Source organism: Cupriavidus sp. a3, assembly GCF_051015765.1.
Taxonomy (GTDB): domain Bacteria; phylum Pseudomonadota; class Gammaproteobacteria; order Burkholderiales; family Burkholderiaceae; genus Cupriavidus; species Cupriavidus oxalaticus_A.
In genome coordinates this window covers 1,519,422-1,574,668 of record NZ_CP170644.1, presented here as the reverse complement: position 1 = coordinate 1,574,668, position 55,247 = coordinate 1,519,422, and the positions used below count along the sequence as shown (strand labels likewise).

Sequence of the window (55,247 nt, the reverse complement as noted above, 5' to 3'; positions counted from 1 at the left end):
ATCGGATACGCTTCGGTCCGACTCTGAAGAGGACTGGCTGTGGAATGCGCCTCCGGGCGGCAACAGACTGCCTGGCGGCCTCTGCGTGCGGGCAGGCTCTCGCTCGGGCGAGCCTTGGCTCTCCCGCTCGGAATCTGCCTGACGAAGCAAAGCAACTGCGCGCTTTGCCGCAAATAGCGACAGGTAGATATGAACTCGCGCATCCGCCCTGAGTTCCAGCAGTGCCGCGAGGTAGCACTTCTTCACAACTTCAACAGGGAAGCCCGTCTTGAGTGAAATGCTCGCGACAACCTGATCGTCGTCCTCTGCCCTCATAGTGCCCCCTCAGCCTCGTGACACTTGCTCACGCGGCTAGCGCTTGACCCGGCCCGTGTGGGCGTCCGCCTGGCGGAGCGCCTCGTGACTCTACCCGGTCGTTGCAGTGCAGCACCGTTCCAACAACAGTGAGCGGGCGGCCCGAGGCCGATGACACCCTTCTGGCAAGGCAGCATCGGGGACCCGACTTGCCTGGACGAAATATTAGGTTCGGCCAGAACAACTGTCTACCTGACATTCGTCCCTGGGCCAGGCAACTTGCGCGAACAGCTGTACGAGCACGAGCCGCGCCGCACCTTACTTCTTCGGGAGTGGCTCCCGCCAGGCCACAATATGCTAACGTTAAACCATACGATAGCCGCAGGGGGCAACGGGCAGCGACCGCTCTGGTCGCGCATGCCTGTTCGGGCGGCTCCCCCAGGTTATCGATCCGTTCAAGGAATCAATGCTGAGCCGGAGTCCGCCCCGCGTGCTGGCGGACTCTATTTGCGCCAGCAGGACAAGTCATGATGGAAAGCCACAGGCGCGCTGGCTACTATGAGTTCAAGGCTTATACCCAGCCACTAAGCAACGGCAAGCACCAGGGATTCGTGCTTGTCCGTCAACACACGATGGTGGGAATGCAGCAGTCAGTCTTTCGTGCGGGACGGCCGTCGATGGCGGAAGCGGATGCCTTTGCCCTGGCCGAAGCCCGCGTGGACGATCTTATCGTCCTGATCGGCAGTGGCCGGCTGCCAAAAGCAACGCTGGTTCCACCTGGCTGACGAACGCAGCCATCGAGCGCTTCGCGGTGCAATGCACAAATTGCGCAAGGAGCCAGTGCAACGAGGTACACGCCCGGCACAAATTCTTGCCTGATGCGACGTTCCCGGATGAATGTGAATAGAGCTGTCGTAAGCCAGGACAAATGACAGGGAGCCGTGAAGCCTATGTCCAAGACCATCAAGAAGCGGTATCTGAAAGCGCTCAACCGGCGCCTGAAAAAGGAGTCGGCAGGCAGGTTCGACACGGTTTTCGTCTTTTATCCACTGGGCGCGAAGCCCAAGAAGGCCACGGGCGTCACGGCCAGTGGTCCTGCCGATCCGCAGGTCCTGGCCGTCATGGACGCAGTCCAGGCCCGTGTGTTCGCCAAGTTTGAGAGTTCGGAAAAACTCGCGTAGGCGGAATGCCGGCCGTGAAACCGTCAATGTCGTCCGACTGGTCGGCCTGTGCTCCGGAAGCGCTTCCACAGCTTTCGCTGATTGTCCCGATCGTCGGCCACGCGTGCCGCCAGGAAACCGCGCGCGTAGCTCGCGCCGGCGGAGGCCTTGCGATGGTGCTGCTGCAGATGGCCTAACAGGCCATCTGCCACCGCCATATCGTTGCCCCATCCCAGGTCATCCTGCAGCTTCGCCAGCACGCGCCGATACGGATTCAGGCGCTTTTGCCTGAAGAGGTCGGCGAAGAATTCGGCAGCGTAGCGCAGCTTCTTTGCCGCGATCCTCGCGCGGTGGCGGCGATGGGCATCGAGCTTGTGAAGGCCTCGACCCCGGCGCACGAGCTTGCGATGACGCTTGCGCAGGACGCGATCGGCGAGCACGGCAGCCGGCCTGCCAAGCTGTTTGCGTGTGTCGTCGGACGCATCGCGCCATGGGGTCGCCGTGATCCAGTGATCGAGCGCAAGGGCGACCCGTGCGTAGCGCGGCGACTGTACCGCGGCTGTCGCCTTGGCATGGCGGGCCTTCGCGATCTCGGCCGCCGCCGCTTTGGTTTCCGCCATCTGCTCGCGCTTGTCCTTGCCTGCGTCAACCTGCGGCAGCGTCGAATGCGCCAGCACATACCAATCCCGGGATTCACCGAGTTCGTCGGCAATCCACTTCACTTCATCGGCGAGCGCTGCCGGCAGCGTGATCACATCGTCGAACATGTCGAGCGCGGAACGGAAGCGGCGCAGTCCCACCCGCATCTGATGCACGCCTTCGGGTGAATGTCCCGTGGCTACCAGCGGGGCATTGGCATGTACCTGGTCCAGGCAGCTCTGCAGTATCTTGCAGATGGCCTCCTCTACCGTGTCATTCCTTTTCAGTGCGATCGGCCGTGCCTTGACCGCCGAGCGGTCGCCAGATACCAGCAAGTCGTAGCCGCGGTCGCTCTTGCTCTGCATGCTCAGGCTCATCGGTAGCTTGTCGATGAGTCGCAGCCCGAGTTCGCTAAGGCGCCGGGGCTCGCCCTGCTTGAGTTCCAGTTCAAGCTCGGAGAAGGTGCGGGCCTGCGCCGCCGCTGTGATTTTCCCGCTGTCCAGCGCGAGTTCTATCTCCTCGCCGCTTTCCAGCTTCAGCGTCCACAACTTCCGTGTGACCGTGCTTCGGAAAATCGGAACCAGCTGATCCGGCAGCGATCCGTTCTTTAAGAGATGAGAGAGTGCTGAAGACTTCGGCACTGCAGCCCGCAAGGCCTTGAGATCGGGCTTCGTCTCTTTCAGCGCGGACTCGTACTCTTCGCGCTCGAAGAATCCGCCGCGCCGCTCGCCGGACGACTTGAGGGTCTGCGTGATCTGGTCGCCATTGCGGCGGACACGCAGATCGGCTCCGTTTCGCCGCAGGAGGAAGTCCGGAGTGTCGAAGTATTCGCTCTCCAGAGCCTGTTCCTGTTGCGAATCCGGTTCCACATCCAGGAGCGCAGGTAATTCGCGCATGGCAGCGCCCTGATTTGCCGCCAGTTCGAATTTCAGTTCCTTCTCCATGGTATTGCTCCTTGTACAGGACGCTTCCATTACTGAGTGGGCGGCCGTCCGGGTCCTGCATCGGATTGCCCGATCTGCGCGTTCTTGTCCGCGAAATGCCGGTTCCCTTGGCCTCATGGCCGTACTGTGATCAGTTGGTCGGCGCAAAAATCGTGCCGTCAGGCGGCACGCGGCGCTTCGCAGCGAACCAGGACGAACTACGGCAAGTAAGCGGGAATCCGGCGGGCGATTGGCGGATGCCCGGCTACGCGGAAAGTTCAGCCAGTATCGCCTGCCGCACGTTCCTGACATGCGCCACCCCGGTGGCTTCGGCCTCGTCCGGCTCGCCTGCCAGCACGGCCGTCGCGATGCGCCGGTAGTCCGCCAGCCGCATCTGCTGGAGCGACGCGAGCCGATGCTGGGCGTGGACGATCGGCATCTGGATGGTGGGAAACAGGCGAATCAGCTCGCGGTTGCCGCCCATTTCCAGCAGCGTCCGGTAGAACTGCCGCCTCGCGCCCGCAAATGCCGCGGTAGCGTGCGCTTTTTCCGCGGCAGCCAACTGCTGAACCGTGGCGCGCAGAGCCTGGGCATGGTTGCGATCGGTGCAACCGCGGGTTGCCGCGCGTGCCAGCAGTCCCATCATGCGCTCCGCCACGTCGAGAACATCCAGGGTGTCCTGCATGGTCAGCCGCCGGATGACCGCGCCGCGATGGCGGGGCAATTCGACGATGCCCTCGGCGGCAAGCCGCTGCAAGGCTTCCCGCACGGAATTGCGGCCAACGCCGAATTGCGTCACCAGATCGGTTTCGACCAGCCGTTGGCCGGGCACGAAGCTGCCGAGCTCCAGCCCGCCAATGATCCCGAAAAAGACGGTGGCGGAGGCGCTCCGGTCAGGCTCGCCGGTGTCGGCAGGCGGGGAAGAAGGAGGGAAAGATGTCGCAGGCGTCACGCGGGCATTCTAACAGCAAGCTGTCGGACGTTGACATGGGATGAAATCATCCTACAATCTGATCCTCATATCCAACGGATCGGGAGACAACCGTGCAGGACACATTGCTGGATCTTCGGGGCAAGCGCGCGCTGGTGACAGGCGCGTCGGGCGGATTGGGCGCGCATTGTGCGCAGGTCCTGGCATCGCGCGGTGCCGAGGTGGTGCTTGCCGCGCGCCGTACTGACGCGCTGAAAGCCGTCGCGGAAAAGATCGGAACGGATGCGCGCCTGCAGTGCGTGGCGCTCGACGTCACCGACGGCGCTTCGCGCGCGGCACTCGTGCGCGATATCGAGCCCGTTGACATCCTGATCAACAATGCCGGCCTGGTGCGCGAGGGCGCGGCGCTCGGGCACGCCGAGGACGATTGGGATGTGGTGATGGACACCAATCTCAAGGGGATGTTCTTTCTCGCGCAGGCGCTGGTCCCCGGCATGCGCGAACGCGGCGGTGGCAGCATCGTCAATATCGCCTCGATCCTGGGGCTGCGACAGGCGGGCGGCGTAGTGTCCTATGCTGTCTCCAAGGCCGGCGTGGTGCAGCTCACCAAGGCGCTTGCGCTGGAATGGGCGCGCTACGGCATCCGCGTGAATGCCCTGGCCCCCGGCTATATCGACACCGACATCAACCGGGACTTCTGGCAGACCGATGCCGGCAAGGCGCTGATCCTGCGCATCCCGCAGCGCCGGCTCGGGCAACAGGAGGACCTCGACGGGCCGTTGCTGCTGCTGGCCTCGGATGCGTCCCGGTACATGACGGGCACCGTGATCGCCGTCGACGGCGGCCATCTGGTCAATACGCTGTAAGGAGACCGACATCTTGCTCACCGACTATCCCACCGAAAGAAGCCGCAGCATCGGCGAGCGCGTCGAGCGCTTTGTCCGCGACGTGGTCGTGCCCTACGAGCGTGACCCGCGTTGTGAATCCCATGGCCCATCGCCGGAACTGGTTGCCGAACTGCGTGACAAGGCGCGCGCCGCCGGCGTCATGACGCCGCATATCCTCCCCGACGGCTCGCACCTGAGCCAGCGGGAGACCGCCGCGGTGCTCATGCGCTCGGGCTTGTCGCCGCTCGGGCCGGTTGCCGTCAATACGATGGCGCCCGACGAAGGCAACATGTTCTTGCTGGGAAAGGTGGCCACCCCGGCGCAGCAGCAACGATTCCTGGCGCCGCTGGTCAGCGGCGAGGCGCGTTCCGCGTTCTTCATGACCGAGCCCGCGGAGGACGGCGGCGCCGGTTCGGACCCGTCGATGCTGCAGACCACGGCGGTGAGGGATGGCGACGAATGGGTGATTCGCGGCCGCAAGAAATTCATCACCGGTGCCGAAGGCGCAGCCGTGGGCATCGTGATGGCGCGTACGGGAGATGGCGAGCGTGCGCAGGCCACGATGTTCCTGGTCGATCTGCCACACCCGGCCATCCGCATCGAGCGCCTGATCGACACCATCGATAGTTCCATGCCCGGCGGACATGCGCTGGTCGTGATCGATGACCTGCGCGTGCCGCACAGCCAGGTGCTGGGCCAGGCGAACGAGGGCTTCCGCTATGCGCAGGTTCGCCTGTCGCCGGCGCGGCTTTCGCATTGCATGCGCTGGTTCGGCGGCGCCGCGCGGGCGGACGAGATCGCACGCGCGTACGCGACCACACGCAAGGCTTTCGGCAAGCTGCTGATCGACCATGAAGGCGTCGGCTTCATGCTGGCCGATAACCTGATCGACCTTCAGCAGGCCGCCCTGATGATCGACTGGTGCGCGGGCGTGCTCGACGGCGGTTCGTCGGGGACCGCGGAAAGCTCGATGGCCAAGGTGGCCGTCTCGGAAGCGCTGTTCCGTGTGGCGGACCGTTGCGTGCAGATCCTGGGGGGGATGGGCGTGTCACGCGACACTATCGTCGAGCAGATCTTCCGCGAAGTACGAGGGTTCCGGATCTACGACGGCCCGACCGAAGTCCACAAATGGTCGCTGGCCAGGAAGATCAAACGCGAAACCCTGGGTGCGTCGCAAGCTGGCTGACCGGCTACGCCGGCGGCGCGCGATGCGGTAGTCGTCGACCCAGGCAATCGACGCCCTGGTAGCGCGATATCCCGTAGCGCGCCGGCCGAGCCGAAAAAATCCTTCAATGAGGTGCCATCACCTTTTTCCCGCAGTGGGATGCTGCGAAAGAGATCGAGAAATGTGCCATTCGTTTGGCCGACGCAGCAACCTGAGGCGGCCAGGCGGGGAGTGTCGCCGATTATGTTCGCCGGCCTGTCGCGAACCGCGACACTGGAAATCCGGAACAGGGCCGGGACAATTGATCTGCCTGCGCGAAAGTCTATTTCAATTCGCATTGCATGCAGACTCCCGCTGGCATCCCCGGCGACGTCAGGGTATGCGAATTCCGTACACTGACGGGCAGGGAGGTCGTAGCGACGAGGGAAAAGCCGTAACGAGAAAAGAAGCCGGGGCACTTTGCGGTAGCAAGGACTGCGCGTTCGCAGCCCTCTGCACGTGCCCGCACCAGAACGGCAGACACCAGGTGCTTGGCAATACCGCGATCCCTATATCCGGGCAGTACCGCAACTGAACAGACGACTATGACTTTCGCGTGCCGCTCCGCTCCGGCGCAGGCGACAATGCGCCCGTCCATTAACGCAATGTGGAACATATCCGGAGACCACGATGCGTTCTGCGTCAATCCACATTTGTCTAGCACCGTGGTAATTCCAGGCAGGTCCGCAGTGGTGGCGGATCGGATCTGTAAGGCTCTAATCATTGCTGCACCAGCGCCCGTCGAAGCGTTTTCTTCGTAATGCGCTTACTTAATAGACATCGGTTCCACAATACCGTCGCGTAGCTGTTTTGCCTACGTGTCCGAAATTCGCCAACAAGAAAGCGAGGGTAATTCCCTAAAAGGGATACATTTAAGGCGATTTGTTCGCCTCTCGAAGCCTTGTTGGCAAGCCCGTGGCACCTCCGACTTTGGAGTCGAAATAAGCACACCATCGGCCGTGGTGTGCGGAAGGCCGCGCTCGGTGGCGATTAGGTCGCGCAGCGTCGGGCGTTCGGGCCTGGCTAGCGCACTATCCTTGCAAGGACGACGCCACCCCAGATCCGGGAGCTATTGGCCGGGAGCTGTTGTCCACGCTGATGGCGAGGACCCGGCCGACGCCGGACTGAAGATGTGGCTTTGCGGGCAGTTCTCGCCGGCAATCCGGCAAGGATCGAATTTCCAGTCTTTCGCTGCGCTCCGATGATGCCGGCCGCTTCCGATCACGATGGCCCCGAGGACAATAGCCGGACCCTGCTGTACTTCGGCTGGCTGACGTTGATTGTCCATCTGGCAACGCCGGCCGGCTACCTGATTGATATCCAGGCGTCGTACCTGCTCAAGAATGAGTTGCACGCGACGGCGACGGAGATCTCGACATTCCGGCTGGTTACCGGAATCCCCGTGTACATCGCATTTGCCTTTGGCCTCGCGCGCGATCACTGGAATCCGCTGGGTTTGCGCGACCGTGGCTTCTTCCTGATTTTCGCTCCCATCACCGCGGCGGCATTCGTCTGGATGGCGTTTGCGGGCATCTCATACACTGGACTGCTCGTCGGGATGCTGCTGGCAATGCTGTCGTCCCGGTTTACCGCCGCCGCCTACCAGGGGTTGATCGCGCTGGTGGGCCAGGAAAAGCTCATGTCCGGGCGCCTGAGTGCGCTGTCGAACGTGGTCAGCTCCGTTCCCGTCGTGGCGGGTGCGTTCGCTTCCGGGTACGTGTCCGATCATCTTGCGCCGCAAGAGGCCTTCTTGCTGGTGGCGATGGTCACTTTGCTGATTGCGGTGTTCGGGCTCTGGAATCCCGCCACCGTCTTCGGTAATACGTACGACAAGCCGCAAGCCAGGCGCGCGGATTTCGTCGGGAATGTCAGGCGGCTGGTGAAGCATAAGGCCGTCTATCCGGCGCTGCTTATCTGCTTTCTGTGGAACTTCGCGCCAGGGGCGGCCACACCGCTGCAGTTCTACCTGGCCAATGAACTGCATGCATCGGATTCCGTCTACTCGTACTACAACGGGATCTTCGCTGCCGCGTTTATCCCGACATTCCTGCTGTATGGCGTGCTATGCAAGAAGGTATCGCTGAACAAGCTGCTGTGGTGGGGGACGATCGTCGCGGTGCCGCAGATGATTCCGTTGGCATTTATTCGGTCAGCCGATCTCGCGCTGGTATTGGCGGCACCAATAGGGCTGATGGGCGGGCTAGCCACGGCGGCATACTTCGATCTTGCGATGCGGTCGTGTCCACCGGGCCTGCAAGGGACCCTGATGATGCTGGTCGATGGTGTTCTCGCGCTCTCGGCGCGCGCCGGCGACCTGTTGGGCTCATGGATCTATAACACCGGCGCAGCGCACGGCTTTACGTGGTGCGTGATCGCAACTACGGTCGTGTACGCACTGATCCTCCCCTTGATCCCGCTGGCGCCGAAGGCATTGATCGCTACCCGGGACGGCGAAGCCAATCCGGAGGCTGCGGCCGACGCCAATGGCTAGCCGCAACCGGCAGGGCTTTCTGACCGGGGCGTCAGTGTCCCGCCCCCCGGATCGAATCCGGGGAAAAATACGCTTCGCCAAACTGCGGGCTGCTGTTCAGGCGTACCGGCTTCCCTTCATTGGTCAGCCGATCCGCCAGATAGGAGCCGGCCGTAAGGTCATGGTAGAACGCCACCGCCGGGTAGTAGCGCCGCGCATCGTAGGCGTAAAGCGACGATTGCATATTGGTTCGCCACAGCTGGCCGCGGGCATCGTAGTTGTCGGCAAGCACTGCCATCCAGGTGTCTTCATCCAGGTACAGCACACGCTTTGCATACTGATGCCGGAAGCCTGGCTTCAGTCTGGCTTCGAGCACCCAGGCACGGTGCAGTTCGTAGCGGACCAGTTCCGGGGTCGCATGGTTGGGGCCCAGCAGTTCGGCGTACCTGACGCCAGGATCGACCAGCTTGTAGTTGTGGTACGGAATATAGATTTCCCGCTTGCCGATAATCTTCCACTCATAGCGCTCGCCGGAGCCGTTGAACAGGCGATCGTCGTCCACCGTACGGAAGCCGCCCGGCCCCAGCGGCTGGTCAAAGCCGAACTCGGGTGCCTGCCGCACCCGGCGCGTGCCGGGATTGTATTGCCAGGTCCTGGCCGTATCCGAGCCTTCGCGATCCCAGAAGTTGTGGGAGACGATGATATTGCCGCGCTCGCGCAAAGGCAGTTCGGTTTCCACGCGGGCGAAGGTCCGGTTGATCAGCGGCGAGCCTTTTTCAAACGCGGCGCCGTTGACGGGTGACCAGATGTCATATTTCCACTTGCCCCATGCGATCTTGCCGTCGCGATACACCACTGCCTGGTCGTAGACGGCTGATTCTTCGGCAATGGCGGAAGAGAAGCGGAGATTCCACATCAGCTCCAGCCCGCTCTTGGGCACAGGAAACGGCGCGGTGGGCGGATAGTCCTTGAGGCCGTTCGCGTCCGTCGTCAGCTGCGTCCTGGCGGCGTGGTGCTGGATCGCCTTGTAGACGGCATCGCCATAGCGGAAGTCACGATGGCTGGGGTAGATCGCCATCCTGAATGTCGTCGGGTACAGCCTGAACATGGCGAGCTGCCCGTCGCTCAGGTGAGCACGGTATTGCTCCACGTTCTGGGCCGTGATCACCGCCAGCGGTTGTTCCGACGCGTAGGGGTCAGGGTAGGTGTCGCCTGGCCGGAAAGTCAGGCCCGCGGGCGCGGCCTGCCATTTTCCGCTCCACGCGGGGATGCTGCCGTCCTTGTTGGCGGACCGTTCGGCACCCATCGGCGTGAGCGGGCCGTCCAGGCGCCTGACTTCGTCGGGCGTCATCGCGGCAAGGGAAGGTGCGTTCAACTGTGAGGCCGCTAGCACCGCACCGGCTATCGTGCACAGCACTAAGGTCTTGCTTTTCATTATCTCTCCTCCGATTTCAATGGCGTGATGGTCGTGCGCCGGCATCGGGCTGACGGGCTGGCGCGGGACGGCCTGCGATCAGGCATTGCTCAGCTCGGCGATACGCAGCACCAGCTTGCCTGGCGCCTTGCCCGACTGGACCAGGTCGAGTGCGCGTCCCGCCTGTCCCAGCGGCAGGCATGCGATGCGAGGCGGCCGCAAGCGCTCGCTTGAGATCAGCGACGCGATCTCGCGCAGCCGCGCGCCGCTTGGCATCTTGCTGTAGGCCACTGCGGTACGCATGCCGCGCCGAGCGGCGTCGGCCGGATCCGGGCCGTTGTCGCCATTGACCAGTGTCAGGATGGCGACAAGGATGCCGCCGGGCCTGAGCAAGTCCATGCCGTTCGGCAGGGTGCCGCAGCCAACGGTGTCCAGAACCAGGTCGACACCAGCGGGCGCCCATGCCTGCATGGCGGCAGCGATGTCGCCGCGATAGTCGATCGCCAGGTCGCAGCCGAGCGCTCTCAGTTCGTCGCGGCGAGCCGCACTGCAGGTGGCAGCGGCAGTGGCACCGGCTGCGGTTGCCAGTTGCACAGCAAACGTGCCGACCGCACCGGCACCGCCATGCACCAGCACCGTCTGGCCTGGCTTGAGTCCGCCTTCGTCGAAGAGTCCCGTCCAGGCCGCCAGCGCCGGTGTCGGGACGGCGGCTGCTTCGGCAAATCCCAGGTTGTCGGGGATCGGGACCACGCAATCCCGAGAGACCGAAACGTACTCTGCATAGGAGCCCCATTTGCCTGCGCCAACCTCCGTTTGCGCGAACACGCGCTGGCCCGGGACGAAATCCTTGACGCCTGTTCCCACGGCCGCCACGACGCCGCTGGCATCGAAGCCGAGCACGAACGGGAAGCGGTATGGCATGAAGTGGCTCAGATAGCCTTCACGGCATTTCCAGTCGGCTGGATTCACGCCGGCGCAAGCGACGCGGATCAGGATTTCGCCGGCAGCGGGTTCCGGCCTCGGGACGTCTGCAAACCTGAGTACGTCGGGTCCGCCGGTACGGTCAATGACGACAGCGCGCATGCTTTTCTCCATCGCTTATCTTGCGGACAGGTCTTCGTGGTTCAAACCAGGGTGTGCCCACGGCGGGATCACGGGCGGTGGCAGCGTGCCCTGGCCATCAAGCGTGCGAACGTTCAACCCGTGCGCCAGGGGAAAGTGCAGGCTATGGGCGATGTGGCCGGTGCGCAGGCGGGCTGGAACGCTGCAGAGTGCAAGCGCTGTTTCCGCCAGGTACTCCACCGGTTCGGTTGGATAGCCGTCCGGGATATAGCGCGCGCTGCCAGGCGTGCGGATCGCCGTGCTTGGGGCTACGGCGTTGACGGCGATATTCTCGCCCTCCAGTTCCGCGGCAAGGCCCTCGGTGAACCGGTTGATGGCGGCCTTGACCGCGGCGTACACCGTTACGCCGCCGGCGCGGTCAAAGTCTGAATACGGGTGTGAGGGCGACAGGGCGGTGACCGAGCCGAGGTTGATGATCCACCCCGCGCCGCGCGTGCGCATCAGCGGGATCGCTGCACGGCTGAGCATGAAGGGAATGCGCAGGTAGTGCTCAACCGTCTTGTCGAATACTTCCAGCGGCATAGCTTCGACGCGGCTGTATTCCGCCATGCCAGCATTGTTGACCAGGATATCGAGGCCGCCCGCCGCGCTTGCTGCTCGTGCCACGAGGTTGTCGCGCTGCTCGGGGTCCTCCAGGTCTGCCGCCAGTGCCATGGCACGGCCCCCTTGCTGCCTGATCCGGCCAACTGTCTCGGCCAGCGTATCGGTTTCGTCCTCTGACTGGCCTGCGCGGCGGGCCGTGGCAACTACCAGCGCGCCCTCGGCCGCGAAGCGCTGCGCGATGGCGCGGCCGATGCCGCGGCTGGCGCCGGTCACCAGCGCAATCTTTCCTGTCAGTTTCCCGTGTCCGGTCATGGCGCGTATTCCTCTGTGCGGTTGTGGTTGGCAATCAGGCTGGTTTCGATTGGGCAGAAGGCATGGGAGATCGCCTGGACTGTCCATTCGGGAAACTCGGGGTCGAACCACCGGTCGACGCGGCCCCAATGGAAGGGGTGCATCAGGTATTCGCCCCGGAGGTCCTCTGCGCTGGCGAACTCCTGCTGCCAGACGTGGGTCCATGTGCCGGGCGACAGGACGCGGGCAAGCCGCCAGTTGAGGATGCCGGGCATGTACCCAGGCATGCGCAGCAGGTCCTGCTCAAGGCCGCGGACCTGCCAGTCAGGTGCTTCGGGCCTGACCCGGAACATCAGCGTGCGCCAGATCCCCTGGCGCAACAGGGGCGCCCGCAGTCCGTCCGAGATCGGGCTGTAGGCCACGCGATCCACCTCTGCCAGGCCGTCCAGCGCGGCAGCCAGGCCGGGGTCGTGGCCGGGCGGGCAGGACGCCACCGGGTCGAACTGCAGGTCGAGCGTGTAGTCGCCAGCGCCCCAGCTTCCCGCCAGGTTCCGGCCAATCGCAACCTGGCGCAGGCCTGGCAGGGTTTCGATCCTGGCAAGCAGTGCCTGCTCCTGTGTATTCGCCCCGGTGCAGATGCCGGGGTGAATTCTTATCTGCGCTGTCTCATGCCGCATCGCATGGCTCCTTGCGCTGGGGCAGGCCACATGCCGCATCGGCCATCACATGGCGGCGGCGGGTATCGCACAGCGTGCTGACTGTTGACCAGAAGGCGAGGGCCGGAGCGTCGATGCTGGCGCGCATGGCGTAATAGGCTGGCGCATCAGCCACTTGCCACAGCAGCCACAACGTATTGGGTGCATCTTCCAGCGCCACCGGTGGCGAAACCCAGCGCTGCAGCAGCGCCAGGCCCCTGGCGGCGCTGCCAGGCAGGTACTGGCTCTCCAGCAGGCTCAGCACAGTGGCCAGGTGCCGGGGCGCGAGCACGATTTCATCGAGTATGTGGATCATGGTTGTGTCTCGCGCGGCGCAGGCAGGGTGCAGCGAGGCTGCGATGTCGGCGCCGCAGACTTGCAGGCGGAATGCGCGGTCATGGGTTTCCCGTGGGTTGTCCCGTATGGGCATGGCGTTCATGGCGTGGCAACCTCCATGGCCCATGGCCGTGCGCAACCTGTCGCGCGGGTGGAAGTGCCGGGATGATTATGGAAGGCCCCGCCGCACGGGATCCCTACCCGGACGATCAACAACCGCTACCGAAGCAATCAGGACAAGCAACCATGAATGCCTACATACCGGGGAATCCCGTACCTGTTCCGGATGGCATGGTGCTGCGCTTGCTGGACGAGTTGAAGCGGCAGGGCGTCGAGGTGCCGCCTGCCGCCGGCGCATCGGCGCATGCGCCGCCCGCGCAGTTCACCGCGCTCTATCGCGCCGCGATCGAGCAGCTGGAAGCCCTGGTCGCCAAAGGCAACGGCCACCCTCCGATGCGCAAGCAGGAAGTGGACTTGCTGTGCCGTTGCGTGTTGAGCAGCCAGACGCTAAGGGAAGCGATCCGCTGCGCGGCCGACTTCTGCGTGATGCTGTACCCGCGCGCCGGTTCGCTCAGCCTCGGGCAAAGCGCGGGCCAGGCGGTGTTCCGCATGGATTCACTGCGGCGCGCAGAAAGCTCTGCGGCTTGCCTGGTGGACCTGACCGGGCTCTTCTTCTACATGCTCCTGTTCGGCTGGCTGATCGGCCAGCCGATACGTCCGACCCACGTTTACCTGGCGCATCCCCGGCGTGAGGACGCCATGCCGTTCCTTGGCCTGTTCCATGCCGCTGTGACCTCAGGCGCCCAGACCTACGGATTCGAGTTCGATGAAGCCTTGCTCGACCGGCCGGTCGTGCGCCAGGCAGCGGAGCTCGATGCCTTCCTGGAAGACTTTCCTTACCGGCTGATCGGTGCGCCGGTCGAGGTCGTATCACTGAGCCAGCAGGTGCGTGGCATCCTGCATGCAGCGCTGGTACATGGCGCGCGACTGCCCACGCTCGCTGAACTTGCCGTGCGCTTCGATGTGAGCGAACCGACGCTGCGCCGCCGCCTCGCAGCCGACGGCAGCAGTTACCGGATACTGCGCGAGCACAACCTGCAGGAGTACGCCGAACAATGCCTGTGCACGACCAACTGGCCGATCGGCAGGATTGCGGAGCAGCTTGGCTTTGCCAGCGAGGAGGCGTTTCGCCGGGCGTTTCAGCGCTGGACCGGGCATGCGCCGACGTGGTTCAGGCGCGAGGGGAGAAGGTGAGGCGCTGGGGGGACAGCGCTCCGGGAGGCGCCGCAAAAAGCCGGCCCCGGTGCCCGAGGCCTCAGAACATGGCCCCCGAGGCATAGAATGTTGGTTTTGCGATCAGTACAAGAGAATATGCACCGCACCGACGAATCACTTTCGGAGCAAGAACCGGCAGCCATCCACGAACCCCGACTGTGGCGAGACAAGGGCTGGACTGCCCGAGTGATCAAGAACGAGGATGGCGACGGCTGGGCCGTCGAAATGATCCGGGATGGCAGCGCAGAGCCGGCGCTTGTCGGTCCCTGGACCATGGGGCGCAACAAGGTCGATCCGAAGCCGCTCGATGCCACGGCTCACCAGACGCTGGTCAAGACCGCCGCCGAAGTCATTCGGCGGCATGAGCAGCAACTGCACGCCCAACTCAACAAGCAGACCAGCTTCGAGACCGAATCCGGAACCGTGACCGTCAAGCTCGTTGTTACGCCGGATGAGTTCGAGCCTTTCGGCACGCTTACGGCAGTGGATCCCTTCGGGGACGTGATCGCGACCGTCAAGGTGCCGCCAGATTTTCGCCTGACGCGGGATAGCGCCGCCCGCTGGGCGGCTGATGGCTTTTGCAAGATCCGCTGACGTCGCACGCGATAGAGACAAGGGCACCCGAGCCCAGAGCGCCCAGCCGATTGTTCGTGGTAGAGTCGATCATCATTCTTTGTCGCATAGCCCTATGTCGCCACCCGTTGAACGTGGGTCCGTCGATCCAGCATACCGCCAACAGGGCATGGAAAGCCCGGGGGATGCGCAAAGTCTGACCGTGCAGGTTCCGGCAATTGTTCCGGCGCAAACCGCTTTAGTGGTCATGCATTATCAGACCGACATACTGGAGTTATTTCCATCGGTTGCGCCCACTTTGCTCTCCAATACCCGCAAGCTGTGCGATGCTGCGCGAGCCAAGGGCATCAGTGTCTATTTCGCCAAGATCCACTTTCGCCCAGGCTATCCGGAAGTCAGTCCGTTGAACAGGAACGGGCAGGGCATCAAGCAACTCGGCCTTTTCGTCGACGACAAGATCTCGCCGGAGCTTGGGCAGCAGGCCACTGAACCGCTCATCATCGCGCATCGCGCCAGCGTGTTCTTTGGTACCGACCTGCAGGTGCGGCTGTCCGCGCAGGGTATCGATACCCTGGTCATGGTGGGCATTGCGTCGACCGGCGTGGTGCTGTCGTCGGTTGCGTACGCGAGCGATGCGGACTTCCGTTTATTTGCGGTCAAGGATTGCTGCTACGACCCGGATCAGGTCGTGCACGATCATCTCTTTTCAACGGCGTTCGATTCGCGCACAACGGTGCTGTCGCTCGCCGATGCCTTGCAGTTGCTTGCCTAAGGCTTATAAGCAACGGCCTCGATTTCCACTTTGGTGCCTGCCATATTCTTCCCCTGCAACGTCGACCGTGATGGCTTGTTTGCGCGGAAGAACTCTTCGTAAATGCGATTGAATGCATCGAAGTCGCCTGCGTCTTCAAGCCAGACTGTTGTCTTCACGACGTCCTCGAGGGTACAACCCGCGAGAGCGAGTACATTGGCGACGTTCTTCAGCGTCTGGCGTGTGTGAGCTTCTATCCCGCCAATGACGATGCTGCCGTCTTCATTCCTGGCTACCTGACCGGACACAAAGACAAAGTCGCCAGCCTTCACCGCCATGGAGCGTGGCAAGGTTCGTGTACCCGGATTGCTCTCTGCAAACTGCTCGATCGTCATTTGGGTCACCTCCCGGATTCCACTGTCCCGTCCTTGCTCCATCATGCGCGCGTTTTCGGGGCGAATACGCCACGGCCTCACTTTCCCGGCTCGCTCCCCTGGTTTCCCGTCATGCAGGAATAGAACGCGGCCCGCACAACGGACAGAGGCGCGGCCCCGAGAAGCGCGTCGGCCTCTGCCTGGCAGTCGCGCGGGGGGCCGGCGGGCATGCCAAGCCGCTCGCCCGCGGCCGTCTTGCCGGGCTGCCTGCCGTCGTTCGCGGCGCAGGCGCCCAGCAGGACCAGGGCGGCGAGTACTTGCACGGATCTGAGGCGCATATTGCAAGGCGCTCCATGGCAGGTCTGGGCATAGCCCGGCGCAAGCGGGGCTTCCGGTAGGCACTATACGCCGCCAACCAGCGATGTGACGCCCGCGCGGGCCGAAGCGAACGACTATGGTACGCGCCGATCAAGGCCTGATGGTCAGGGCCCGCAGCGGCATCCAGCAGAGGACTCCCCTTGCACATGGCATGAACTGCAAAGCAGTCGGCGGACCAGGCAAAGCGTGCCAGCCTCCGGTGGCCTACCTTGATTATGAGTTCGCGACGTCAACCCGAACGAAAATCGACATCAGGGACGCGCTGCAGGCATGGAATAAAGATGCGGCGCCTTGCTGATGATTACAGATCAATAGAAGAGGCTCCTTAACATGCACTACCATCCGGCTTTAGATCCCGTGGCGCTTGTCGCTTGCCTTGCCGGATTGGCCTTGGTTGGATGGGCGCTTGCCGTTTTCGTGCTGTGAGACATCAGTTCAAAAATACCAAAACGTCTCCCCGCGTCGTCCACTGACGAGAACGGCGCATGCTCCAATTCTGAATGACCCTTCTTACGTGATGGCATCGCCGCAACGCGATCTCTTCCGCGCAGGCCTCAGACCAGGAACGTCTCCGCCAGCCGGCACCAGAACGCTGCTCCCAAGGCCAGGTTCCTGTCATTGAAGTCGTAGCGGGGGTTATGCAAGCCACGCGCACCGTCCGACGGGCCGTTGCCGATACGGACGAGGGCGCCCGGGCATTCCTGCAGCATGTACGCGAAGTCTTCGCTGCCCATCATCCTGGGATAGTCGCGGTCTACGTCCTCATGGCCAACAAGCTCCGTGGCAACGTCGGCCGCCAGGGCCACCGCGTCGGCGGCGTTGTCGACGACCGGGTAGCCCTCCACATAGCGGATTTCCGCTTTCGCGCCGTACGATTCGGCGGTCATGTGGACCAGCGTTGTGATGCGGTCCTTCAGTAGTGCGCGCACTTCCGGACTGAACGAGCGCACGCTGATGCCGATTTCGGCATCGGCCGGAATGACGTTCAGTGCGTCCCCAGACCGTAGCCGGCCAACAGTGAGCACTGCCGACTCGTTGGGGGGGACGTTGCGCGAGACCACGGTCTGCAGCGCCATCACGATGGCAGCCGCTGCCACAAGCGGGTCAACCGCCAGGTGAGGGCGCGCGGCGTGGCCGCCCAGGCCCACGACCTTGATAAACACCCGGTCGCCCGCGGCGAGAAACGGTCCCGGACGCATCAGGAACCGGCCCTGGGGGGCACCGGGATGGTTGTGCATGGCAAATACCATGTCGCAAGGAAAGCGCTCGAACAGGCCGTCCGCCACCATGGACTTGGCGCCGCTGTCGAACCCGCGCTCCTCCGCTGGCTGAAAAACCAGGTTCAGCGTGCCGGAGAAGTTGCGCGTGGCAGCGAGGTGCTTTGCCGCGCCAAGGAGCATGGCAGTATGGCCGTCGTGCCCGCAGGCATGCATGAGGCCGGGCCGGCTGCTGGCGTATGGAAGCCCGGTCTCTTCCTGGATGGGCAGGGCATCCATGTCGGCGCGCAGGCCAAGCCGCTTGTCCCCCTTTCCTACGCGCAGCTGGCCGACCAGCCCCGTCTTTCCGATGCCGCGGGTCACCTGGTAGCCCCATTCCTGCAACTTGCCGGCAACCAGATCCGCGGTGTCGTGCTCCTCGAAAGCCAGTTCCGGGTGCCGGTGGATATGCTGCCGCAGGGCAGCAAGTTCGTCGTGTAGCGGGAGCAGGTCGGGAAGCGCTGTACCAGCCTTGGAATCGATGGTCATCGTCAGTCCAGGGTAATGCGATTGTCTTTGGCGATGCGCTGGTAGAACCTGATACGCTGCTCCGTTTCCCTGGTATAGGCCTCTGGCGTAATGTCTTCCGGCACGATCATGCCCTTCGCGACCCAGGTCGAGCGGGTCGCAGGTTCCGCGAGAATCTTGCGTACCGCCAGATAGAGTTGCTGCACGATCGCATGCGGTGTCCCGGCCGGGGCGGCAAGGCCGTTCCATGAAGTCTCATTCAGGTCAGGCAGCTTGAGTTCGGCAAAGGTCGGCACATCCGGCAGTTGCGGCACGCGCGCGGGTGCGGCTACCGCCAGCGCACGCAGCTTGCCCTGGAGGATGTGGTCCAGGTTGGAGGACAGGTTATTCCAGGTCAGGTGCACCTGTCCGCCCAGCAGGTCGGTCAGCGCCGCCCCGGCACCCCGATAGGGAACATGCGTCATCGGGATACCCGCCTGATTCTTGAGAAGTTCCATGCTGACGTGTGACACCGAACCCGTTCCGGCACTTGCATAATTCAGGGCGGTCGGATGGGCGCGCGCATACTTGACCAGCTCGGCGAAGTTGCGAACCGGCAGCGATGCATTGCACAGCAGCACGTTTGACAGCCGGCTGATGAGCGTGATATTCGAGAAGCCCTTCACCGCGTCATAGGGCAGCTTGGGGTTCATCGCGGGATTCACGACATGCGTGCTCTGCGAGGTGACAATGAGGGTGTAGCCGTCGGGCTGTGCTTTCGATACGTATGTGGAGCCGATAGCGCCCCCGGCGCCGGGCCGGTTGTCGACCACCACGGGCTGGCCAAGCGCCTTGCCCAACCTCTCGGCGATCAGGCGGCCGGACACGTCAACCGAGCCGCCCGGGGGAAACGGCACCACCAGCGAGATTGGACGGGCAGGATACTTGTCAGCGGCGAAGGCGGGCAGCTCCAGGCCGCTCAGGCTGCTGAGGGCGGCTGCTTTGAGAAAGGTGCGACGATTGATGGTCATTGCCGGCGTGCGAGTTAGAGTATGTCCCAAGGTTAAGCAGACGCAGACCCGCAGGCAAACGACAAAACCATTGATCACGATAACAAAATGTAATTGAGCATGAAGATTCGCTCTCCTTCACTGGTGGAACTGCACGCCTTCCTGGCGGTTTGTCGGCTGCGCAGCTTCCGCCTGGCGGCCGAGGAACTCTGCGTCACCCAGGCTGCTGTCAGCCGGGCGGTGCAACGCCTCGAGCAGCACCTGGGCGATTGCCTGTTGTTCGAACGGTCCTCGCAAGGCGTGGCACTGACCGAGCAAGGCCGCCAGTTGCGCAAGTTGACGGAGCGCCATGTGCTGGCACTGGAGGCGGCCGCGAACCGGCTGCAGGGGCCGCGCGCCGACGGGAAACTACGGCTGAGTGTGATTCCTACGCTTGGTACCCAATGGCTGCTTCCACGCCTCGCGCGCTTCAGGACGACGCATCCTGAAGTGGACGTCGAGATGCGGCAGTTTCGCCATGACGAGGACTTCAGCCGCGACGACGTAGACATCTGGATCGAGGTGAAGCGACCCAAGCGACGTTGGCCGGCCAGGATGCAGGTGCAATACCTGCTCGGCCGCGAGCTCGTTCCCGCCTGCGCGCCATCGCTGCTGCCGCGCCTGAAACGCCCCGGCGACTTGCTCAAAGAGGTGCTGCTGCACCATACGAACTTCCCGGAGAACTGGGCGCTCTGGGCCAAGGCGGCCGGACTCAGGGCCGCGCCGAAGCTGGGCCCTGGCTATGACCTGAGCATCAACCTGATCTTCGCGGCCAAGGCCGGACTGGGTATCGCGCTGACGCAATCCTGCCTGATCGAGCGCGAACTGGCAGCCGGTGAACTGGTGGAACCTTTTGACATGCCGGTAGACACCGGGCGCGGCTATTTCATCTGCGTGGACGCACAGCGGCCGCGCAGCGCGGCACAGAACGCATTTCTGGACTGGATCCTGGCCGAGGCGCATCGCATCGAGCCGGCTGACGCCGTCGTACCGGGGCAGCGGCGCTGACGCCGCGGCGCCTTCGTTGGTTGTTTGCCCCGTGCGGGCCGTGGGACGATCAGCCAAGCAACTGTCCCGATCTGCAAAACGGACGTGAGGGCCGGTTGGTACAATCGCGAGCCCTATGCAGCCCGGTCTCGCATGCCACCACGTACCCTCTCCGCCGTGATCGCGGACGATCACCCGGTGATTCAACTCGCCGTCAAGACCACCCTGAGCGAGATCCCGAATGTCCACGTATCCGCAATGTGTTCTTCCGGACGGGAGCTTTTCGCTGCGCTGGAGGCGCACCGGCCGGATCTCATTGTTACGGATTTCACAATGGGACATTCCGAAGAGAGCGATGACGGCCTTCGCCTGCTCCAGCGACTCAGGCAGGCCAGCCCCTGTACGCCGATCGTCGTCTTCACGATGCTGACCAACGGCGGCCTGCTCACGCGTATCCAGGAGACAGGTATCGCCGGCATCGTGGGGAAGAACGAGGATCCACGCATCCTGCGGCAGATCTGCATGGATGCGGTCTCCGGTCAGGGCCTGCGCCTGTCGCCGGGAGTATCGGCCAGGATGTCGAGCGCCGGCGCGCTGGCCGGCGCAAGCGCGAGCGCGCTGTCTCCGAAAGAGATCGAAGTCGTGCGGATGTTCGCCGCGGGCAGCACCGTCACCGAAATCGCCGGATACCTGCGCCGCACGCTGGCAACCGTGGCGACACAGAAGCGCTCGGCCATGCGCAAGCTGAACATCACCAGCAACGCGGATCTTGTCGCGTACGCGCGCGACAACGGCCTGACCTGATGGCGGGCACGTTCGAGCCGTCGCCCGACCTGCGCACCGTTGAACGGAACCTGAAGCGGGAACGCCGGGTTTTCTCGATGGTGATTGCGTTGCTGGGGCTGGTCGCCGTCGCGATCGCCGCCACGGGCGCGTGGGTCCGGCTCAATGGCTCGCTGCGCGCCCAGGAGCAGGTGGCCCGCCTGTATGAGCAGGGTGTCGTCGATGCCGTCCTCGAACGCCGGAGCACCCTGGCCGCCAGCAACCTGCTCCTGGAGTTGCGTGCCAATGGCACGCTTCCGCTCTCACCGGACCGTAGGGGCGGCCTCTGCACGCAGGTGTTTCCGTCCGCGCCCGCCGACGACGTTCTGCACCAGAGTTGCGACCAGTCGGTCCGCACGCTGATTGCCGCCAGCCAGCGGCCGTCGATCGAAATGATCTCGATCGCCAGCGGTGCGACGTATCGCTATGAATCGCCCGATGCGTCGGGATCGGGGGCGCGGCCGCTGCCGCCGCCAATGCCGCCGACGCTCATCACCAGCATGATCCTGGAGCGCTTCCGGAGTCGCGATATCGACGTCCTGCAGGCCGCGAGGGAGAAACGCGTCGAATGGCTCGGCGTCCCGGGCAGCGCCGCAGGCGCCGGTCCGGAGATGGTTGGCGCATCGCTGGTGGCAAAGGGCGACACGCTCTACGCGGTGGTGCTGACGCGCATCCCGCTATACGATCTGCTGCGGCCTGCCGGGCCAAATCTGTCGATCCCCGAACCGATCGTGTTCGACAGGCTCGGCACGCCGCTGCTCGCGGCCGGCGCACGGTCCAACGCGCAACGCCTGGATGCCAGGCTGGAAGCGCGGCAGGACGGGATGTTCCATTGGGTCCCGGACTATGGCTGGGCACTGCGCCGCCCGCCACTCGTGGCGGATTTCGGGCACCTGATTTTCGCGCTGCCGATCGGCCATCAGGGGCGGGCGATGATGGAGGACCTGGTTGTCATCGGCGCCATCACCGCGGTGCTGCTTGCTTTGCTGTTCGCGATGTACCGCTACTGGAACTATCGCTTCCTGACCGGCACCTATGCGGAAGCGGCGCGTGCGCAGCGGCTGCTGCACGAAGCCCGGCTCGCGACCGAAGCGGCCGCCAGGGCCCGGGTGGCGTTCTTCGCGTCGATGAGCCACGAGATACGCACGCCGCTTGCCTCGCTGCTGGGGAACATGGAGCTCGTGGCGATGGGGCCGCTGGATCCGGAGCAGCGGAGGAGGGTGGATGCGATGCAGGTGTCGGCCGGAGGGCTGCTGCAGATCGTCGATGAAGTGCTCGACTTCTCCAGGATCGATGTGGGCGCATTGCGCATCGAGGTGCAGCCCGTATCCGTCACGGAGCTGCTCGGCCGCATCGCGATCGCCCATGCGCCGCTTGCCGCGCAGCGCAGCCTGAGCTTCCACGCGGTGTACGGCAGCAATATTCCCTCGCAGCTCGAGCTTGATCCGGCGCGCCTGACCCAGATCGTCAACAACCTGCTTGGCAATGCGTTCAAGTTCACGCCGGCGGGCAAGATCGTGCTGCGCGCGCGATGGCTGGAAGGGAACCTGGAGATCGTCATTGCCGATACCGGCATCGGCATACCGGATGCGTACCGGGACCGGCTCTTCCAGCCGTTCTCGCAGGTCGCCGACAAGCGGATCGCCCAGGCGGGTGGCACCGGCCTTGGCCTGTCGATCTGCATGCGGCTGGTGGAACGGATGGGCGGCAGCATCATGCTGGACAGCACCCTGGACGTGGGAACGCGCGTCACGGTTCGTCTGCCGCTGGGCGTTTCCGACGCGCCGCCGCCGGTGCGCCCGCGCTTGCCGCGGAACCGGACGGTGGTGCTGTCCCGCGATCCCGAGTGCATCGAGGGAGTGCTGAACCATTTCGACTGGGGCGCGTGCCCGCCTTCGGCGCGCTCAGACCTGGACGAGCCCGTGGATGGGGACGGCCATGACTGCCTGCTGGTGACCGAGGCATTTGATCCTGCGCGCGTCCTGGCCTGGTGGCCAAAGCCGGCCTCGGTGGTCTGGCTGAAGCAGCTGGGGCCGCTGGTCGCGACTATCCGGCCGGATGGCGGTCGCGAGGTTTCCAGCTACAGCCTTGCCGGCATCCATGCGGCAGCGCTGGCGGTCATCACCGGGGCACAGCCGCCAAAGCGGAGCGAGGCAGGCCCTGCCGGGCGGCCCGCATCGCCGCTTGCGGGCCATGCCGTGCTGATCGCGGAAGACAACTTGCTGAACCGGAACCTGCTGCGCGACCAGCTGCGGGCGCTGGGCGCGGGCGTCATCGTCGCGGGCAATGGCAGCGAGGCCATGGCGGCGCTGGCGGAGCAGCGCGTGAACGCGGTGCTGACCGATATCGACATGCCCGTCATGAACGGCTTCGACCTGCTCCGGGAAATGAGGCACGCCGGCATCGACATCCCCGTCTATGCCGTGAGCGCCAGCGCGCGGCCCGAGGACGTCGCCGAGGGACGGGCGAGGGGATTCACGGGCTATCTGACCAAGCCGGTATCTCTCGCCGAACTGGCGTCGGTACTAGCACGCAGCGACGATGGCATGGGCCATGAGGATGAGCAGTCAGTCGCATCGTGCGGTGACGATGATCTCCCCGAACTGCCGCGGATCCCTGCCGCGTATGCCGAAGCCTTCCTTGCCCAGGCCGGGGCGGATCTCGATGAATACGACGCGATCCGGTCCGGACGGGACGTGACCTGGCTGGCGCGGTTGCTGCACCGCATCGCGGGCAGCCTCGCGGTCGTCGGGCCGTCGGAACTGGCCGAGCTGTGCGAAGACCTGCGCGAGTACGCCGCGGATGCGGATGGCTGGGACGACGAGATCGAAACGCAGTCAGCGTATATCGCGCGGAGTCTCAGGCAGTTGTGCGGGCGCCTGTCCGTGGCCTCTTGACGCCCTGCCGCCGCGAAACGCTATAGCACAGCGCAGGCTTCCGCGGTGGCGACGACGGTCAGGCTCGCTCGCGCGTCATTGCCCAGCAACACGCACAGGTAGCCGCCCGTCATGTCTTCGGGGCGGGGGTCTTCGTGCCATAGCGGCGGCGGCGGCACCATGGCGGCGTGTTCCCCGCCGACGCTTGCATCGCTCCAGGTGATCGGGATTGGCCCCTCGGGCCTGGTGCCGAGGAAGCAGTATGCCGGAGTGGATTGCGATTGCCGCAACGCGCTCCCGGTTTCGCAATTGCCCGCGCGCACCGCCAGCACGTCGTGATCGGTGCGATTGACAGCGACGATCTTCGTCCATGGCCACGGTTCCTGGAATGGGCTGATGAATTCGGCGGTCGGGATTGCACACCCGGACAGGGCGCTTGCGGCGGCAACGGCAGCCAGGCTCGCGGGGATCGGAAAAACAACATTCATAGGGTTCTGCAGGCCGGGCAAGTCTGGACTACACCCGAGCGATATACGACGGCGGACAGGTTAGGCCGCTCACGCCGTCAGGGCTATCAATGGAATTCGAAAAGCGCCGCCGTACCGGGAGCGGATCGGTGCCGCGTTCCCGCACTTTCTAAGTTCTTTGATAGCCGCGACTGACGCATTGCCATAACGTGTGCGCTCCATCGGGATGTGGCGGCAGTGCCAACGCACGTCGACGACATCCGAATCCATTCGAAGGAACCTGCAGACATGACAAACAACCATCGCTCGGCCGTCCGGGCCCTTGGCGCTGCGCTGCTGATCGCGGGCGCTGGCCAGGCTTATGCGCAGCACTCACGGGGACTGGAATCGCAAACGACGCGAGATCAGCCGGATGCGTGCGCCGGAGCCGGACTTGCCGCGAAGCCCGCCGGCTGCCGCGCTGCCAGCGATACTGCCAACAGTAAATACAACCTTCTGTACGTCGAGGGTGCGGCAGCGGACGAACGCGAGGACAAGGCAGTATCCCGCCGGTCCGCAGGACGCGCGCGCGCGGACGCCTACCGGGGCGGCTCGCGCAGCGACCCCACCGGCTCCTGACCGGACAGTGCATTGTGTAACCGAGCGCCAACGCTCCATCTCAAGACAATTCGATGAAACTGCGCCCCTATCTGCTGGCGGGCATCGGCCTGCTGGCATCGAGCGAACCTGCCTTCGCATCCCTACTGAGCGGCAAGGCCCTTGAGACCGCGGCCAACGCCATTTCCTGGGTGGTCCTGATCTTCGTGCCGGTGGCAGGGGGCTACCTGTTCTGGATGCTCCATATCTGGCCCGAGAAGATCGCGCAGCGCAAGCGCCATCCGCAAAAGGAAGCCATCCACTCGCTATGCCTGCTGTCGCTTTTCTTCGGCGGCTTGCTGTGGCCCCTGGCCTGGCTCTGGGCCCACACGAAGCCCGTGTTCTACCGCGCCGCGTACGGCACCGACAAGGCCCCGGAGGACGATGACGCGCCCGACCATGGCACCCGGCAGCCAGCCGCGACGATGGAAATCGCCAGCAGCATGCGCGCCGGACAGGAGCGGATCTGAATGGATGCACTGCTGCTTGGTGTCTACGCGCTGGCCGTCTGGCTGATCTTCTTCAAGTTCAAGTGGCTGCCGTGGAACACGACGTCGATGGTCATCGTATTCACGATTCCCGTGGTTGCGCTGCTGCTGCTGATCCTGACGCTCAATGTGGTGGCGCCGTCCACCCATGACGTACGCGTGGTCGGCAAGGTCCTGCAGGTTGTGCCGCAGGTTCGCGGCCGCATCGTCGAGCTGCCGGCCGAAGGCAACCGGCGCTACAGCAAGGGCGATGTCCTGCTGCGGATCGATCCGACTCCCTATCAGGCCGCGGTCAGGCAACTCGAAGGCAGGCTGCGGGCCGACGATGCCGCGCTGGCGGAAGCCGAGGCCTCGGCGCGCCAGCTCGGCGAATCGGTTCGCGGCGCGGCCGGCCGGGTCGGCACCGTGCAGGCCAGGCTGTCGCTTGCCCGCCAGCGCGTCAAGGAGCATGAGGCGCTGCTCGCGGCAGGCGCCGGTTCAAAGTTCGACCGGGAAGACGCGCTGGCCCGCCAGCGTGAACTGGAAGGCGAACTGGTCAGCGCGCAGGCCGCCGAGGACGAGGCCCGGCAGAAGTTGTCGGCCAGGAGCCAGGGCGAATTTGCCGCCATTGCCACGGCGCGCGCGAAGCGGGCGGAAACCGAGGTCATGCTGGAGAACGCCCGCTGGGAACTTGAGCAGACCGTCTACCGGGCGCCCTCCGATGGCACCGTCGTGAACCTGCAGGTACGGGTGGGCACCATGCTCGTGCCGTTCCCGTTCTCGCCCGCGTTCAGCTTTGTCGAGGATCAGCAGGAAGTCATTGCCTTTTACCGGCAGAACGAGCTTTACAACGTCAAGGCGGGCGACCTCGCCGAGCTCTATCTGCCGACACATCCGGGCGAGATCATCAAGGCGAAAGTCAACTCGGTCGTGTGGGCGCAATCGCAGGGCCAGATTGCTCAGGGCGGCATGATTCCCAACACCGGCGCCACCGATGCGGTGCCGAACCGCTTCGCGGTCAAGTTCGACCTGCGCGACGAATCCCGCGGGCGGATGCTTCCGGTCGGGGCAGTCGGGGCGGGCGCGATCTATACGAAGCATATGGAAGTGTTTCACATCATCCGCATGGTCTTCCTGCGCGTCAGTTCCAAGCTGAACTACCTGGTGTTCAAGCTTCACTAGGTTCACTGGATCCGAGGTTCGACAGAGATTCGATAGAAATTTGGTAAAGGGAAGTCCGTGTCGTCGTTTCAACCAATGAAGACCTTGCTGCTGGCGTTTCCGCTCGCCATGCTTTGCGGCTGCGCCCTGCAGGCACCGCCCGAGGGCGCGGACCTTCGGCGCCAGGCCGTGCCCGCGCTCGAAGGACACGCCACGTGGGCGAACGCGGCCACAGCCGGTGACGCCGCCAACGGCTGGCTTGCCACCTTCGACGATGCCGGACTGCAACGGCTGGTGCACGAGGCCATTGCGCACAACGGCGATCTCCGGCTGGCCGTGGTGCGCGTGCAGCAGGCGCAGGCGCTGGTCGCCATCCAGCGCAGCGGCCTGCTGCCGGACGCGGGCGTGAAGGGCAGGGCAGGCAATTCGGAAACGCAGATCCTGTCGATCGGCGCAAGCTGGGAAATCGACCTCTGGGGACGCATCCGCGCCCAGTCGCGCGCGGCGGAATCGCAGTACGCGGCCACCAGGGACGACTATCTCTGGGCCCAGCGCGTGGTGGCAGCGACCACTGCCAGGGCATGGTTCACGCTGATCCGGAACGCGCAGCTGGAGGACCGGCTGCGGCAGTCCGCCGCCATCCAGGAAGAGCTGGTGCGGATTACCGGCCAGCGTGTCGAGATCGGGGTAGCGCCGGACACCGAGCTGCTGGATGCGCGCAATGCACTCCGCGCGCAACGCGACGCAATCGGAAAGGCCGAACTGGCCCGAGGCCAGGCCGCGCAGGCGCTGGAGCTGCTGCTGGGCCGCTATCCCGCCGGAGAAATCGCGACGGCGCCGGAACTGCCCGCCATGCCACCGGCCCCGGCCGCGGGCTTGCCGGCGAACCTGCTCGGGCGTCGGCCTGACCTGACCGCGTCGGCGCACCGCGTCGCGGCGGCCTTCGATATGCGGCAGTCTGCGCAAGCGGCACGCCTGCCGCGGGTCTCCATCAGCGCAGCCATCACCGGCATCCGCAGCGACGTGTTCCTGCTCAACCAGGCCGGCACCCCGATCAAGGGGCTCAATGGTTCCTTCTTTGCGCCGCTCTTCACGGGCGGCGAGCTCAAGGCCAGGGCGGACTACTACAGCGCCGAAGAGAAGGCCGCCCTGATCGCCTATGGCAACACCGCGCTGCAGGCACTGGGCGAGGCCGAGGCAGGACTGCGGGCCGAATCCGGCTATGCCGGGCGCACCAGGCAACTGCGGGAGCGGGTGGATGAAAGCCGTGAACTGGTGCGGCGAACGGAGGCGCGCGCAGCCATCGGCGCCACGGATACGCGCAGCCTGCTAAAACAGCGGCAGGCACTCGTGGCCGCCGAGATGGATCTAGTCAACGTGCGGGCCGATCATCTCGACCAGCGCATTGCGCTATTGCTGGCGCTGGGTGGCGACTGGAGGGACGAGGCAGGCGCGGGCGGCTGACTTGTCTGCCGATGCCGACCGCCTGTGATCGATCAGCAGGACCGCCACCATGCCAATCACGGCGGGAATCGCAATCGCAATGAAGTTCTGCTGCAGCGGCAGGTTCATGGCGACGAGTACGCCAATGACGATTGGCGCCAGGATGGCCCCACAGCGGCCGACACCCAGCGCCCAGCCGAGTCCGGTGGAACGGATCGCGCTCGGGTAGAACTGCCCGGTGTAGGCGTTCGCTACGATCTGCGTGCCGATCGTAGAAGCGCCGGCAAGGCCCACCACGAGATACTGCAGTTCCGCGGGCAGCCTGAACCCGAGCAGCGTGATCGAGACCGCGGCCAGCGCATACATCGCGGCAAGCACGTACTTGATGTGATAGCGATCGGCCAGCCATCCGCCGCCGACGGCACCGATCATGGCGCCGATGTTGAGGACCAGCACGAACGTCAACGCGGAGCCCAGGCTGTAACCCGCGCTTGCCATCAGCCTGGTCAGCCATGAACTCAGGGCGTACACCATGAACAGGCACATGAAGAACGCGATCCAGAACATGAGGGTGCTGAAGCCGCGGCCGTCGTGGAACAGGTGCCGGATCGGCGCGCTGTCGGCCTTGTCCTGGGCAGGCACGGAGAACCGGTCGGTTGCGGACCAGCGGCGGCCTGGTGCGAGTCTGGCAACGATGCGGCGCAATGCCTCGTCGTCGCCCCTTGCCAGCAGGAAGGGCATCGATTCCGGCAGCGACCTGAGAATGGCGGGAACAAGCAGAACGGGAAGGCCGGCGGCTAGGAAGACCGATTGCCAGCCATACGTTTCGATCAGGCCCTTGCCGAGGATGGCGGCGAGCATCCCGCCGACGGCATAGCCGCTGAACATCAGGGTGACCAGCGTCGCCCGCATCCGCTTCGGTGCGTACTCTGTCATCTGCGCGACGACATTGGGCATGACGCCGCCGATGCCCAGCCCGGCGAGGAAGCGCGCAATGCCGAAGAGCAGCGGATCCTTGACCATGCCAGCCGCGGCGGTGAACACGCTGAACAGGATGACGCAGATCGCGATGGCCCAGCGCCGGCCGATCCTGTCGGCCAGGGTGCCGAGGAAGATCGCGCCGAATACCATGCCGAACAGGGCGGAGCTGACCATGAGACCGGCCTGCGCCGGTGCCACGCCGAGGTCCTTCATGATCGACGGCAGTGCGATGCCGACGACTGCCAGGTCATATCCGTCGAAGATGATGATGATCGCGCACCAGAACAGCACGCGCGCATGGAAGCGATTGAAGGAGGCCTCGTCGGCCAGCTTGTGGACGTCGATTTGCGACATGGGGGCTTGTCTCCGGTATTTTTTTATCTAGTGGATTACTGCTTTGCCATCGGAACGTTCGGGTCGGCGAGGCGGGTGGGATCGACTTGCGTGCGCTGCTCGATCAGGCGGCGTGCGATGCGCAGGTCGCGCGCCGCGTTGGCACCGGCCGCGGCCTGGACGACATCGCCGTCGAGATAGCACAGCAGGAAGCTGTCCTCGCCAGGCGTGCCCCGTGCCACCATGCGATGCGACGGCAAGGGAATGCCGTAGATCTGCAGGTTCATCCCATACTGGTCCGACCAGAACCACGGCAGGGGCGCATAGTCGACCGGGAGGCCGAGCGCCGCTCGCGCCGCGGCGATACCCTGGTCCTGCGCGTTCTGCCAGGATTCCAGCCGCAAGCGCCGTCCGGCCCACGGATTCGGTGTCACCGCCACATCTCCCGCGGCGAAAATATCGGGGTCGGAAGTGCGGCAACCCTGGTCGACGATCACGCCGCCATCGCATGCCAGCCCGGCGTCACGCGCCAGCTCATCGTTGGGCACGAGACCCACACCAGCGACGATGGCGTGGCACGTCAGCGTGCTGCCATCGGCAAGAGTCACCACGGCCTGGCCGTCGGCGCCTGGCGCGATGCCGGCGATGCGGGCGCCGAGCATGACGCGGGTGCCGTGCGCACCATGCAGCCCGTGCAGGTGTTCGGAGATCTCCGGCGGCACGGTACGCTCGCACAGCCGTCCTTGCGCTTCGACCACGGTAACGTCCGCGCCTTTCAGCCGCGCGGTGGCGGCGACTTCCAGCCCGATCCAGCCGCCGCCCACGACGACGATGCTGCGGCCCGGCCGAAGCTCCGGCGCCAGCGACAAGGCATCGCCAATCGTGCGCAACGTATGGCTCGGGGTCGTATCCGCGCCCGGGACGGCAAGCGCGCGCGCCTTGCCGCCGGTACAGAGGATCAGCTTGTCATAGGACAGCATCTCTCCATCGGACATCTCCAGGCACTTCGCGGCCCGGTCTATGCGGGCCACGCGCGTGTCCACCCACCACTCCACCCTGAGCGCCTCGAACGCCTCCGGCTTGTGCAGCCACGTGCTGGCGGGCGCCGCTTCGCCGGCAAGCACGGCCTTGGATAACGGTGGCCGCTCGTACGGTGGATGGGCCTCGTCGCCGATAAGCACGAGCCGGCCGGCGAAACCTTCGCTGCGCAGCGTCTGGGCGGCCCAGCCGCCGGCCTGTCCCGCGCCGACGATGACGATGGTGGCGGCTGGCGCCATGGCCGTCGCTACGGCCGTCGCGCCCGGTGGTCGTTCGGAAGTCATGTGCGTCCCTTGTGGTTGCTGGCCGGCACTTCTCAGCCGAGGTCGAGGTAGACCTTGTCGCCTTCGATGCGGACCGGATAGGTGCGGATGCCTTCGGTCAGCGGGGCGCACATCGCCGCGCCGTTGCGGATGTCGAACCTGCCCTGGTGGAGCGGGCATTCGATCTCGTGTCCTTCAAGAAAGCCGTCGCACAGGCGCGCATGGCCATGCGTGCAAATGTTGTCGGTTGCATAGACGTCGCCGTCGACGCCATACAGGGCGATCTCCTTGCCCTCCACGGCCACGGCGATCACATCGTCCTGCGGGACGCTGGACAGCAGCGCTGCCTCGATCCAGGTTTCAGTCATGAATGGCTCCTGCTAGATGGGGTAGATCAGCGAGTTGGGGATCATCTCGCTATCGAACACGCAGATGCGCGACGCGAAGCGCCAGCCCTCGGGCGTGCGCACGATGGTGTCGAGGTAGCGGCCGGCGTTGTACACATCGGTCATCTGGTCCGGCTTGGTGCGCAGCACGGCATAGTTGGCCTCGGCCACGATCCTGTCGGCACCGGCCTCCCGGATCAGGGGCGCCCCGACGATGTGGCGCTGGTAGTAGGGATCGTGGAACAGCGTCTCCCGGATGCCGTAGATGCGGTCTTTCAGCATCCCCTTGCCCTCGAGCGACAGCGTGGCGAGCGGCAACCCGCGTTCGTGGTTCTCGCGCGGCTGAACCCGGTAGAGGCAGTCGTCGGTGAAGAACTCCGGCCAGCGGTCCCATTCGCCGTTGTCCACGGCGCTGGTGTAGTCGGCGTACAGCGCGAGCAGCGCGTAGTAGTCGGTAAAGTCCATGGCTTCAGACCTCCATCACCTTGCGCCAGTAGGCGTACATGCCGCGGATCAGGGTCTCGGTGACCATGTGTTCGGTGTTCTCGGCGGTCTTGCCGCCCAGTTCGGCAATCACGCGATGCCAGGGCTTCTGGGAGAAGCCTTCCTGCGAGCATTCGATGGCTTCGCCGTCGTCGGCTGACACAAAGCCGGCGGGCCCGAACAGATTGGCCTGGCGCAGCCGGCGCCGCGTCATGTCCTCGGTGTCGTCCTCGAAGCCGAAGTGCGTCCAGACGAAGTCGAAGGAGTCTGGGCCGTTGGGCTGGATATGGCGCGTGGACACCGAATTGACCTGCTGCTGGAAGATCACGCTCGGGAAGACCGTCATCATCACCGCGGTTGGCTCGCCCCACCACGGCTCGTGGACGATGTCGAGGATGCGGTCGTCGTGCAGGGCCATCTGGTCCTTGAAGCTGGACACGCCGGAGGTCACGTCGCTCTTGCCGCCCTGGCCGCGGGTCGACACCATCGCGGCATGGCGGAACTCGGCATCCATCACCAGGCGGGCCTTGTTGTCCGCGCGCCAGAGCCCGAACGTGACAAACCACGTATGCAGCAGCCCGGGGTGGTAGGGGTCCTTGATGTTCTCCTGCATCAGCTTCCAGTTGCCCGGAATGCGCTGCTTGTTGTAGCCGAGGACCTTCAGCTTGCGGCCATTGAACAGCCGGTCGAAGTAGCCGAGGATGTCCGGCCCGAGGTAGTCCTCGAGCGAAGGGACGTCATGGTCGAACGAGGCGAACACCACCCCGCCGCGCGTGGCGACCCTCAGCTGCGTGAGCCCGTGCTCCTGCGGCCTGAAGTCGGCGGGCATGCCCCCGTTGACCTTGCCGTCCTGCTTGACGCCACGACGCAATGGCACCCCTTGCAGGTTGCCCTTCAGGTCATAGTTCCACTGGTGGTAGGGGCAGTGGAAATCCTTCCGGTTCCCGCTGCGCTCGCGGCAGAACTTCATGCCGCGATGGACGCATACGTTCTCGATGACGTTGATGTCGCCGTCCTGGTCGCGCACCAGGATCACGGACCGCTCGCCAAGCGTGGTGCGCTTGAAGTCGCCGGGATGCGGGATCTCGGCCTCCAGGCCGAGATAGTTCCAGTGACCCTGGTAGAAGCAGCGTTCGAGCTCGCGCTGGTAAAGCTGCGCGTCGGTATAGACGCGGAACGGGATGCGGCTGATGCTGTCGTCGGCCCACACTGGGCGGTCTTCATGGGAGGCTGTTGCCATGGCGGTTTCCATAGAGCGAACGGAGTCCGCGCGCGGGCCCGGTGGGCCTGTGCGGCGTCTGTGTGCTTGGGGTGACTTCAGGGGGGGATTCCCCGGGGCGGGCTATCGCCAGGGAAGGGCGGGATTCATGGGGCGTCTCCGTATGTGCCTGTCTCCGTATGTGCCTATGTCTTTTCGTATGGGAAGGATCATCGGACATCGACCGCAATAAACCAATAGAATCCCGGCTATAGTTGATATTCACGGAATCAATAAAGGTGCGCGATGGAACTGAAGGACGTCGACCTGAACCTGCTCGTCGTGTTCGATCAGCTGTTGCGGCAGGGGACCGTTTCCGGCACGGCCAGGGCCATGAACCTGAGCCAGCCGGCAGTCAGCAACGCGTTGGCACGCCTGCGGACCCTGCTGGGCGACCAGCTCTTTGTACGAAGCAGCAGGGGAATGCTGCCGACACCACTTGCGCAGGAACTGGCCGAGCCGGTCGGCCATGCGCTGGAATCGCTGCAGGCAACGCTCAGCCGCAAGATGACTTTCGATCCTCTGCGCAGCGAGCGCGCATTCCGGATCGCCATGACGGATATCGGCGAGGTGCACTTCATTCCGCCGCTGATGGGTGCGCTCGGGCAACGGGCGCCGGGCGTGACCGTGACCACGGTGCGCAATACGGCGGTCGACCTGGCGGCCGAGATGAGCCAGGGCAAGATCGACCTTGCTGTCGGCCACCTGCCTGAACTCAGTACGGAATTTTTTCAGCGGCGCCTGTTCCGCCAGCGCTACGTCTGCCTGTTCCGTCCCGGCCACGCGATGGACAAGAAGAAGGTCAGCATGCGGGACTTCGAAGCCGCCGAGCATGTCGTGGTCACGGCGGCGGGAACGGGGCATGCGCGCGTCGACGAGCTGCTGGCCCAGGGCGGCGTAAAGCGCAGCATCCGGCTGCGCGTCCCGCATTTCGTGGCACTGGCGGACATCATTGCCACCACCGACCTGGTTGCCACCGTGACCTGGACGTTTGCGGAACGGTGTGCCAAGTATTTCGGGCTCAGGTATATCGATCATCCGTTCGCGCTGCCGGCCATCCAGATCAACCTGTTCTGGCATGCCCGATATCATCGCGACCCTGCGAATCAGTGGCTGCGCAACGAGTTTATTGAATTGTTTTCGGAATAGGGCCTCGGCTGAAAGCGAGTGCGATTCGCATCCTGCATTTAGTACTATGTCTGGCACTTACGCTTGAGTTTCGGGGCAATCGAGTAAATGGACAGCGCTTCCCGAAGTCGCGGAAATTGTCGTTGATTGGTATGCGCAGGCTTGTGCCTGGAATCTCGCAACGTGCTCTCCAGTCTAGTTCAGCGAACCCGTCGGGCCAACCCGGAATCCCGTGCGGCAACGAACCGACGGACTGAACCGCGGCTCCGCGCCGAAGTAGATGTCGACTGATGCGTCGGCATTGCGCTGCAGCCCTCGCCGGGAAGGGCGCGGGGTGCCGCCACGCTGCGCTAACGTGGCACCCCTGCCACCTCGATCAGCGCATCGACCACCACCACGCCGTCGGCGCTCGCCATCACCGGGTTGAGATCGACCGAGCGGATCGTGCCGCCGGCCGCGTGGACCAGTTGGCCGACTTGCACCGCCAGCCGGCACAGCGCGGCGATGTCGGCCGCCGGCTCGTTGCGCACGCCGCGCAGCAGCGGCGCGATGCGCAGGCTGTCCACAGCGCGGGCGACATCGGCTTCGCTGCACGGCGCCAGCAGCACGGCGGTGTCGCGCAAGGTCTCGACATACTTGCCGCCGTCGCCGACCACCAGCACCGCGCCGAATACGGGATCCCAGTGCGCGCCGATCATGCATTCGCGCTGGCCGCGCACCATGCGCGCGATGACGATGCCTTCGCAATGCGCGTCCATGGCCTGCAGCGTGCGCATCTGGGCGCTGAACGCACGCGCTACTGCCTCCCGATCATTGCAGTGCAGGGCGACCAGCCCGTGCTCGCTCTTGTGCGGCACCTGGGGCGAGCTCGCCTTGACGGCAACCGGCGCGCCGATGCGCTGCCACGCGGCCACGGCGGCGTCGATGTCGTGGCAAAGATAGTGCTCGACCACCGGCACGCCTGCCGCGGCGAGACGCTCCAGGCTGGCGGCTTCGCTCAGCGTCGTACCTTTCACCGGTGACGCCGGCACGGCAGGTGCAGCGGGTAGCGGCGGCTCGCCCTCGGCCGCGATCTGCCGCAGCCGCTGCTGGTGCGAGACCAGTTGCGAGAACGCTGCCAGCGCTTGCGCCGCGCAGGCGTAGGTCGGCACGTTGGCCTGCCGGAAGGCATCGGCCACCGGCGCTTGCCATACGGCGACCGCGATGGGCTTGCCCGCGGTGTCGGCAAACGCGGCGGCGTCGCGGGCAAAGCGCGGCACGTCGTAGCCCATGCCGGAGACGGGGATATCGAGCAGGAACAGGTCGGCGGCGGGATCGCGCGCCACCACCGGCAGCACCTCGCCGAACAGCGCGCTGTTGGTGAGCAGTGCGGCGGTGACATCGACCGGGTTGGCGGTGGCGGCGAAACCGGGCAGGCGCTCCGCCAGCGCGGCCTGCGTGGCATCGGACAGCGGCGCCAGCGCCAGGCCGGACGACGGCGCTGCATCGGCGGCCATCACGCAGCTCGCGCCGGAGTTGCTGACGACCACCAGCCGCCTTCCCCCGGCTTGCCAGCCGCGCAGGTACATCGGCGCGCAGCGTGCCAGCGCATGCGCATCGTCGACGCGCCAGATGCCGTGGCGCTGCAGGAAGGCATCGACCGCGCGGTCCTCGTTGGCGATGGCGCCGGTGTGCGACGCGGCGGCGCGCTGCCCGTCCTGCGAGCGGCCGGCCTTGGCCGCCACCACCGGCACGTTGCGCGCCCGCGCCACGCGCGCCGCCTCGGCCAGCATCTCGGGGTCGGTCAGGCTTTCCAGGTACAGCAGCACCAGCCGCACGCCAGGATCGTGCGCCACCGCCAGTGCCAGCTCGCCGACGGTGATGTCGGCCTGGTTGCCGGTGGCATGCACGTGGCGCACGCCGATGCCCTGGCCGCGCAGCAGACCATAGACCATCGCCGCCACGCCGCCGCTCTGGCTGACCACGGCGACCGGGCCATCCTGCGGCGGCACCTCGATGAACATGGTCGAAAAGCTGGCGATGGCGCCGCTGCCGAAATTGGCCAGCCCCTGGCTGTTGGGACCAACCAGCCGCAGCCCGCTGGCGCGCGCGGCGCGCACCATCTCGTCCTGCTGGCGCCGGCCTTCGGCACCGCCCTCGCCGAAGCCCGATGCGATCACGATGGCCGCCGCCACGCCCAGCCGCGCGCAGTCCCGCACGGCCTGCACGGCGGCATCTCCGGCGACGATGATGATGGCGAGTTCGGGGACTTCGGGCACCGCGTCCAGCGTGGGACAGGCGCGCAGGCCCTGGATGGTGTCGCGCTGCGGGTTGACCGGGTAGAGCGTGCCGACGTAGCCGTGCGCCTTCATGTAGTGGATGGGGCGGCCGCCGATCTTGTGGATATTGTCGGAGGCGCCGATCACGGCGATGGAGCGGGGAGCGAGCAGTGACTGGAGGGGAGCGGTCATGACAGGGGCCGTGGGGTATGAGTGAGCTATGCGTAGGGGATCAGTCGATGGTGGCGCCGGATGCCTTGACGACCCGGGCCCATTTGTCGATTTCGTGTTCGAGGAACCGCGCGGTGGCCGGTGGCGAGGTCCATTCCGCGGCGAAGCCCTGCGTGGCGAAGCGCGCACGCACGTCCGCATCGTCGAGCACGGATTTCAGCGCCGTCCCGAGCGCAGCGAGCGCCGCGGGCGGCGTGCCGGCGGGCGCCAGCAGCGCGTTCCAGGCGCTGGCCTCGTAGCCCGGCAATCCTGACTGCGCGATGGTCGGCGTGTCCGGCGCGGCCGGCGAGCGCGCCGCGCCCGTGACCGCGAGCGCCTTGAGCTTGCCGTCGCGCACGAACGGCATGGCCGACAGCATGGTGTCGAACATCACCGTGGCCTGGCCGCCCATCACGTCGGTCAGCGCAGGCGCACTGCCTTTGTACGGTACGTGCGTCATGCGCACGCCGGCCATGCTGTTGAACAGTTCCGCGGCAAGGTGGGTGGACTGGCCATTGCCGGAGCTGGCAAAGGTGACCTGGCCGGGCCTGCTCCTGGCCAGCGCGATCAGATCGGCGACATTGCCCGCGGGCGTGGCGGGCGCGGTGACCAGCACCAGCGGGCCGCGCGTGAGCAGGCTTACCGGCGCGAAGTCCTTGCGCGTGTCGTAGCCGGGCTTGCGGAACAGCGTCATGTTGATGGCATGCGCGGTGGTGGCCACCAGCAGCGTGTAGCCGTCGGGCGCGGCCCGGGCCGCTGCCTCGGCGCCGATACTGCCGCCGGCGCCGGGGCGGTTCTCCACTACCAGCGGCTGGCCGAGCTTGTCCGAGAGCTTCTGGCCGACCACGCGCGCAACGATGTCGGTGGGGCCGCCGGGCGGGTAGGGCACCACCAGCCGGATCGGCTTGACGGGGAAGGACTGCGCCAGCGCTGGCGGCATAAATGCCGCGGACAAGGCGAGGCAGGAAAGCAGGGCGAGCGCGTGCCGCCGGGATCGATTCGGTGCCAAGGGGATTCTCCGGTTGTGGGTGCCGGCTGGGATGGAGGCGGACGCGCGCCGGCTGGCGCCGGAAGGCGCTATTCGCGCAGGAAACGCAGCAGCGTCCCTTCGCCGAAGCGCAGGAAGCCTGCGCGCACGCGCTCGCCGATCGCCACGCCGGGCTCGGCATGGCCCATCACGCGCGGGCCTTCGTCCAGCGTGGCCAGCACCAGCGTGTAGGGCGCCAGCGCGCGGAAGGCCCCGGCCGGGGCGCGGCTGATCTCGGTGACCGCATACACCGTGGCCAGCCCGCCGGCATCGCGCCAGCGCAACTGCAGGCTGCCGCAGGCGCGGCAGGCGTGCCGTTCCAGCGGCTGCCAGGCTCCGCAGTCGTCGCAACACTGGTAGCGCACCACGCCGGCATCGAGTCCGTCGGTATAGGGATGGCTCATGGCGCGGCCTCCAGCACCAGGCTGACATGCGACGACAGCACGCCACCGTCGGCATGGAACAGCGCGCGGCGGCGCTTGCTCAGTTGACGTTCCCCGGCGCGGCCCGCGAGCTGGCGCGCGGCTTCGGCAAGATGCATCAGGCCGCCTGCCGCGCCGGAATGGCCGAACGCAAGCAGCCCGCCATGCGTGTTGAGCGGCAGCGCGCCGGCGCGGCTGAAATCGCCGGCTTGCAGGCGCGCGTGCGCTTGCCCGCGCGGCGCCAGTCCGAGTTCTTCCAGCAGCATGACCAGCGTGATGGTGAACGAGTCGTAGATCGCGAGGCAGTCGATGCCGTCCACGCTGCCGCCCGCCTCGGCGAAGGCGCACTGCGCGGCCTCGGCGGCGCCGGTCTGCATCACGTCGTCGATGGCGCCCAGGTGCTGGTGCCGGTGTGCCTGCCCTGCGCCGGCGATGCGCACCGGCGTGCCCGCGCCGGGTTCCGCGGAAACGATCACCGCCACCGCGCCATCGGAAATCGGGCAGCAGTCGGACAGCCGCAGCGGCGTGGCGATCGGGCGGGCGGCGCGCGCCTGCGCGAGCGACAGCGGCTCGCGCAGGTGCGCATCCGGATGGCCGGCGGCATGCTCGCGCATCAGCACGGCAAAGCCGGACAGCGCATCGGCACCCATGCCGGTCTCATGCAGGTAGCGCGACGCCAGCAGCGCGTAGTAGGCCGGCACCGAGGCGCCGTTGGGCACCTCGGCATGCGGCTCGCCCACCTGCGCCAGCGTCTGGATCGACTGGTCACGGCTCTGGCCGCTGAGGCGGTTCTCGCCCGTCACCACCAGCACGTGGCGGCAGCGGCCGGCGCGCACCAGCTCATGCGCCAGCATGGCCATCACGCCGCCGGTGGCGCCGCCCGCGGCCACGCCGTGGGCGTAGGCGGGCGTGAGCGAGGCGTATTCGCAGAAGCGGTCGGCCAGCATCAGGTGCGGCAGCGTGGTGGCATAGCCGCACAGCACGCCGTCGATGCCGGCGCGCGCCAGCCCGGCATCGGCCAGCGCGGCATCGGCGGCCTGTGCCATCAGCGCCAGCGGCGTGCTGCCCTCGATGCGGCCGAAGCGGGTGTTGCCGCTGCCGCGCAGGTAGGTGGCGAGCATGTCAGTGCTTGAGCAGAGGGCATTGCGACTTCGATGCCGGCATGAAGGCCTGCTCGCCGGGTACTGTCGCCACCACCTTGTAGTAGTCCCATGGATACCGGGATTCGGCCGGCGTCTTCACCTCGAACAGGTACATGTCGTGGATCATGCGGCCGTCCTCGCGAATGCGGCCGTTCCTTGCGAAGAAGTCGTTGATCGGCAGCGACTTCATCTTCTTCATCACCGCCGCGGTCTCGTCGGTGCCCGCCGCCTGCACCGCCTTCAGGTAGTGCATCACCGACGAATACGCGCCGGCCTGGCTCATGTTGGGCATCTTCTTCAGCTTCTCGAAATAGCGGCGCGACCACGCGCGCGTGGCATCGTTCATGTCCCAGTAGAAGGCTTCGGTGAGCACGAGGCCGCCCGCGGTCTTCAGCCCGATGGCGTGGATATCGTTGATGTAGAGCAGCAGTCCCGCCATGCGCTGCGCGCCGTTGCGCGTGAGGCCGAACTCCGACGCCGCCTTGATCGCATTGATGGTGTCGCCGCCCGCATTGGCCAGTCCCACGACTTGCGCCTTGCTGGCCTGCGCCTGCAGCAGGTACGAGGCAAAGTCGCTGGCGCCGATCGGGTGGCGCGCGGCGCCCACCACCTTGCCCCCGGTTTCGTTGATCACCGCGGTGGCGGAGTCCTGCAGCGTATGCCCGAAAGCGTAGTCGGCGGTCAGGAAGAACCAGGTCTTGCCGCCGCGCTGCACCGTGGCGCGCGCGGTGGTATTGGCAAGCGCATAGGTGTCGTAGGCGTAGTGCACCGACACCGGCGTGCACAGGTCGTTGGTGATGCGCTCGGTGCCCGGCCCCGAGAACACCACGATGCGGTTCTTCTGCTTCGCCACTTCCAGCACGGCCAGCGCTGGCGCCGAGGCGGCCACGTCGAGGATGGCATCGACATTGCCGGTGTCGTACCACTCGCGCGCCTTGTTGGCCGCGATATCGGCCTTGTTCTGGTGATCGACCACCACCAGCTCGATCTTCCTGCCCAGCACCTTGCCGCCGAAATCGTCGATGGCCATCTGCGCCGCGGTGGCGCTGCCGCGGCCGGTGACATCGGCGTACAGGCCGCTCATGTCGAGCAGCATGCCGAGCTTGACCACGTCGTCGGAGATCGCAGTCTTGGGCTGTGCGTGCGCGGCGCCGCAGGCAAGCGCCGCGGCCAGGGCCAGGACGCCGGCGGCCCGGCGCTGGATCGAATGGCGAAGCTTCATGGTGTCTCCTCTGGCGTGTTGTGGTTCTTGTTTGGGCTAGACGGTAGCAATCGGCGTCACCGGCGACCCCACCGCCCCCGGCAGCCGCAGCGGCGGCGCGGTCAGCTGGAAGCGGGTGCGGCCATTGGCGCGCAGCCAGTCGGCCAGCTCGCGCAGGTACCACAGCTCGCCCAGCGGCAGGCCCAGCTTGAACAGGCAGTGGTGGTGCAGCGGCAGCAGCGGGTGGTGCCGGTCGCCATCGGGCGCGGGGCGGGCCGGGTAGCGCTCGACCGCGTAGTTGTCGGCGATCAGCGCGGCGATGCCGGCGTCGGTGATCCACTGCAGCAGGCGGTCGTCGCGGCCGTCTAGCGCGCAGCAGCTGTGGTGCAGCACGGCTTCGTCGGGCTCGCGCTGCATCGACAGCACCACCTCGGCAAAGCCGGTGCGCAGCAGCAGCATGTCGCCGGGCTCGACCTCGGCCTTGCCGGCGTCCATGGCGCGCATCAGGTCGTCATAGCCGATGTTGCGGAAGTCCTGGCCGTACACGTGCGCCAGGTCCACCAGCACGCCGCGGCCCTGCATGCCCTTGACCGCGAAGTTCTCGATGCCAAGCGCCTGCGCGGCGCTGTGGTCGTGGCCGCAAGGGTGGGCGGCGAAGTGGTCGTCTTCGGCGTAATCCACCGGACCGACGATATGCTCGTTGGCGCGGAAGCCGTTGTAGTAGACGCGCTCGGGCCGGCCGTCGCCGTCGGCATCGAACAGCGCGCCCACGTGCGCCAGCGCATCCCACTGCGTGCTGTACTGCAGGCACATCAGCACCTGGTCGTCGCTGATCACGTCGGTGGCGGCGGGATCGACCTTGGCGAGCGGGAAGTTGAGGTAGGGGCTGTCGTCGCGAAATGTCGGGCGCAACTGCGGCGGGTGCCGGCGCGGGTTGAGCTTGTTGCCGCCCGGGTAGTCCAGCGGCAGCGACAGGCAGAAGCTGATGCCGGCCCGCACCTCGCGCGCGCCCTTGACGACCTGCTCGGGGCCGATCAGGTTGACGCGGCCGAGCTGGTCGTCGGGGCCGAAATCGCCCCAGTTGGAGCCTTGCGGACGTTGCTTCCAGCGCATGTCATGCCTCCTCTCGCGTACGTGGCCGGGTAGCCGGCCGTTGGATGTCGGGTTTGATATCTGGCTTCACGGCGGCGTGCGAGCGCCAGTGCTCGCAGATGGCGTCGGCCTCGCGCAGCAGTGCTCGCGCCATCGCGGCCTCGCGGCTGGTGATGCGATCGTTGAGCGCCGCAATGCTGATCGCGCCCAGCGGGTAGCCGTCGGGGCCGGGCAGGGCGATGGCGATGCCGCCCATGCGCTCGACCACGACGTCCAGCAATACGGCGTAGCCGCGCTCGCGCGTGGCCTGCACATGGCCCAGCAGCATGTCGCGGCTGAAGCGCGGGTAGCGGCGCATGGCCGGGGCGATGCCGTCGAGCACAGCGTCGACCTCGGCATCAGGCAGCGCGGCCAGCAGCGCCAGGCTGCCGGCGCCGATGCCCAGCGGCCGGCGGCTGCCGATGTCCAGGTAGTTGGCGCGGATCGGGAAGGTGCCCAGCCGCAATTCGATGCAGACCGATTCGCAGCCGCTCGGCACGGACAGGATGGCGCTGTCCTCGAAGGCATTGGCCAGCCGGATCAGCGCGGGGCGTACCAGCGGGCGCAGGTCGGTGCGCGCCAGCGTGGCGGCATGCAGCGCCAGCCATTCGCGCCCCGGCGTGAAGGCCTTGGTGGCGGGATCGCGCTCAACCAGTCCCTCGGCCGCCAGCGTTTCAAGCAGGCGCAGCGCCGAAGCCTTGTCGACGCCGGCGGCCAGCGCCAGATCGGTCAGGCGGCTGTTGCGGGCATCGGTCAGCGCGCGCAGCAGGCGGCAGGCTTTCTGCAGCGAGGTGCTCGGGGTGGTCACGGCGGCGGTCTCCTGGTCCGGTTTTCGTCACGTGAAACCGGTTGAAGCCGTTATAAGCCATCCGTCGCCGCCCGTCATTCTGCGTTGCCAAAAAGTTTTGCCGGATGAAATCAATGGCTGTCGGCGACTGGATAAACCATTGTTGTCGTACAACAATCGATGGAAATCAACAGATGTCAACGAAAAATTCGCGTCTATGCGGCAATTTAATGCAGGATATGACGCATAGGCTACTCGAGATCAGGGTAAGCCCGGACACAAGCTTGCGCCATAGCCTCTACAATGTCGTCAGACAACGTAACACGTGACTGGCATAGTGCCGTCCCCTGAAGAAAGCCTGCAATCATGAGCGAAGCGACTCCAGCACCGGCATCGCGCCCCCTCTACATCACGATGCACCCCGACGACAACGTCGCCATCGTCGCCAACGACGGCGGGCTGCCGGCCGGCGCCACGTTCCCCTGCGGCCTGACGCTGGTCGAAGGCGTGCCGCAGGGTCACAAGGTCGCATTGACGGACTTGCGCGAAGGCGACGAGGTGATCCGCTACAACGTCGTGATCGGCTACGCGTTGAAGGAGCTGCCGCGCGGCAGCTGGATCAACGAGCGCGTGATCCGCATGCCGGCCGCGCCGGAGCTGCACGACCTGCCGGTCGGCACGCGCGTCAGGCCGCTGCCGCCGCTGGAGGGCTACACCTTCGAGGGCTACCGCAATGCGGACGGCTCGGTCGGCACGCGCAATATCCTCGGCATCACCACCACCGTGCAGTGCGTGGAGGGCGTGGTCGAGTTTGCCGTGCGGCGCATCAAGGAAGAGCTGCTGCCGAAGTACCCCAACGTCGACGACGTGGTGGGCCTGGAGCACACCTACGGCTGTGGCGTGGCGATCGATGCGCCGGATGCCGGCATCCCCATCCGCACGATCCGCAATATCGCGCTGAACCCCAACTTCGGCGGGGAAGTGATGATCGTCAGCCTGGGCTGCGAAAAGCTGCAGCCCGCGCGGCTGGTCAGCGCCGGCACCATCCCGATCCAGAAGGAAGGCGAGCCCGACGTGGTCTGCCTGCAGGACGAGCAGCACGTCGGCTTTGCCTCGATGATCGAGTCGATCATGGCGACGGCCGAGAAGCACCTGCAGCGCCTGGACGCGCGCCGGCGCGAGACCTGTCCCGCGTCCGACCTGGTGGTGGGCGTGCAGTGCGGCGGCAGCGATGCCTTCTCGGGCGTTACCGCCAATCCCGCGGTGGGTTTTGCCACCGACCTGCTGGTGCGCGCCGGTGGCACAGTGATGTTCTCCGAGGTCACCGAGGTCCGCGACGGCATCGACCAGCTCACCGCGCGCGCGGCCACGCCCGAAGTGGCCGAGGCGCTGATGAAGCAGATGGCCTGGTACGACGCCTACCTCGAGAAAGGCAAGGTCGACCGCAGCGCCAACACCACGCCGGGCAACAAGAAGGGCGGCCTGTCCAATATCGTGGAAAAGGCGATGGGCTCGATCGTCAAGTCCGGCACCGGGCCGATCCATGGCGTCAGCGGACCGGGCGAGAAGGTCACGCAGAAGGGTTTGATCTATGCCGCCACGCCGGCGGGCGATTTTGTCTGCGGCACGCTGCAGCTGGCCGCCGGCATGAACCTGCACGTTTTCACTACCGGCCGCGGCACGCCGTATGGGCTGGCCGAGGTGCCGGTGATCAAGGTCTCGACCCGCAACGACCTGGCACGCCGCTGGCACGACCTGATGGACGTCAACGCCGGCCGCATCGCCACCGGCGAAGCCACCATCGAAGAGGTGGGCCGGGAGCTGTTCCACACGCTGCTGGCGGTGGCCAGCGGCAAGAAGTCATGGGCGGAACACTGGAAGATCAGGAACGCGCTGGTGCTGTTCAATCCGGCGCCGGTGACTTGAGGTATCGGCTGTCGGGTCTGTGATGGCGGCGGCGGCTGCTATTCGCCACCGGGTGTAGCCGGCCAGCATATGTCATCCACCGTACCCCAGCCTGGAACACGATTGAGGCGCAAGGTGCCTCTCGAACCAGGCTATCGTGAGTGTTGCGACGTCTTCCAGGGCCTTGCGGTCTTCGAATCCTCGGCCATTCGTCGGGATGAGCCTCAACTGCCGCGGGCAATGCATTTGCTCAAACGCAAGATTGTTGATCTGAATGTTCTTTGGGTCGCCGCTTGCACATATCAGCAGCGCAGGGATATCGAGGCGCTGCAGGCTGGCGGCACCAGCGAGATCCGGTCGTCCTGCAACACAGGCCACCGCGCGAAGTTGTGCCTCGCCGTACGCGGCCGAGCGCAGGGCCGCAGCTGAGGCGGTGCCGGTACTAAGCAGGCCGACAGGGAGGTCTGCGCAGGGTGTTCCGCCATGCAGGAAGCCCAGCGTCTGGTTCAACCTTGCCACCAGCTCATCGACATCCGACTCGGGCGCGTCGTCGAAGCGGCTGTCAGGCTGCAGGTCCACAAGCACGGTGGCGAATCCTTTCGCGCGTAGCTTGCGTGCCAGGTAATGACTGCGGACGTCGCGGCGTTCCGCGCCACCGGCATGAATCATCACCGCGACCCCGATGGGATTCGCGGCGGTTTCGAACATGACTCGCAGGCAAGTCGTCCCATATGGAACCAGCATCGCTCTGCTGATTGCCGGCACGCGCGCCTCCACCCCTGGCCGGGCATGGCCTGGGGATTGCACTGGCAGCATGGCTGTCACCTGCCGGACAAAATCGTCGGTGACCAGACTGAACTCGTGATAGAAATGCGCGAGATTTTCGATGGACTCCGGGGTATCCAGGCAGATGACTTCATCCACCAGCGCCCGGATCCTGTCCAGTCCCGCTCTTGAGGCGATCGGAAGCGCGCATATGAGTCGAGCGGGCTGCCGCTTGCGCAGGCGCGAGAGGGCCGCATACATCGTCGCGCCGCTCACCAGGCCGTCATCCACGACAATCACCACGCGACCGCCCGGATCCGCCTGCTTGCGAACCGGCTTATAGACCGCGCGCTGCCTGCGAAGCTGGTCGAACTGGGCGTCACGCTGTCGGCTGGCGTCGCCATGCGCATTCGCTTCGCCCGTGCACCACGTCATGCCTGTGTCGTCCAGCGCCATCCCTGGGGTGATGCGGCGCGCCATCACGAGATCGAATTCGGCGTCCAGCGCGTCGGCGACGACGCGCCCGACCGGCACTCCGCCACGAGGGATCGCCAGAACCAGGGCGCCGGTTCCCCGATACGCATGCAAGGCCCGCGCCAGTTCCGTTCCGGCATGTTCACGGGTCTGAAAACGTGTTTGATATGGGCGCATTCTAGAACTGAAGGAGAATCAACGATGAATCTGCAAGACCGCGGCGCCGGAAAGGCGGCCGTCACGCAGATCGGCCAAAGCCTCATTGGCCTGCTCAAGCGGATACGCGGTGGTGTGTGTATGCAGCAAGGTGCGGGCGGCGATCTCCATCAGCGCAATCCCGTCGGCGCGCGTCAGGTTGGCGACGGAACACAGGCGCCTCTCTTCCCAAAGCAGTTCGTAAGGCATGCCTGGGATATCGCTCATGTGGATGCCGCCGCAGACAACGGTGCCACCTTTATCGACGGCGCGTAGCGCTTTGGGCACCAGTGCGCCCACCGGCGCGAAAATCAGCGCGGCGTCCAGAGGCACCGGAGGCGGGAGGTCGCTCGAGCCGGCCCAGCACGCTCCAGTCTGGTATGCCAGTTGCTGGGCGCCCGTGTCGCCAGTGCGGGTGAAAGCGTAGACTTCCCGGCCTTGTGCCACGGCAATTTGCGAAACCAGGTGGGCGGCTGCGCCGAAGCCATAGATGCCGATGCGGCGTGTATCGGCGGCAGGCCCTGCCATGCGCAGCGTCCGGTAGCCGATCAGGCCGGCACAGAGCAGCGGGGCAGCGTGTTCGTCATCGTAGGCAGGCGGAATCCGAAAGCAATACCTGCTGTCTGCGACAACATATTCAGCGTAGCCGCCATCGCGCGTATAGCCCGTAAATAGCGGTGCATCGCAGAGGTTTTCGTGATGACGCTGGCAGTAGCGACAGTGGCCGCAGGTATGGCCAAGCCATGGCACACCCACGCGGTCGCCCGGCCCGAAGGCGGTGACACCCGCTCCGCAAGCATCCACCCGTCCAACGATCTCGTGTCCGGGGATGAGCGCCGGTTTGGGATGGCGCAGGTCGCCGTCTACGATATGCAGGTCGGTCCGGCATACGCCGCAGGCAGAAACAGCGATGCGTACCTCATCCGGCCCGGGCTCGGGGACTGGCCCGTGTACCAGGACCAAAGGCTGCCCCGCGCCTGCAAATTGCATGGCTCGCATGGTCTCGGGCATGCAGGTGTCCTTGTCGGTGCCCCGGCGTGGGGCGTCAGCCTTCGATTTCGCTGCGGACCAGCAAGACCGGCTTGGTTGTCTGGGCCAGTACGCCTTCCGCCACGCTGCCCATCAGCAGCCGCCTGACGCCGCGCCGCCCGTGCGTGCCCATGACAATCATGTCGGCATTCCAATTGTCGGCTTCGGTGGCGATGGTCGTGGAGATCCGCCCGGGAGCCACCGGCTTTTCGTCCAATTGCGTATGGCATCGGATTCCCGCCTGGCTGAGGCGTGCCGTCGCGGCGTCCAGTGCCTTGCGGCCGTACGAGATCTGCTGGTTCCCCAGTTCGCGGGGATCGAAATAGCCTGCCTCAAAGTACACATCGCTGTCATCGACCACAAACAACGCCTTGACTTCGGCGCCGGTGGCCGCGGCGATTGCGATGGCCTGGCTGAGCGCCAGGTCGGAGGAGTGGCTGCCGTCCACGGCGAGCAAGAGGCGCTGGTACATGCGATGCTCCTTTGGGATGGGACTGCATAGTCCCTGGGTCTGATGCATTCAGCCTAGGCGGCAGTGTTGGATGGAACTTGATATTGGTCAAACCAAGGCGCGGCCCCCCGCATCGTGAGCAGGCCGGTGCAGCGGCCAAGCGCTTGCCAGTTCCCATTCCTGGAGGCGGCGCCTTGGGGCGGTGCCGCCTGCTGCACCCGACAAGAATCCATGCATTGTCAGTGACAAGAGCGGCACTTGTTCAACTCGGGTGACGCTGGGGCACAGGTGGCGCAGACGCGGCGATGCCGAATCCCGGGACGGAAAGAGGGCCCTGCCGCTTGCCCACTGCATGACGAAGGCCTGCATTGCGAGGATGTCACGCGGCCTCTGCATTGCCAGGAACTGTCTGGTGCATGCATGGGTGCCGGGAACGGCGCCATGGAACCATTGAAGGTTCCATTCCATCAGCGTCTCGAACTGTGAAAATGCTTTCTCGGAAAAGCACAGTACATCTGCCATACCCCTGAGGACTTCAAGATTGGCTTGCTGAGCCGCTGAAAGCTGGGCAAAGGGCAATCGATTCATGATCACGCTCCCGCATGTGAGCGCCACAGTCATCGGTTCGCAGTATGGCGCTCCGAGTGGAGACACTCCGGCAGAACCGGCTGGAGCCCCGCTCGAAAAATATGAAGCCCGACCCGTGCCTGTCCCGACTTGAGAATGCACCCCGGCCACGATCAAATATCGCCATGGCTTCAAGAAGCAGGGGTACGCAATCCCGATGAGACAAACAACGGGGGGATGAGTCGCTATCCGAGGGGATTTCCGGAGCCGCCAGGCGCGTTAGTGCGCCCTTGGCCGGCTCCGGACTAATAGAGGCAGGCGAGACCTACGCCTTGGAGTGGCCGCTCGCTGTCGAGCCGGCGCGGAATCGTCATTGCAGCGCCCATTTGCGAGGGTTTGGCCGCAACTTGGGAAAACGGCAGCGCATGCATGCTTCGTGAGCACAAATTATCGAAAGCGCGCGCCGTGATGTCCATCGCTCAGTTCCTCTGAAGAAGATTGAAAACGAGGTTCAGGGCATCATATCCACTTCGCAAGGAAAGGGCAAACCACTCCGGGCCGATGCCGTGCTGGTGGCGGCGATAATGCCGGGCGGGTGGTTCGGCTCGTCTGCGCTAATGCGGCGATGGCAGCTGGATGCCGCTGAATGCCAGCGCCAGCCCACCGACAAGCACCAGGCTGAGCGCCCACACCACGTCGAGGTTGAACCAGCTGCGCGACACGAATTTAAGCCCGACATAGCGATAGACCAGCCAGGCCACCACGCCCCCGGTGGCGATCAAGGCCGCGGCATGCACGACGGACACGAGCAGCGCCATCGAGACATTGGCGCCCATCAGCGCGGCGGCGGCCTTGTGGCCGGCATCCTCGTCGGCGCGGCACAGCCCGAGATAGATCGGCACCAGCATCAGCCCGGCGCCATGCGCGATTGCCACGGCGAAGGACCATAGCGCCAGGCGCCCCGGCCGAATGCGCGCCAGCGAGCGCGGATGGCGGCGCCAGGCCAGCAGCGCCAGCCCCCAGCCGATCACCAGCAGCCCCGCGGCAAACTGCAGCGGCGCCTGCCAGCGGGCCACCATGGCCAGCACGCCGAACGGCAGCATGACCGCGATCATCGCCAGCAGGTGGCCCAGCGCCAGCCATCCGAGCGCCGACACCACCGCGCGGTCCTGCCGCGCCAGCAACCCGTTCGACACGGCCAGCGGCCATCCCATCGCGGGATTCAGGCCGTGATAGATGCCGCTGGCCAGGACCGCCGACCACAGGCCGGCATGCTCCCAGGAGAACGCCGTCAAGACCGGACCGACGGATAGCAGAACGAGTCAGTCGAGCAGTCGCCGCCTTCCAGCCGCACCTGGTGCGCGCGGTAGCCGTCGGGGAATTCCAGCCAGTAGTCATCGGCCAGCGCCAATCCGCCCTCCGGCTCGGCGCGTCCCATCACCTGCACGCCGGGCACGCCGTCTGGATAGAACTGGTTGTCCCAGGTGGAGTAGAGCGAGTTGGTCCAGTAAACGCGCTTGCCGTCGCGGCTGATCTCGACCATCTGCGGGCCGCCGGCGAAGGTCTTGCCGTTCGGATGCGGCGTGCGCCGTGCAATGCCGCCGAGATGGACCGAGCCCGACAACCGTGGCTTGCGCGGGTCGGTGACGTCGTACTGGCGCATCTCGCCGGTGCCCCAGCACGACACGTACAGGAATTTGTCGTCGAGCGACAGGTCGATGTCGGTGATCAGCGGCGGCACCGCGCCGAAGCCCTGCAGCAACGGCGGCAGCAGGTCGGCCGAGGCCGGCTCGGGCGGGATGGTCGCGGTCTTTTCCGCGTGGAACTTGCCGCCTTCGCGCCACCAGGTCCAGATCGAGCCTTCCAGGTTGGTGGTGTCGACCACCACGCCGACAAAGCCGTATTCCCGCACCGGATCGTGCGCGGGCCTGACTTCCAGCGCCATCTGGTGGTTGGCGCCCAGGTCGATGGTCTGCACATTGCGCCGCGCGCGCAGGTCCCAGAAGTGCAGCTTGTGGCCGTACTTGTTGGAGAGCAGGTCTTCGGCCACCAGGCCGTTCTCGAACTGCGGCGGCAAGGCCCACTCGCTCGACACCATGTAGTCGCGCGGCAGGTTCCACCAGAAGTCGTAGTGCTTCTCCTGCTCGCCGCGGTCGATTTCCCAGCGGCCGAGCACCTCGAAGGTCTCGCAGTCCATGATGAAGATGCCGGGGAACCCGTCGGTGCCGTCCTGCCCCGCGCCGCCGAGCGTGCTGACGTAGATCCCTTCGGGGCCGCAATGCACGGTGTGCGGTCGCGAGTAGCCGGTCTTGCCGATGATCTCGTCCGGCTCGATGATCTTGTGGATGCGCGCCTGCGTGGGATGCGGCTTGGTGTCGACGATATAGATGCGCGACGAGCGCATGCCGGGAATGATCAGGTAGCGCCGCTCCAGGAACGCGTGGCCGGTCAGCGGCGACAGCGCGGAGGAACAGGCATTCCAGCCGAAGTGGTGCAGCTCGTCGCCCTTGTTGGTCATCGGCACGGTATGCACCACCGTGCTGTAGGTGGGCGAGCCGGGCTTGACGTCGATCACGGCCAGTGCGTCGGGGCGCGAGCCGTCGGGGCTCAGCAGCAGGGTGTAGGCGAATTCTTCCGGCGGTGCGCTCATCGCGAGCTGGGGCGACGGGTAAAACGTGGGATCCGGCCGCATGTTCATGGTTAGCCCTCCTTGTTCTACGCCGGTCACATGCCGCGAGATCGCGCAGGCCGGCATGGCAGCGTCCGCGCACGGAAGTGGACTTCAAGCGTACTTAGCCTAGGTCGTTCTCTATCCCTAGTCAAACGGGCCGGCACGCCGCCGCAGGGCCGTTCTCGTCACGCTGGAGATGCGTGGCGCGTGGGCATGCGCCGGCCGCACGCGACTCAATGCGACTTGGCGCGCTTTAGCGTGCCTTGGCGCGGCTTAACGCACCGGCCGGATGCCGGCATCAAAGCGCGCCGCCAGCCCGTGGTCGCGGAACGCCGCTACCACGAAGTCGATGAACACGCGCGTCTTCGGCGGCAGCAGCGTCTTGTTCGGGTAGTACAGCGAGATCGGCCCGTTGTCGGCATGCCATCCGGGCAGCAGGCGCACCAGCGCACCGCTTTCCAGCCATCGCGCCGCATGCGGCGTCGGCAGCAGGGCCACGCCGTAGCCGAGCATGGCCGCGTGCGCCATTGCCTCGGGGTCGTCGAAGATCATGCGCGTGCGCTGCGTGACCGGTGCTTCTTCGCCCGACTCGCTGCGCAGCGTCCAGGTGCGCAGCCGGCCGGTCGGGCCCGAGCGCCGCACGATGCCGTCCAGCGCGGCCAGCTCGCCGGGGTGGCCCGGCATGGGCCTGCCCGCCATATAGGCGGGCGATGCGGTCGCGACGATGCAGGTCCGCGCCAGTTCGCGCGCCACCACGCCGTCGGTCAGTTCGATGCCGCCGCCGATGGCCGCGTCAAAACCGTCCTGGATCAGCTCCGCGGGGCGGTTGTCGAAATGCCAGTCCGGCACGATCGCCGGATAGCGCTGCAGGAACTCGCCCAGCAGCGGCACCAGGTGTTCGCGGCCGAAGGCGAGGGCCATGCTGACCTTGAGCGTGCCCGCTGGCTTGCCGGCGTCCTGCGAGGCGCTGGCAAAGGCATCGCGCAAGGTCGAGAACGGGCCCGAGACCTGCCGCAGGAACTGCTCGCCGCTGGCGGTCAGCGTCAGCTGGCGCGTGCTGCGCTGGAACAGCCGCAAGCCCAGGTGCGACTCCAGCCGCGCCACGTTCTTGCTGACCGCCGCTGGCGTCATGCCGAGCTGGCGTGCCGCCGCCGAAAAGCTGCCGGCTTCGGCACTCCGGACAAAGGATTCGAGCAGGTTCAGGGCTTCCATGGCCTCAGCTTATACCAACGGTTGAAAAAGCTGATGCCGGCTTGTGGCTAGCGAAGGGGCAATCCGCGAACGATACTGGGTTTGCCAACCAACCATTTCCCGGAGCATTCCATGGCCACCCTGACAGGAAAAACTGCATTCGTTACCGGCGGCGCCCGCGGCATCGGCGCGGCAATCGTGCGCCGGCTGGCGCGCGAAGGCGCCGCCGTCGCCTTCACCTACCAGAGCTCCGCGGCCGGCGCCAACGCGCTGGCGGAGGAAGTGGAAGCCTCCGGCGGACGCGCGCTGGCGTTTCAGGCCGACGCCGCGGACGCCGCCGCGCTGACCCGCGCCATCGACGACGCTGCGCGCCAGTTCGGCAAGCTTGACATCCTGGTCAACAACGCCGGCGTGCTGCGGCTGGGATCGGTAGAGACCCTGTCGCTGGAAGACTTCGACGAGACCCTGGCCGTCAATGTGCGCGCGGTGTTCGTGGCGGCCAGGGCGGCGCTGACGCACATGGGCGAGGGCGGCCGCATCATCAACATCGGCAGCACCAATGCCGAACGCATGCCGTTCCCCGGCGGCAGCGCGTATGCAATGAGCAAGTCCGCGCTGCTGGGGCTGGTGCAGGGCATGGCACGCGACCTGGGGCCGCGCGGCATCACCGTGAACAACATCCAGCCGGGACCGACCAATACCGACATGAACCCGGAAGCGGGGGATTTCGGCGCGGCGCTGCATAGCCTGATGGCGTTGCAGCGGCATGCCACGCCGGAGGAGATTGCCGGCATGGTGGCTTATGTCGCGGGTCCTGAAGCGGGCTTTGTCACAGGCGCCAGCCTGATGATCGACGGCGGTTTCAGCGCCTGAGCGCCAGGCAAGTAAGCCTTACGCACGCCAGCCAGCACGCCGGCCCCACGCCGGCGTGCCTCAGTCTTTCGTCGCCTTGCGCAGTGCCGCGCTGACCTCGCCGTAGAAGCCCCGCAGCTTCTCCAGCTCCAGGTCCACCGGCTGCAGCGCCGGCCACAGCAGCGCCACCATGTCACGCGCGGTCTTCTCGATATCGACCTCGCGCTGCCGCGCGATCGCATCCCACAGGATGTGTTCCATCGGCCCCAGGATGGCCGAGCGCAGCAGGCTCAGCGGCAGGTCGCCACGGATCTCGCCATTGCTGCGCGCCCGCGCCAGCAGATCCATAAGCGGCGCCGTATAGCGGCGCTGCAGCGGCAGGAACACCTCGCCCAGCCCGGGCCCCTTGGCCCGGCCTTCCGACAGCACCAGCGCGCACAGCCCGGTCCCCTGGATCAGGAACAGGCGCAGGTGCGTCTTCACGTAGAACTCCAGCTGCGCCTTGGTGGGCTGGCCGTGCGGCATGCCCTGTTCCAGCGTGCTGATGATCTCGTCGTACCAGTCTTCGATCACGCGCACGCACAGCTCGCGCTTGCCGTGGAAATAGGTAAAGACCGTCCCCTCGGAGACGCCCAGGCGCTGGGCGATCTCGGTGGTGGTGGCGCGCTCGTAGCCAAGCTCGGCGAACACGTCGCGGCTCACGCGCAGGATGTCGCGGATGCGCTGCTCGGCCTTGGCTCCGGCGGGAACGCGGCGCCGGGAACTGGTGTCTTCCATGTTGTCGGGGGTGTGGACGTCGGTCTCGTGGCGAGGATTATAGTGCGCCGCTCGCCAAAACTTGAGTAAAGCTCAAAATTAATATTGCGTTCTGCCTCCCGAGCGTGTACTTTTCACTCGTCGGCGCCACAGGCCGCACCGGCGGGCGAGGGCAGGTGCCGAAGGATTTAAGGGATTTCCCTGATGTGATGTCCCGCCAGCCCATCAAAGACAATGACCACGGCGTGAATTGAGTGATACTCACAAAACGCCGGGCGCACGGAACGCCACCGAGCTTTGGAGACCAGTATGACGATGCAGGGCGAGTCCCAATCCACCATCCTGCCCCTGGGCGGGCTGTCGCATGTACGAGGCGAAACCAATATCCCTCTGTCCGAGCAGACGGTGCCGGAGCTGCTGGCGCAGACCGTCGCCCGCTTTGCGCAGCGTGACGCGGTCGCCTTCCGCGAGCAGGGCGTGCGCTGGACCTGGCAGCAGTTCGCCGAGGCCATCGATGCGCTGGCGGCGGGGCTGCACGCGCTCGGCCTGGTCCGTGGCGACCGCGTCGGCATCTGGTCGCCCAACCGCGTGGAATGGGTGGTGACGCAGTTTGCCACCGCGCGGCTCGGGCTGGTGCTGGTCAATATCAACCCGGCCTACCGGCTGTCCGAGCTGGAGTACGCGCTGAACAAGGTTGGCGTCAAGGCCATCGTCGCGGCCGAGGCGTTCAAGACCTCGCGCTACCTGGAGATGCTGCAGGCGCTGGCTCCGGAACTCGCTACCAGCGAGCCGGGAGCGCTGCAGGCCGCGCGGCTGCCGTCGCTGCGCTGGGTGATCCGCATGGGCGCGGGCGAGACCCCGGGCATGATCCGCTATGACGACGTGGTGGCGCGTGGCGCCGGCGTGGGCCGCGAATCGCTCGACGCCATCACCGCGCAGCTCGACCGCAACGACCCGATCAACGTGCAGTTCACCAGCGGCACCACTGGCGCGCCCAAGGGCGCCACGCTGACGCACCGGAACATCGTCAACAACGCGCGCTTTATCGCCATGGCGATGCGCTTTACCGAGCAGGACAAGCTGTGCATCCCGGTGCCGTTCTACCACTGCTTCGGCATGGTGCTCGCGGTGCTGGCGTGCGTCTCGACCGGCGCAGCGATGGTGTTCCCGGGCGAAGCCTTCGAGCCGGAAGCCACCATGCAGGCCGTCAGCGAGGAACGCTGCACCGCGCTGCACGGCGTGCCGACCATGTTTATCGCGCAGCTCGACCATCCGCGCTTCGGCGACTATGACTTCTCTTCGCTGCGCACCGGCATCATGGCCGGCTCGCCGTGCCCGATCGAGACCATGAAGCGCGTGGTATCGCAGATGCATATGTCCGAGGTGACGATTGCCTACGGCATGACCGAGACCAGCCCGGTCTCGTTCCAGAGCAGCACCACCGATCCGCTGGACAAGCGCACCACCACCGTCGGCCGCATCCAGCCACACCTGGAAGTCAAGGTGGTCGATGCCACCGGCGCCACGGTGCCGGTGGGCGAGAAGGGCGAGCTGTGCACGCGCGGCTACTCGGTGATGCTCGGCTACTGGGACGACGAAGCCCGCACCGCCGAAACCATCCGCGATGGCTGGATGCATACCGGCGATCTCGCCACCATCGACGAAGAGGGCTACTGCAATATCGTCGGCCGCGTGAAGGACATGCTGATCCGCGGCGGCGAGAACATCTACCCGCGCGAGATCGAGGAATTCCTGTTCCGCCATCCCAAGGTCCAGGCCGTGCAGGTGTTCGGCGTGCCGGACCAGAAGTACGGCGAGGAAGTGTGCGCGTGGATCGTGCTTAAGCCGGGCGAAAGCGCCACCGAGGAAGAGATCCGCGAGTTCTGCCGCAACCAGATCGCCCACTACAAGATCCCGCGCTACATCCGCTTCGTGAACGAGATGCCCCTGACGGTGACCGGCAAGGTGCAGAAGTTCGTGATGCGCGACCAGATGGTGCGCGACCTGAACCTCAGCGAATCCAAAACGGCCTGATCCCCACGCCGACATCGATTACCAGAACTTTCAAGACAACACTGCCATGACTACCTTGCCCGGCCTGAAATTCGACCTCGGCGAAGACATCGAGATGCTGCGCGATTCCGTGCGTACCTGGGCCCAGGCCGAACTGGCCCCGCGCGCGGGGGAGATCGACCGCACCGACCAGTTCCCGATGGACGCCTGGAAGAAGATGGGCGACCTCGGCGTGCTCGGCATCACCGTGGCCGAGGAATACGGCGGCGCCAACATGGGCTACCTGGCGCACATGATCGCGATGGAAGAGATCAGCCGCGCCTCGGCGTCGGTGGGCCTGTCGTACGGCGCGCACTCGAACCTGTGCGTGAACCAGATCCATCGCAACGGCACGGCCGCGCAGAAGGCGAAGTACCTGCCCAAGCTGGTGTCGGGCGAATGGATCGGCGCGCTGGCGAT

Annotated in this window: 53 protein-coding genes and 1 pseudogene (1 of these 54 only partly in view); 21 read left to right on the top strand and 33 right to left on the bottom strand. The window is 65.7% G+C overall.

Annotation, left to right across the window (positions count from 1 at the left end; translation table 11 throughout):
* Window positions 1-27: the 3' portion of a fumarylacetoacetate hydrolase family protein gene (locus tag ACAD63_RS28950; RefSeq protein WP_434034669.1), read on the top strand. Its footprint begins 738 nt before the window's first position; the window shows 27 of its 765 coding nt (coding positions 739-765); its start codon lies off the left edge, out of view; the stop codon is at window positions 25-27.
* Between the two features lie 126 nt (window positions 28-153).
* On the opposite strand, the pseudogene ACAD63_RS28945 reads toward ACAD63_RS28950, so the two are convergent.
* Window positions 154-315, bottom strand: a pseudogene (locus ACAD63_RS28945) (DUF3562 domain-containing protein); the annotation flags it as partial.
* 506 nt (window positions 316-821) lie between these two features.
* Between ACAD63_RS28945 and ACAD63_RS28940 the strand changes: the two are divergent.
* A complete protein-coding gene (locus tag ACAD63_RS28940; RefSeq protein WP_133095173.1) occupies window positions 822-1,079 on the top strand; it encodes a hypothetical protein in 258 nt (85 codons plus the stop codon).
* 165 nt (window positions 1,080-1,244) lie between these two features.
* Window positions 1,245-1,475: a hypothetical protein gene (locus tag ACAD63_RS28935; protein ID WP_133095172.1), complete on the top strand. Its 231-nt coding sequence runs from the start codon at window positions 1,245-1,247 to the stop codon at window positions 1,473-1,475.
* A gap of 23 nt (window positions 1,476-1,498) precedes the next feature.
* On the opposite strand, the gene ACAD63_RS28930 is transcribed toward ACAD63_RS28935, so the two are convergent.
* Both ACAD63_RS28930 and ACAD63_RS28925 read right to left on the bottom strand, forming a co-directional pair.
* Complete coding sequence (locus ACAD63_RS28930) at window positions 1,499-3,037, bottom strand: CHAD domain-containing protein (RefSeq protein ID WP_434034154.1); 1,539 nt, start codon at window positions 3,035-3,037, stop codon at window positions 1,499-1,501.
* Between the two features lie 244 nt (window positions 3,038-3,281).
* Window positions 3,282-3,968 carry a GntR family transcriptional regulator gene (locus tag ACAD63_RS28925; RefSeq protein ID WP_195431598.1) on the bottom strand — a complete coding sequence of 229 codons (687 nt, stop codon included), beginning with the start codon at window positions 3,966-3,968 and terminating at the stop codon, window positions 3,282-3,284.
* A gap of 92 nt (window positions 3,969-4,060) precedes the next feature.
* Here ACAD63_RS28925 and ACAD63_RS28920 point away from each other — a divergent pair, with 92 nt between their 5' ends.
* Window positions 4,061-4,813: an SDR family NAD(P)-dependent oxidoreductase gene (locus tag ACAD63_RS28920; RefSeq protein ID WP_434034153.1), complete on the top strand. Its 753-nt coding sequence runs from the start codon at window positions 4,061-4,063 to the stop codon at window positions 4,811-4,813.
* A 13-nt stretch (window positions 4,814-4,826) separates the two neighbouring features.
* A complete protein-coding gene (locus ACAD63_RS28915) occupies window positions 4,827-6,020 on the top strand; it encodes an acyl-CoA dehydrogenase family protein (protein WP_135703819.1) in 1,194 nt (397 codons plus the stop codon).
* Between the two features lie 301 nt (window positions 6,021-6,321).
* On the opposite strand, the gene ACAD63_RS28910 is transcribed toward ACAD63_RS28915, so the two are convergent.
* Window positions 6,322-6,762, bottom strand: coding sequence for a GNAT family N-acetyltransferase (locus ACAD63_RS28910; protein WP_135703820.1), 441 nt, complete (start codon window positions 6,760-6,762; stop codon window positions 6,322-6,324).
* 480 nt (window positions 6,763-7,242) lie between these two features.
* On the opposite strand from ACAD63_RS28910, the gene ACAD63_RS28905 reads away from it, so the two are divergent.
* Window positions 7,243-8,529 carry an MFS transporter gene (locus tag ACAD63_RS28905; protein ID WP_135704028.1) on the top strand — a complete coding sequence of 429 codons (1,287 nt, stop codon included), beginning with the start codon at window positions 7,243-7,245 and terminating at the stop codon, window positions 8,527-8,529.
* 31 nt (window positions 8,530-8,560) lie between these two features.
* On the opposite strand, the gene ACAD63_RS28900 is transcribed toward ACAD63_RS28905, so the two are convergent.
* The 5 genes from ACAD63_RS28900 to ACAD63_RS28880 all read right to left on the bottom strand — a co-directional run bounded on the left by ACAD63_RS28900 (window position 8,561) and on the right by ACAD63_RS28880 (window position 12,889).
* Entirely contained in the window at window positions 8,561-9,943 is a 1,383-nt protein-coding gene (locus tag ACAD63_RS28900; protein ID WP_434034668.1) for a DUF1329 domain-containing protein, read from the bottom strand.
* A gap of 78 nt (window positions 9,944-10,021) precedes the next feature.
* Window positions 10,022-11,005, bottom strand: a complete 984-nt coding sequence (locus tag ACAD63_RS28895; protein WP_434034152.1) for an NADP-dependent oxidoreductase — start codon at window positions 11,003-11,005, stop codon at window positions 10,022-10,024.
* A gap of 15 nt (window positions 11,006-11,020) precedes the next feature.
* Complete coding sequence (locus tag ACAD63_RS28890; RefSeq protein ID WP_135703822.1) at window positions 11,021-11,899, bottom strand: SDR family NAD(P)-dependent oxidoreductase; 879 nt, start codon at window positions 11,897-11,899, stop codon at window positions 11,021-11,023.
* Entirely contained in the window at window positions 11,896-12,555 is a 660-nt protein-coding gene (locus ACAD63_RS28885; protein WP_434034151.1) for a Dabb family protein, read from the bottom strand. Before ACAD63_RS28885 ends, ACAD63_RS28890 begins: the two co-directional genes overlap by 4 nt.
* Window positions 12,545-12,889, bottom strand: a complete 345-nt coding sequence (locus ACAD63_RS28880) for a hypothetical protein (RefSeq protein WP_133095387.1) — start codon at window positions 12,887-12,889, stop codon at window positions 12,545-12,547. The genes ACAD63_RS28885 and ACAD63_RS28880 overlap by 11 nt, the downstream gene beginning before the upstream one ends.
* A 311-nt stretch (window positions 12,890-13,200) precedes the next feature.
* On the opposite strand from ACAD63_RS28880, the gene ACAD63_RS28875 reads away from it, so the two are divergent.
* The 3 genes from ACAD63_RS28875 (at window position 13,201) to ACAD63_RS28865 (ending at window position 15,529) form a co-directional block, all read left to right on the top strand.
* Window positions 13,201-14,163, top strand: a complete 963-nt coding sequence (locus ACAD63_RS28875) for an AraC family transcriptional regulator (RefSeq protein WP_135704030.1) — start codon at window positions 13,201-13,203, stop codon at window positions 14,161-14,163.
* 117 nt (window positions 14,164-14,280) lie between these two features.
* Entirely contained in the window at window positions 14,281-14,778 is a 498-nt protein-coding gene (locus tag ACAD63_RS28870) for a hypothetical protein (RefSeq protein ID WP_133095163.1), read from the top strand.
* A 148-nt stretch (window positions 14,779-14,926) separates the two neighbouring features.
* Window positions 14,927-15,529: an isochorismatase family cysteine hydrolase gene (locus tag ACAD63_RS28865; protein ID WP_195431647.1), complete on the top strand. Its 603-nt coding sequence runs from the start codon at window positions 14,927-14,929 to the stop codon at window positions 15,527-15,529.
* On the opposite strand, the gene ACAD63_RS28860 is transcribed toward ACAD63_RS28865, so the two are convergent.
* The 3 genes from ACAD63_RS28860 to ACAD63_RS28850 all read right to left on the bottom strand — a co-directional run bounded on the left by ACAD63_RS28860 (window position 15,526) and on the right by ACAD63_RS28850 (window position 18,994).
* Window positions 15,526-15,903: a RidA family protein gene (locus tag ACAD63_RS28860; protein WP_195431601.1), complete on the bottom strand. Its 378-nt coding sequence runs from the start codon at window positions 15,901-15,903 to the stop codon at window positions 15,526-15,528. The two genes, ACAD63_RS28865 and ACAD63_RS28860, sit on opposite strands and share 4 nt — an antisense overlap.
* 911 nt (window positions 15,904-16,814) lie before the next feature.
* Complete coding sequence (locus ACAD63_RS28855) at window positions 16,815-18,005, bottom strand: M20 aminoacylase family protein (protein ID WP_434034150.1); 1,191 nt, start codon at window positions 18,003-18,005, stop codon at window positions 16,815-16,817.
* Between the two features lie 2 nt (window positions 18,006-18,007).
* Window positions 18,008-18,994 (bottom strand): Bug family tripartite tricarboxylate transporter substrate binding protein, encoded by a 987-nt coding sequence (locus tag ACAD63_RS28850; protein ID WP_135703825.1) that lies wholly within the window; start codon window positions 18,992-18,994, stop codon window positions 18,008-18,010.
* A 99-nt stretch (window positions 18,995-19,093) separates the two neighbouring features.
* Between ACAD63_RS28850 and ACAD63_RS28845 the strand changes: the two genes are divergently transcribed.
* The 3 genes from ACAD63_RS28845 (at window position 19,094) to ACAD63_RS28835 (ending at window position 23,718) form a co-directional block, all read left to right on the top strand.
* Window positions 19,094-20,020, top strand: a complete 927-nt coding sequence (locus ACAD63_RS28845; RefSeq protein WP_434034667.1) for a LysR substrate-binding domain-containing protein — start codon at window positions 19,094-19,096, stop codon at window positions 20,018-20,020.
* Window positions 20,021-20,152: 132 nt separating this feature from the next.
* Window positions 20,153-20,803, top strand: coding sequence for a response regulator transcription factor (locus tag ACAD63_RS28840; RefSeq protein WP_133095159.1), 651 nt, complete (start codon window positions 20,153-20,155; stop codon window positions 20,801-20,803).
* Entirely contained in the window at window positions 20,803-23,718 is a 2,916-nt protein-coding gene (locus ACAD63_RS28835; RefSeq protein ID WP_434034149.1) for an ATP-binding protein, read from the top strand. The genes ACAD63_RS28840 and ACAD63_RS28835 overlap by 1 nt, the downstream gene beginning before the upstream one ends.
* Before the next feature lie 20 nt (window positions 23,719-23,738).
* Here the strand turns inward: ACAD63_RS28835 and ACAD63_RS28830 are convergent, their stop codons facing one another.
* Entirely contained in the window at window positions 23,739-24,206 is a 468-nt protein-coding gene (locus ACAD63_RS28830) for a hypothetical protein (RefSeq protein ID WP_434034148.1), read from the bottom strand.
* A 246-nt stretch (window positions 24,207-24,452) separates the two neighbouring features.
* Here ACAD63_RS28830 and ACAD63_RS28825 point away from each other — a divergent pair, with 246 nt between their 5' ends.
* From ACAD63_RS28825 to ACAD63_RS28810, 4 genes are all read left to right on the top strand, one after another.
* Window positions 24,453-24,782: a hypothetical protein gene (locus ACAD63_RS28825; protein ID WP_135703828.1), complete on the top strand. Its 330-nt coding sequence runs from the start codon at window positions 24,453-24,455 to the stop codon at window positions 24,780-24,782.
* A gap of 53 nt (window positions 24,783-24,835) precedes the next feature.
* Window positions 24,836-25,270, top strand: coding sequence for a DUF3302 domain-containing protein (locus ACAD63_RS28820; protein ID WP_434034147.1), 435 nt, complete (start codon window positions 24,836-24,838; stop codon window positions 25,268-25,270).
* A complete protein-coding gene (locus ACAD63_RS28815) occupies window positions 25,271-26,449 on the top strand; it encodes an HlyD family secretion protein (RefSeq protein ID WP_135703830.1) in 1,179 nt (392 codons plus the stop codon). It begins immediately after the preceding gene.
* Window positions 26,450-26,524: 75 nt separating this feature from the next.
* A complete protein-coding gene (locus ACAD63_RS28810) occupies window positions 26,525-27,892 on the top strand; it encodes a TolC family protein (protein WP_218959731.1) in 1,368 nt (455 codons plus the stop codon).
* Here ACAD63_RS28810 and ACAD63_RS28805 read toward each other — a convergent pair.
* The 5 genes from ACAD63_RS28805 to ACAD63_RS28785 are packed head-to-tail and all read right to left on the bottom strand — an operon-like array spanning window position 27,839 to window position 32,595.
* A complete protein-coding gene (locus ACAD63_RS28805; RefSeq protein ID WP_135703832.1) occupies window positions 27,839-29,206 on the bottom strand; it encodes an MFS transporter in 1,368 nt (455 codons plus the stop codon). The two genes, ACAD63_RS28810 and ACAD63_RS28805, sit on opposite strands and share 54 nt — an antisense overlap.
* A 35-nt stretch (window positions 29,207-29,241) precedes the next feature.
* Window positions 29,242-30,507 (bottom strand): NAD(P)/FAD-dependent oxidoreductase, encoded by a 1,266-nt coding sequence (locus ACAD63_RS28800; protein WP_135703833.1) that lies wholly within the window; start codon window positions 30,505-30,507, stop codon window positions 29,242-29,244.
* A 32-nt stretch (window positions 30,508-30,539) separates the two neighbouring features.
* Window positions 30,540-30,854, bottom strand: a complete 315-nt coding sequence (locus tag ACAD63_RS28795; protein WP_133095151.1) for a non-heme iron oxygenase ferredoxin subunit — start codon at window positions 30,852-30,854, stop codon at window positions 30,540-30,542.
* Between the two features lie 12 nt (window positions 30,855-30,866).
* A complete protein-coding gene (locus tag ACAD63_RS28790) occupies window positions 30,867-31,337 on the bottom strand; it encodes an aromatic-ring-hydroxylating dioxygenase subunit beta (protein WP_133095150.1) in 471 nt (156 codons plus the stop codon).
* Window positions 31,338-31,341: 4 nt separating this feature from the next.
* The gene (locus ACAD63_RS28785) at window positions 31,342-32,595 is read right to left on the bottom strand and encodes an aromatic ring-hydroxylating dioxygenase subunit alpha (protein ID WP_434034146.1); all 1,254 of its coding nucleotides are present in this window, start codon (window positions 32,593-32,595) and stop codon (window positions 31,342-31,344) included.
* Between the two features lie 264 nt (window positions 32,596-32,859).
* Between ACAD63_RS28785 and ACAD63_RS28780 the strand changes: the two genes are divergently transcribed.
* Window positions 32,860-33,762: a LysR family transcriptional regulator gene (locus tag ACAD63_RS28780; protein WP_434034145.1), complete on the top strand. Its 903-nt coding sequence runs from the start codon at window positions 32,860-32,862 to the stop codon at window positions 33,760-33,762.
* A 329-nt stretch (window positions 33,763-34,091) separates the two neighbouring features.
* On the opposite strand, the gene ACAD63_RS28775 is transcribed toward ACAD63_RS28780, so the two are convergent.
* The 7 genes from ACAD63_RS28775 to ACAD63_RS28745 form a co-directional block, all read right to left on the bottom strand.
* Window positions 34,092-36,191 (bottom strand): acetate--CoA ligase family protein, encoded by a 2,100-nt coding sequence (locus tag ACAD63_RS28775; protein WP_135703836.1) that lies wholly within the window; start codon window positions 36,189-36,191, stop codon window positions 34,092-34,094.
* Window positions 36,192-36,231: 40 nt separating this feature from the next.
* The gene (locus ACAD63_RS28770; protein WP_195431618.1) at window positions 36,232-37,218 is read right to left on the bottom strand and encodes a tripartite tricarboxylate transporter substrate binding protein; all 987 of its coding nucleotides are present in this window, start codon (window positions 37,216-37,218) and stop codon (window positions 36,232-36,234) included.
* 68 nt (window positions 37,219-37,286) lie between these two features.
* Window positions 37,287-37,640, bottom strand: coding sequence for a Zn-ribbon domain-containing OB-fold protein (locus ACAD63_RS28765; RefSeq protein ID WP_135703837.1), 354 nt, complete (start codon window positions 37,638-37,640; stop codon window positions 37,287-37,289).
* On the bottom strand, window positions 37,637-38,779 hold the full coding sequence (locus tag ACAD63_RS28760) for a thiolase family protein (RefSeq protein WP_195431620.1): 1,143 nt from the start codon (window positions 38,777-38,779) through the stop codon (window positions 37,637-37,639). Before ACAD63_RS28760 ends, ACAD63_RS28765 begins: the two co-directional genes overlap by 4 nt.
* 1 nt (window position 38,780) lies before the next feature.
* Window positions 38,781-40,022, bottom strand: a complete 1,242-nt coding sequence (locus tag ACAD63_RS28755) for an ABC transporter substrate-binding protein (protein WP_434034144.1) — start codon at window positions 40,020-40,022, stop codon at window positions 38,781-38,783.
* Between the two features lie 36 nt (window positions 40,023-40,058).
* On the bottom strand, window positions 40,059-41,114 hold the full coding sequence (locus ACAD63_RS28750) for a cyclase family protein (RefSeq protein WP_434034143.1): 1,056 nt from the start codon (window positions 41,112-41,114) through the stop codon (window positions 40,059-40,061).
* A 1-nt stretch (window position 41,115) separates the two neighbouring features.
* Window positions 41,116-41,940, bottom strand: a complete 825-nt coding sequence (locus tag ACAD63_RS28745) for an IclR family transcriptional regulator (RefSeq protein WP_135703840.1) — start codon at window positions 41,938-41,940, stop codon at window positions 41,116-41,118.
* Between the two features lie 345 nt (window positions 41,941-42,285).
* Between ACAD63_RS28745 and garD the strand changes: the two genes are divergently transcribed.
* Complete coding sequence (gene garD / locus ACAD63_RS28740) at window positions 42,286-43,845, top strand: galactarate dehydratase (RefSeq protein ID WP_135703841.1); 1,560 nt, start codon at window positions 42,286-42,288, stop codon at window positions 43,843-43,845.
* Window positions 43,846-43,917: 72 nt separating this feature from the next.
* Here the strand turns inward: garD and ACAD63_RS28735 are convergent, their stop codons facing one another.
* The 7 genes from ACAD63_RS28735 to ACAD63_RS28705 all read right to left on the bottom strand — a co-directional run bounded on the left by ACAD63_RS28735 (window position 43,918) and on the right by ACAD63_RS28705 (window position 51,188).
* On the bottom strand, window positions 43,918-45,240 hold the full coding sequence (locus ACAD63_RS28735) for a phosphoribosyltransferase family protein (RefSeq protein ID WP_133095140.1): 1,323 nt from the start codon (window positions 45,238-45,240) through the stop codon (window positions 43,918-43,920).
* A gap of 18 nt (window positions 45,241-45,258) precedes the next feature.
* Complete coding sequence (locus ACAD63_RS28730; RefSeq protein WP_133095139.1) at window positions 45,259-46,269, bottom strand: zinc-dependent alcohol dehydrogenase family protein; 1,011 nt, start codon at window positions 46,267-46,269, stop codon at window positions 45,259-45,261.
* 34 nt (window positions 46,270-46,303) lie between these two features.
* Window positions 46,304-46,759 (bottom strand): universal stress protein, encoded by a 456-nt coding sequence (locus ACAD63_RS28725; RefSeq protein WP_434034142.1) that lies wholly within the window; start codon window positions 46,757-46,759, stop codon window positions 46,304-46,306.
* Window positions 46,760-46,846: 87 nt separating this feature from the next.
* The gene (locus ACAD63_RS28720) at window positions 46,847-47,326 is read right to left on the bottom strand and encodes a hypothetical protein (RefSeq protein WP_434034141.1); all 480 of its coding nucleotides are present in this window, start codon (window positions 47,324-47,326) and stop codon (window positions 46,847-46,849) included.
* 593 nt (window positions 47,327-47,919) lie between these two features.
* The gene (locus ACAD63_RS28715; protein ID WP_135703845.1) at window positions 47,920-48,600 is read right to left on the bottom strand and encodes a hypothetical protein; all 681 of its coding nucleotides are present in this window, start codon (window positions 48,598-48,600) and stop codon (window positions 47,920-47,922) included.
* On the bottom strand, window positions 48,597-50,003 hold the full coding sequence (locus tag ACAD63_RS28710) for a selenium-binding protein SBP56-related protein (protein ID WP_133095136.1): 1,407 nt from the start codon (window positions 50,001-50,003) through the stop codon (window positions 48,597-48,599). The genes ACAD63_RS28715 and ACAD63_RS28710 overlap by 4 nt, the downstream gene beginning before the upstream one ends.
* Window positions 50,004-50,249: 246 nt before the next feature.
* The gene (locus ACAD63_RS28705) at window positions 50,250-51,188 is read right to left on the bottom strand and encodes a LysR family transcriptional regulator (RefSeq protein WP_135703846.1); all 939 of its coding nucleotides are present in this window, start codon (window positions 51,186-51,188) and stop codon (window positions 50,250-50,252) included.
* 111 nt (window positions 51,189-51,299) lie between these two features.
* Here ACAD63_RS28705 and ACAD63_RS28700 point away from each other — a divergent pair, with 111 nt between their 5' ends.
* A complete protein-coding gene (locus ACAD63_RS28700; protein WP_135703847.1) occupies window positions 51,300-52,040 on the top strand; it encodes an SDR family oxidoreductase in 741 nt (246 codons plus the stop codon).
* Window positions 52,041-52,100: 60 nt separating this feature from the next.
* Here the strand turns inward: ACAD63_RS28700 and ACAD63_RS28695 are convergent, their stop codons facing one another.
* Window positions 52,101-52,796, bottom strand: coding sequence for a TetR/AcrR family transcriptional regulator (locus ACAD63_RS28695; RefSeq protein WP_135703848.1), 696 nt, complete (start codon window positions 52,794-52,796; stop codon window positions 52,101-52,103).
* Between the two features lie 288 nt (window positions 52,797-53,084).
* Between ACAD63_RS28695 and ACAD63_RS28690 the strand changes: the two genes are divergently transcribed.
* Together ACAD63_RS28690 and ACAD63_RS28685 are read left to right on the top strand one after the other, a co-directional pair.
* Complete coding sequence (locus tag ACAD63_RS28690; RefSeq protein WP_195431631.1) at window positions 53,085-54,809, top strand: AMP-binding protein; 1,725 nt, start codon at window positions 53,085-53,087, stop codon at window positions 54,807-54,809.
* Window positions 54,810-54,855: 46 nt separating this feature from the next.
* The coding region (locus ACAD63_RS28685; RefSeq protein ID WP_434034140.1) for an acyl-CoA dehydrogenase family protein at window positions 54,856-55,247 on the top strand (392 nt) is incomplete at its 3' end.

Excerpts from the sequence above, each read along its gene's own strand:
- ACAD63_RS28710 (WP_133095136.1), bottom strand. The coding sequence starts at position 50,003 with ATGAACATGCGGCCGGATCCCACGTTTTACCCGTCGCCCCAGCTCGCG.
- ACAD63_RS28775 (WP_135703836.1), bottom strand. The coding sequence starts at position 36,191 with ATGACCGCTCCCCTCCAGTCACTGCTCGCTCCCCGCTCCATCGCCGTG.
- ACAD63_RS28855 (WP_434034150.1), bottom strand. The coding sequence starts at position 18,005 with ATGACCATCGATTCCAAGGCTGGTACAGCGCTTCCCGACCTGCTCCCG.
- ACAD63_RS28750 (WP_434034143.1), bottom strand. The coding sequence starts at position 41,114 with ATGCGCTGGAAGCAACGTCCGCAAGGCTCCAACTGGGGCGATTTCGGC.
- ACAD63_RS28880 (WP_133095387.1), bottom strand. The coding sequence starts at position 12,889 with ATGATCCACATACTCGATGAAATCGTGCTCGCGCCCCGGCACCTGGCC.
- ACAD63_RS28720 (WP_434034141.1), bottom strand. The coding sequence starts at position 47,326 with ATGAATCGATTGCCCTTTGCCCAGCTTTCAGCGGCTCAGCAAGCCAAT.
- ACAD63_RS28800 (WP_135703833.1), bottom strand. The coding sequence starts at position 30,507 with ATGACTTCCGAACGACCACCGGGCGCGACGGCCGTAGCGACGGCCATG.
- ACAD63_RS28850 (WP_135703825.1), bottom strand. The coding sequence starts at position 18,994 with ATGACCATCAATCGTCGCACCTTTCTCAAAGCAGCCGCCCTCAGCAGC.
- ACAD63_RS28935 (WP_133095172.1), top strand. The coding sequence starts at position 1,245 with ATGTCCAAGACCATCAAGAAGCGGTATCTGAAAGCGCTCAACCGGCGC.
- ACAD63_RS28870 (WP_133095163.1), top strand. The coding sequence starts at position 14,281 with ATGCACCGCACCGACGAATCACTTTCGGAGCAAGAACCGGCAGCCATC.
- ACAD63_RS28755 (WP_434034144.1), bottom strand. The coding sequence starts at position 40,022 with ATGAAGCTTCGCCATTCGATCCAGCGCCGGGCCGCCGGCGTCCTGGCC.
- ACAD63_RS28790 (WP_133095150.1), bottom strand. The coding sequence starts at position 31,337 with ATGGACTTTACCGACTACTACGCGCTGCTCGCGCTGTACGCCGACTAC.
- ACAD63_RS28840 (WP_133095159.1), top strand. The coding sequence starts at position 20,153 with ATGCCACCACGTACCCTCTCCGCCGTGATCGCGGACGATCACCCGGTG.
- ACAD63_RS28835 (WP_434034149.1), top strand. The coding sequence starts at position 20,803 with ATGGCGGGCACGTTCGAGCCGTCGCCCGACCTGCGCACCGTTGAACGG.
- ACAD63_RS28700 (WP_135703847.1), top strand. The coding sequence starts at position 51,300 with ATGGCCACCCTGACAGGAAAAACTGCATTCGTTACCGGCGGCGCCCGC.
- ACAD63_RS28940 (WP_133095173.1), top strand. The coding sequence starts at position 822 with ATGATGGAAAGCCACAGGCGCGCTGGCTACTATGAGTTCAAGGCTTAT.
- ACAD63_RS28690 (WP_195431631.1), top strand. The coding sequence starts at position 53,085 with ATGACGATGCAGGGCGAGTCCCAATCCACCATCCTGCCCCTGGGCGGG.
- ACAD63_RS28905 (WP_135704028.1), top strand. The coding sequence starts at position 7,243 with ATGCCGGCCGCTTCCGATCACGATGGCCCCGAGGACAATAGCCGGACC.
- ACAD63_RS28765 (WP_135703837.1), bottom strand. The coding sequence starts at position 37,640 with ATGAGCCATCCCTATACCGACGGACTCGATGCCGGCGTGGTGCGCTAC.
- ACAD63_RS28780 (WP_434034145.1), top strand. The coding sequence starts at position 32,860 with ATGGAACTGAAGGACGTCGACCTGAACCTGCTCGTCGTGTTCGATCAG.
- ACAD63_RS28900 (WP_434034668.1), bottom strand. The coding sequence starts at position 9,943 with ATGAAAAGCAAGACCTTAGTGCTGTGCACGATAGCCGGTGCGGTGCTA.
- ACAD63_RS28845 (WP_434034667.1), top strand. The coding sequence starts at position 19,094 with ATGAAGATTCGCTCTCCTTCACTGGTGGAACTGCACGCCTTCCTGGCG.
- ACAD63_RS28875 (WP_135704030.1), top strand. The coding sequence starts at position 13,201 with ATGGTGCTGCGCTTGCTGGACGAGTTGAAGCGGCAGGGCGTCGAGGTG.
- ACAD63_RS28695 (WP_135703848.1), bottom strand. The coding sequence starts at position 52,796 with ATGGAAGACACCAGTTCCCGGCGCCGCGTTCCCGCCGGAGCCAAGGCC.
- ACAD63_RS28795 (WP_133095151.1), bottom strand. The coding sequence starts at position 30,854 with ATGACTGAAACCTGGATCGAGGCAGCGCTGCTGTCCAGCGTCCCGCAG.
- ACAD63_RS28730 (WP_133095139.1), bottom strand. The coding sequence starts at position 46,269 with ATGCCCGAGACCATGCGAGCCATGCAATTTGCAGGCGCGGGGCAGCCT.
- ACAD63_RS28735 (WP_133095140.1), bottom strand. The coding sequence starts at position 45,240 with ATGCGCCCATATCAAACACGTTTTCAGACCCGTGAACATGCCGGAACG.
- ACAD63_RS28810 (WP_218959731.1), top strand. The coding sequence starts at position 26,525 with ATGAAGACCTTGCTGCTGGCGTTTCCGCTCGCCATGCTTTGCGGCTGC.
- ACAD63_RS28885 (WP_434034151.1), bottom strand. The coding sequence starts at position 12,555 with ATGCGGCATGAGACAGCGCAGATAAGAATTCACCCCGGCATCTGCACC.
- ACAD63_RS28895 (WP_434034152.1), bottom strand. The coding sequence starts at position 11,005 with ATGCGCGCTGTCGTCATTGACCGTACCGGCGGACCCGACGTACTCAGG.
- ACAD63_RS28865 (WP_195431647.1), top strand. The coding sequence starts at position 14,927 with ATGGAAAGCCCGGGGGATGCGCAAAGTCTGACCGTGCAGGTTCCGGCA.
- ACAD63_RS28705 (WP_135703846.1), bottom strand. The coding sequence starts at position 51,188 with ATGGAAGCCCTGAACCTGCTCGAATCCTTTGTCCGGAGTGCCGAAGCC.
- ACAD63_RS28910 (WP_135703820.1), bottom strand. The coding sequence starts at position 6,762 with ATGATTAGAGCCTTACAGATCCGATCCGCCACCACTGCGGACCTGCCT.
- ACAD63_RS28785 (WP_434034146.1), bottom strand. The coding sequence starts at position 32,595 with ATGGCAACAGCCTCCCATGAAGACCGCCCAGTGTGGGCCGACGACAGC.
- ACAD63_RS28930 (WP_434034154.1), bottom strand. The coding sequence starts at position 3,037 with ATGGAGAAGGAACTGAAATTCGAACTGGCGGCAAATCAGGGCGCTGCC.
- ACAD63_RS28860 (WP_195431601.1), bottom strand. The coding sequence starts at position 15,903 with ATGACGATCGAGCAGTTTGCAGAGAGCAATCCGGGTACACGAACCTTG.
- ACAD63_RS28820 (WP_434034147.1), top strand. The coding sequence starts at position 24,836 with ATGAAACTGCGCCCCTATCTGCTGGCGGGCATCGGCCTGCTGGCATCG.
- ACAD63_RS28725 (WP_434034142.1), bottom strand. The coding sequence starts at position 46,759 with ATGTACCAGCGCCTCTTGCTCGCCGTGGACGGCAGCCACTCCTCCGAC.
- ACAD63_RS28805 (WP_135703832.1), bottom strand. The coding sequence starts at position 29,206 with ATGTCGCAAATCGACGTCCACAAGCTGGCCGACGAGGCCTCCTTCAAT.
- ACAD63_RS28825 (WP_135703828.1), top strand. The coding sequence starts at position 24,453 with ATGACAAACAACCATCGCTCGGCCGTCCGGGCCCTTGGCGCTGCGCTG.
- ACAD63_RS28760 (WP_195431620.1), bottom strand. The coding sequence starts at position 38,779 with ATGCTCGCCACCTACCTGCGCGGCAGCGGCAACACCCGCTTCGGCCGC.
- garD (WP_135703841.1), top strand. The coding sequence starts at position 42,286 with ATGAGCGAAGCGACTCCAGCACCGGCATCGCGCCCCCTCTACATCACG.
- ACAD63_RS28815 (WP_135703830.1), top strand. The coding sequence starts at position 25,271 with ATGGATGCACTGCTGCTTGGTGTCTACGCGCTGGCCGTCTGGCTGATC.
- ACAD63_RS28890 (WP_135703822.1), bottom strand. The coding sequence starts at position 11,899 with ATGACCGGACACGGGAAACTGACAGGAAAGATTGCGCTGGTGACCGGC.